This is a genomic window from Burkholderia sp. RF2-non_BP3, assembly GCF_001522185.1.
GTDB lineage: Bacteria > Pseudomonadota > Gammaproteobacteria > Burkholderiales > Burkholderiaceae > Burkholderia > Burkholderia diffusa.
The window spans coordinates 336,481-394,151 of record NZ_LOSU01000033.1; the positions used below are offsets into that span (position 1 = coordinate 336,481).

General features: G+C 64.2%; 44 protein-coding genes and 1 pseudogene (2 of these 45 only partly in view). 17 read left to right on the top strand and 28 right to left on the bottom strand.

Going from position 1 to position 57,671, the window contains the following annotated elements:
- On the bottom strand, positions 1-242 hold the 5' end (the start) of the coding sequence (locus WS45_RS17895) for a response regulator transcription factor (RefSeq protein ID WP_059536295.1). Its footprint begins 436 nt before the window's first position; the window shows 242 of its 678 coding nt (coding positions 1-242); its start codon is at positions 240-242; its stop codon lies beyond the left edge, outside the window.
- A gap of 545 nt (positions 243-787) precedes the next feature.
- Between WS45_RS17895 and WS45_RS17900 the strand changes: the two genes are divergently transcribed.
- Complete coding sequence (locus tag WS45_RS17900; RefSeq protein WP_059536292.1) at positions 788-2,158, top strand: MFS transporter; 1,371 nt, start codon at positions 788-790, stop codon at positions 2,156-2,158.
- Positions 2,159-2,170: 12 nt separating this feature from the next.
- Here the strand turns inward: WS45_RS17900 and WS45_RS17905 are convergent, their stop codons facing one another.
- A complete protein-coding gene (locus WS45_RS17905; RefSeq protein WP_059701033.1) occupies positions 2,171-4,930 on the bottom strand; it encodes a UPF0182 family membrane protein in 2,760 nt (919 codons plus the stop codon).
- A gap of 324 nt (positions 4,931-5,254) precedes the next feature.
- Here WS45_RS17905 and WS45_RS17910 point away from each other — a divergent pair, with 324 nt between their 5' ends.
- Positions 5,255-5,674 (top strand): DUF1810 domain-containing protein, encoded by a 420-nt coding sequence (locus WS45_RS17910; protein WP_059700925.1) that lies wholly within the window; start codon positions 5,255-5,257, stop codon positions 5,672-5,674.
- A 55-nt stretch (positions 5,675-5,729) separates the two neighbouring features.
- On the top strand, positions 5,730-6,044 hold the full coding sequence (locus WS45_RS17915) for a hypothetical protein (protein WP_059690533.1): 315 nt from the start codon (positions 5,730-5,732) through the stop codon (positions 6,042-6,044).
- A 520-nt stretch (positions 6,045-6,564) separates the two neighbouring features.
- Here WS45_RS17915 and WS45_RS17920 read toward each other — a convergent pair.
- Positions 6,565-6,858 (bottom strand): H-NS histone family protein, encoded by a 294-nt coding sequence (locus WS45_RS17920; RefSeq protein ID WP_059690532.1) that lies wholly within the window; start codon positions 6,856-6,858, stop codon positions 6,565-6,567.
- Positions 6,859-7,252: 394 nt separating this feature from the next.
- Positions 7,253-7,930 carry a response regulator transcription factor gene (locus WS45_RS17925; RefSeq protein WP_306453744.1) on the bottom strand — a complete coding sequence of 226 codons (678 nt, stop codon included), beginning with the start codon at positions 7,928-7,930 and terminating at the stop codon, positions 7,253-7,255.
- 350 nt (positions 7,931-8,280) lie between these two features.
- Between WS45_RS17925 and WS45_RS17930 the strand changes: the two genes are divergently transcribed.
- A complete protein-coding gene (locus WS45_RS17930; protein WP_059700926.1) occupies positions 8,281-10,704 on the top strand; it encodes an ATP-binding protein in 2,424 nt (807 codons plus the stop codon).
- A gap of 2 nt (positions 10,705-10,706) precedes the next feature.
- On the opposite strand, the gene WS45_RS17935 is transcribed toward WS45_RS17930, so the two are convergent.
- Positions 10,707-12,863, bottom strand: a complete 2,157-nt coding sequence (locus tag WS45_RS17935; RefSeq protein ID WP_059700927.1) for an ATP-binding protein — start codon at positions 12,861-12,863, stop codon at positions 10,707-10,709.
- 536 nt (positions 12,864-13,399) lie between these two features.
- Here WS45_RS17935 and WS45_RS36660 point away from each other — a divergent pair.
- A pseudogene (locus WS45_RS36660) lies at positions 13,400-13,646 on the top strand (IS3 family transposase); the annotation flags it as partial.
- 76 nt (positions 13,647-13,722) lie between these two features.
- Here the strand turns inward: WS45_RS36660 and WS45_RS17940 are convergent.
- From WS45_RS17940 to WS45_RS35085, 5 genes are all read right to left on the bottom strand, one after another.
- Positions 13,723-14,460: a hypothetical protein gene (locus WS45_RS17940; RefSeq protein WP_059700928.1), complete on the bottom strand. Its 738-nt coding sequence runs from the start codon at positions 14,458-14,460 to the stop codon at positions 13,723-13,725.
- A gap of 178 nt (positions 14,461-14,638) precedes the next feature.
- Entirely contained in the window at positions 14,639-17,314 is a 2,676-nt protein-coding gene (locus WS45_RS17945) for a TcfC E-set like domain-containing protein (RefSeq protein ID WP_082721958.1), read from the bottom strand.
- A 52-nt stretch (positions 17,315-17,366) separates the two neighbouring features.
- Complete coding sequence (locus WS45_RS17950) at positions 17,367-18,074, bottom strand: fimbria/pilus periplasmic chaperone (RefSeq protein WP_059536256.1); 708 nt, start codon at positions 18,072-18,074, stop codon at positions 17,367-17,369.
- A gap of 112 nt (positions 18,075-18,186) precedes the next feature.
- Complete coding sequence (locus WS45_RS17955) at positions 18,187-18,840, bottom strand: common pilus major fimbrillin subunit EcpA (RefSeq protein WP_059536252.1); 654 nt, start codon at positions 18,838-18,840, stop codon at positions 18,187-18,189.
- Positions 18,841-19,016: 176 nt separating this feature from the next.
- Positions 19,017-19,436 (bottom strand): hypothetical protein, encoded by a 420-nt coding sequence (locus tag WS45_RS35085; protein WP_156437211.1) that lies wholly within the window; start codon positions 19,434-19,436, stop codon positions 19,017-19,019.
- 503 nt (positions 19,437-19,939) lie between these two features.
- On the opposite strand from WS45_RS35085, the gene WS45_RS17960 reads away from it, so the two are divergent.
- The gene (locus WS45_RS17960; protein WP_156437213.1) at positions 19,940-21,568 is read left to right on the top strand and encodes a hypothetical protein; all 1,629 of its coding nucleotides are present in this window, start codon (positions 19,940-19,942) and stop codon (positions 21,566-21,568) included.
- Between the two features lie 513 nt (positions 21,569-22,081).
- The gene (locus WS45_RS17965) at positions 22,082-22,333 is read left to right on the top strand and encodes a hypothetical protein (RefSeq protein WP_059700931.1); all 252 of its coding nucleotides are present in this window, start codon (positions 22,082-22,084) and stop codon (positions 22,331-22,333) included.
- Positions 22,334-22,537: 204 nt separating this feature from the next.
- Here WS45_RS17965 and WS45_RS17970 read toward each other — a convergent pair whose 3' ends face one another.
- Complete coding sequence (locus WS45_RS17970) at positions 22,538-22,714, bottom strand: CsbD family protein (RefSeq protein ID WP_059536240.1); 177 nt, start codon at positions 22,712-22,714, stop codon at positions 22,538-22,540.
- A 232-nt stretch (positions 22,715-22,946) separates the two neighbouring features.
- Between WS45_RS17970 and WS45_RS33700 the strand changes: the two genes are divergently transcribed.
- On the top strand, positions 22,947-23,093 hold the full coding sequence (locus WS45_RS33700; RefSeq protein ID WP_081053095.1) for a DUF3096 domain-containing protein: 147 nt from the start codon (positions 22,947-22,949) through the stop codon (positions 23,091-23,093).
- A gap of 674 nt (positions 23,094-23,767) precedes the next feature.
- On the top strand, positions 23,768-24,061 hold the full coding sequence (locus WS45_RS17975; protein ID WP_059690557.1) for a hypothetical protein: 294 nt from the start codon (positions 23,768-23,770) through the stop codon (positions 24,059-24,061).
- A 103-nt stretch (positions 24,062-24,164) separates the two neighbouring features.
- Here the strand turns inward: WS45_RS17975 and WS45_RS17980 are convergent, their stop codons facing one another.
- The 3 genes from WS45_RS17980 to WS45_RS17990 form a co-directional block, all read right to left on the bottom strand.
- Positions 24,165-25,403, bottom strand: a complete 1,239-nt coding sequence (locus WS45_RS17980; protein WP_059700932.1) for a S53 family peptidase — start codon at positions 25,401-25,403, stop codon at positions 24,165-24,167.
- Positions 25,404-25,437: 34 nt separating this feature from the next.
- Positions 25,438-27,570, bottom strand: a complete 2,133-nt coding sequence (locus WS45_RS17985) for a polysaccharide deacetylase family protein (protein ID WP_059700933.1) — start codon at positions 27,568-27,570, stop codon at positions 25,438-25,440.
- Between the two features lie 685 nt (positions 27,571-28,255).
- Positions 28,256-30,337, bottom strand: a complete 2,082-nt coding sequence (locus WS45_RS17990; RefSeq protein WP_059700934.1) for a hypothetical protein — start codon at positions 30,335-30,337, stop codon at positions 28,256-28,258.
- Positions 30,338-30,570: 233 nt separating this feature from the next.
- Here WS45_RS17990 and WS45_RS17995 point away from each other — a divergent pair, with 233 nt between their 5' ends.
- Positions 30,571-31,689, top strand: coding sequence for a helix-turn-helix transcriptional regulator (locus WS45_RS17995; RefSeq protein WP_059700935.1), 1,119 nt, complete (start codon positions 30,571-30,573; stop codon positions 31,687-31,689).
- Between the two features lie 48 nt (positions 31,690-31,737).
- On the opposite strand, the gene WS45_RS18000 is transcribed toward WS45_RS17995, so the two are convergent.
- Positions 31,738-33,927, bottom strand: coding sequence for a TonB-dependent siderophore receptor (locus WS45_RS18000; RefSeq protein ID WP_059701034.1), 2,190 nt, complete (start codon positions 33,925-33,927; stop codon positions 31,738-31,740).
- 638 nt (positions 33,928-34,565) lie between these two features.
- On the opposite strand from WS45_RS18000, the gene WS45_RS18005 reads away from it, so the two are divergent.
- A complete protein-coding gene (locus WS45_RS18005) occupies positions 34,566-36,770 on the top strand; it encodes a LamG-like jellyroll fold domain-containing protein (RefSeq protein ID WP_059700936.1) in 2,205 nt (734 codons plus the stop codon).
- 76 nt (positions 36,771-36,846) lie between these two features.
- On the opposite strand, the gene WS45_RS18010 is transcribed toward WS45_RS18005, so the two are convergent.
- The 13 genes from WS45_RS18010 to WS45_RS18065 all read right to left on the bottom strand — a co-directional run bounded on the left by WS45_RS18010 (position 36,847) and on the right by WS45_RS18065 (position 52,388).
- Positions 36,847-38,034, bottom strand: a complete 1,188-nt coding sequence (locus WS45_RS18010) for a M20 aminoacylase family protein (protein ID WP_059700937.1) — start codon at positions 38,032-38,034, stop codon at positions 36,847-36,849.
- 50 nt (positions 38,035-38,084) lie between these two features.
- Positions 38,085-39,554: an aldehyde dehydrogenase family protein gene (locus WS45_RS18015; RefSeq protein ID WP_059700938.1), complete on the bottom strand. Its 1,470-nt coding sequence runs from the start codon at positions 39,552-39,554 to the stop codon at positions 38,085-38,087.
- A 61-nt stretch (positions 39,555-39,615) separates the two neighbouring features.
- Positions 39,616-40,941 carry an NAD(P)/FAD-dependent oxidoreductase gene (locus tag WS45_RS18020; protein ID WP_059700939.1) on the bottom strand — a complete coding sequence of 442 codons (1,326 nt, stop codon included), beginning with the start codon at positions 40,939-40,941 and terminating at the stop codon, positions 39,616-39,618.
- A 2-nt stretch (positions 40,942-40,943) separates the two neighbouring features.
- On the bottom strand, positions 40,944-41,678 hold the full coding sequence (locus WS45_RS18025; RefSeq protein WP_059700940.1) for a cupin domain-containing protein: 735 nt from the start codon (positions 41,676-41,678) through the stop codon (positions 40,944-40,946).
- A gap of 90 nt (positions 41,679-41,768) precedes the next feature.
- Positions 41,769-42,224 (bottom strand): helix-turn-helix domain-containing protein, encoded by a 456-nt coding sequence (locus WS45_RS18030; RefSeq protein WP_059536206.1) that lies wholly within the window; start codon positions 42,222-42,224, stop codon positions 41,769-41,771.
- 11 nt (positions 42,225-42,235) lie between these two features.
- Positions 42,236-42,382, bottom strand: a complete 147-nt coding sequence (locus tag WS45_RS35090; protein ID WP_156437215.1) for a hypothetical protein — start codon at positions 42,380-42,382, stop codon at positions 42,236-42,238.
- A gap of 25 nt (positions 42,383-42,407) precedes the next feature.
- Positions 42,408-43,685: an NAD(P)/FAD-dependent oxidoreductase gene (locus tag WS45_RS18035; protein ID WP_059701035.1), complete on the bottom strand. Its 1,278-nt coding sequence runs from the start codon at positions 43,683-43,685 to the stop codon at positions 42,408-42,410.
- Positions 43,686-43,851: 166 nt separating this feature from the next.
- Complete coding sequence (locus WS45_RS18040) at positions 43,852-45,723, bottom strand: ABC transporter ATP-binding protein (protein ID WP_059700941.1); 1,872 nt, start codon at positions 45,721-45,723, stop codon at positions 43,852-43,854.
- Positions 45,723-46,682 carry an ABC transporter permease gene (locus tag WS45_RS18045; RefSeq protein WP_059700942.1) on the bottom strand — a complete coding sequence of 320 codons (960 nt, stop codon included), beginning with the start codon at positions 46,680-46,682 and terminating at the stop codon, positions 45,723-45,725. Before WS45_RS18045 ends, WS45_RS18040 begins: the two co-directional genes overlap by 1 nt.
- Positions 46,683-46,712: 30 nt before the next feature.
- The gene (locus tag WS45_RS18050) at positions 46,713-47,666 is read right to left on the bottom strand and encodes an ABC transporter permease (protein WP_059536198.1); all 954 of its coding nucleotides are present in this window, start codon (positions 47,664-47,666) and stop codon (positions 46,713-46,715) included.
- A 79-nt stretch (positions 47,667-47,745) separates the two neighbouring features.
- Positions 47,746-49,329, bottom strand: coding sequence for an ABC transporter substrate-binding protein (locus tag WS45_RS18055; RefSeq protein WP_059700943.1), 1,584 nt, complete (start codon positions 49,327-49,329; stop codon positions 47,746-47,748).
- 684 nt (positions 49,330-50,013) lie between these two features.
- Complete coding sequence (locus WS45_RS18060) at positions 50,014-51,552, bottom strand: methyl-accepting chemotaxis protein (protein ID WP_059690510.1); 1,539 nt, start codon at positions 51,550-51,552, stop codon at positions 50,014-50,016.
- A 167-nt stretch (positions 51,553-51,719) separates the two neighbouring features.
- Positions 51,720-52,388, bottom strand: coding sequence for a haloacid dehalogenase type II (locus WS45_RS18065; protein WP_059536187.1), 669 nt, complete (start codon positions 52,386-52,388; stop codon positions 51,720-51,722).
- A gap of 59 nt (positions 52,389-52,447) precedes the next feature.
- Here WS45_RS18065 and WS45_RS18070 point away from each other — a divergent pair, with 59 nt between their 5' ends.
- The 6 genes from WS45_RS18070 to WS45_RS18095 form a co-directional block, all read left to right on the top strand.
- Entirely contained in the window at positions 52,448-52,654 is a 207-nt protein-coding gene (locus tag WS45_RS18070; RefSeq protein WP_059536183.1) for a hypothetical protein, read from the top strand.
- Positions 52,655-52,820: 166 nt separating this feature from the next.
- Positions 52,821-53,681, top strand: a complete 861-nt coding sequence (locus WS45_RS18075; protein WP_059700944.1) for a GNAT family N-acetyltransferase — start codon at positions 52,821-52,823, stop codon at positions 53,679-53,681.
- A gap of 12 nt (positions 53,682-53,693) precedes the next feature.
- Positions 53,694-54,620: a 2-hydroxyacid dehydrogenase gene (locus WS45_RS18080; protein WP_059700945.1), complete on the top strand. Its 927-nt coding sequence runs from the start codon at positions 53,694-53,696 to the stop codon at positions 54,618-54,620.
- A gap of 160 nt (positions 54,621-54,780) precedes the next feature.
- Positions 54,781-56,181, top strand: coding sequence for an aspartate aminotransferase family protein (locus WS45_RS18085; RefSeq protein ID WP_059700946.1), 1,401 nt, complete (start codon positions 54,781-54,783; stop codon positions 56,179-56,181).
- An 85-nt stretch (positions 56,182-56,266) separates the two neighbouring features.
- Positions 56,267-56,758 carry an Lrp/AsnC family transcriptional regulator gene (locus tag WS45_RS18090; RefSeq protein ID WP_006749694.1) on the top strand — a complete coding sequence of 164 codons (492 nt, stop codon included), beginning with the start codon at positions 56,267-56,269 and terminating at the stop codon, positions 56,756-56,758.
- 108 nt (positions 56,759-56,866) lie between these two features.
- Positions 56,867-57,671, top strand: partial view of an NAD-dependent succinate-semialdehyde dehydrogenase gene (locus tag WS45_RS18095; protein WP_059700947.1) — the 5' portion only. The gene runs 668 nt beyond the window's last position; 805 of the gene's 1,473 nt are visible here — the first part of the coding sequence; the start codon lies at positions 56,867-56,869; its stop codon lies beyond the right edge, outside the window.

Here is a 57,671-nt window from a genome sequence, read left to right on the forward strand (position 1 = left end):
GGATAGGTGCGTCTCAGATATCCGAGCAGAGCGAGTCCTTCAATTTGCCCGTTGCCCCGCATCGCAAAATCGATGACCACGACATCGCAATGCATGCGAGACATCGACTCGATCAAATTCTGTGGTGTCCTGCATATGGCAATCAAATCGATCGCGTTGGTATTCCTCGCGACATATTCCATTCCGGCAAGCGTCAACGGCCTATCGTTCGCGAAGATGGTTTTTACGCCAAATTTTCTCATTTGAAATTCCGACCTGGACTCAAACTGTCGTCACACATTGAAAATATGGAATCCCACCGGCATCTCGAGCTCAAGGTCGCCATGCGAAATCTCTTGATCGGTATCTTATAAAATCCTTACAAAGCGAGATATGGGACCAACGCCTGATCCGAGGCCCGCCACATCAGACAAGTCCTATGGATGACATGTTTTTACTTTGCGGCGACGTGCGCATCCTGCCTGTCACACCTTGTAGGCGAAGCGATGCCATTTCCGGGAAGGCGTCGCTGTCCAGAACTTCGTCCGTGTCATGCGCACCACCCCGACTTCGCTCAAGAGATACCGTGAATCCAATTGATGATAGCCGTGCGTTCTACGACGATTCCCTCACGAACCCGCGCTTTCATCGACATGCGCGCCCGCGTCTTAAGTTGGTCGATCGCTATATCAGGACTTCTTATTGAAAGGTTGAACGTGCCGCAATCCGTTCATGACTTGCACTTGCCGGAACCCATCGCCGGGCGTATGGTTGATTTCTGAGTCGCCCTTTTCCGGGAGATATCAAAATGGCTGCCATGCAATCCGCGGCCACGCCCCTCTCCGACGAGGAAGCCCGGCGCCAGTTGCGCCGCGCCGTCATCGCCAGCACGATTGGCACCACGATCGAATGGTATGACTTTTTCCTCTACAGCACGGTCACCGGCCTGGTCTTCGCGAAACTGTATTTCCCCCAGTCCCACCCGCTCGTCGGCACGCTGCAGGCATTCCTGATCTATGCCGTCGGCTTTGTCGCGCGGCCGGTCGGCGCAGCGATCTTCGGCCACTACGGCGACCGCATCGGACGCAAGGCCACGCTGATCGTGACCCTGTTGCTGATGGGGCTCGCCACGTTCGCCGTGGCCTTCGTTCCGACCTATGCAACGATCGGCATCTGGGGCGCCGTTTTTCTCACGGTGCTGCGCTTCATCCAGGGCGTCGGCGTCGGCGGTGAATGGGGCGGCTCGGTCCTGATGTCGATGGAGTGGGCGCGCACCAATGCGCATCGCGGCTTCGTCGCGTCGTGGCCGCAGTTCGGCGTGCCGGCGGGACTGTTCCTTGCCAACCTCGCCGTGCTGGCCATGAGCTGGCTTTCCGGCAGCAGTTTCCTCACGTGGGGCTGGCGCGTTCCGTTTTTCCTCAGCATCGTACTGGTCGCGATCGGGCTCTACATCCGCCTGAATATCCTCGAGACGCCGATCTTCGCGAAACTGCTGGCCGAGCGCCGGATCGAGAAAACGCCGATGCTCGAAGTGCTGCGCAAGCAGCCGAGGGATATCGTGCTGTCGGCGTTTGCGCGAATGGCCGAACAGGCGCCGTTCTATATCTTTACCGCGTTCGTGTTCACTTACGGGATCACGGCGTTGGGCGCCACGCGCGAGCTGCTGCTGACGGCGGTGCTGGTGGCGTCCGTGGTCGAATTCTTCACCATTCCGCTGTTCGGACACGTGTCGGATCTGATCGGGCGGCGGCGAATGTACATGATCGGCGCGGCCACCGTCGGCGTATTCGGATTTCTCTACTTCGCGATGGTCGATAGCCGGAATCCGATATGGATCTTCGCGGCCATCGTGCTGTCGCTGGTCCCGCATTCGATGATGTATGGGCCGCAGGCGGCATTGATTGCCGAGTCGTTTACCGGGCGGTTGCGGTATAGCGGTGCGTCGATGGGTTATCAGCTCGCTTCGGTCATTGCAGGCGGTCCGGCACCGCTGATCGCGACGGCGCTGTTTGCCTACTACCATTCGGGGTATGCGATCGCGGTGTATGTGCTGGCGTGCGCGGTGCTGAGCCTGGTTGCCGCATCGAAGCTCGGGGACTATACGAACAAGGATATTTCGCGGGAATACGACGACGCGCGAAATCTGGAGGATCATGGGCACGCGCCACCGCTGACCTGACCGGCGTCACCCTCACTGCTTGTTGTCCGCGCGAACGGCGCCGAGCGCTTGGAGCAACGGTCGGAGCGCATCGAGTTCCGCGCCGAAGCCGGCCCAATCCCCCGCCTTCAGCCGCTCGATCGCGCGATCGTAATGGGCGAGCGCGTCACGGGCGCGCACATCCGCTGCGCCGCCCGCCGGCGCCGCCGCCGGTTCCGGCCTCGTCTCCTTGAAGAGCGCCGCGAGCGCCTCGCCCAGGTTTTCCTCCATCACGACGCGATCGCCATAGGCGGCGATCACCCGTTTCAGTTCGGGCAATTGGCCCGACGCCGCGCGCAGATAGAGCGGCGACACGTAGAGGATCGAGTGCTCGATCGGAACGACCACGAGATGTCCGCGGATTACGCGTGAGCCCATCTGGTTCCACAGCGAGATCTGCTGCGAGATTTCCGTGCTCTGCTGGATGCGCGCCTCGATCTGGTATGGCCCGTAGATCAGCTTTTCCTTGGGGAACGCGTAGACGATCAGCTTGCCGTACCCAGGCGGATCGCAACGCGCGGCCAGCCACGCGATCATGTTCTCGCGCTGGCTCGGCACCATCGGCAGCATGAGCACGAAGCCGGCCTGGGCGTCGCCGGGCAGCCTCATGATCGTGTAGTACGGCGCCATCTGCCGGTTCGCGGCGTCGCCCCCGTCGATATCGCCCAGCGCGCGAGGAAACTGCCAGAGGTCCTCGCGGTTATAGAACACTTCCGGCGCATCCATGTGATAAGCGCGGTAGAGATTCGCCTGGATCAGGAACAGATCCTCCGGGTAGCGGATGTGCCGTTGAAGATCCTGCGGCATCGCGTCGAACGGCTTGAACATGCCGGGGAAGATGCGCGCGTAAGTCCGCACCAGCGGATCGGAAGGATCGCTGATGTAGAAGTCGACCGTTCCGTTGTACGCGTCGACCACCACCTTGACCGCGTTGCGAATGTAGTTGGCGCCATCGCCGACGCCGGGCGGCGCATACGGAAACCAGCGGCTGGTCGTATAGGCGTCCTGCATCCAGAACAGGCGTCCGTTGCTCGCCACGACATAGGGGTCGTGGTCGAGCGCGAGAAACGGTGCAATCGTGCGTATCCGGTCCCGGATGTTGCGGTGAAGGAGGATCCTGCTCTCGTTCGTGATGTAGTGCGTCAGCAGGATGTTGGGATCGCCGAACTGCCATGCGAACAGGCTCCGTCGTATCGCTCCGCCGATCGCGACACCGTCGCGCCCGCTGTAGGACGTGTAGACGTTGCTATCACCCTTCGGGTAGTCGAATTCGGGCACACTGCCCTTCACGATCACATAGCCCTGCCCGCCTTCACCGAAGTAGATGCGCGGTTCGTTGATCGCCGGTCCGCCGTCGGCGACAGGCGGAATGTCGCGCAGATAGAGCGACGGCAAGCCCTCCGTGGATTTCTCCGTGACCGGCGACATCACGATGCCGTTGCCGTGGGTGAACAGAAGATGCAGGTTCACCCAGGTTCGGGCGTTCTCCGGCAGCATCGTATGCTCCAGTTCGCGCGCCGACAGCATGACCTGCCGGTAGCCGGAGTCGAGACGGTAGCGATCGATATCCACGGAAAAGAACTTGTAGTAAGTCCTGATCTCCTGCAACTGCGCATAGGTATCCATCAGCGGCTGCACATCCCACAGGCGGATGTTGTCGACTGTCGCGCGATTGGCCTGCAGCGACGCAAGATTCAGGCCTTGCTCGGCCGCGAACGGTTTGACCTCGATCTGCGCGAGACCGTAAGCCTGCCTCGTCAACGCGATGTTGTGCCGGATATAGGGCGTCTCGAGCTGCAGTTCGCTCGGCTTGACGTAGAAACGCTGGAACAGCGCGGGATAGACGATGCCGAGCGCAAACGAAGTGCCGAACACGAGCAGCACCGCAGCGGCCGGCAACTGATAGCCGGGCTGGCGCATGTTGACCGCCATCGCAACGGCCGACCCAATGGCCAGGCCGACGAGCAGCCACAATACCGGCAGCATCACGTGGACATCCGTATAACCGGCGCCGACCACGACACCGTTGTTGTCGTATAGCAGCAGGAAGCGTTCGAGCCACCAGGACCAGGCTTTCACCAGGAAGAAGAGTGCCAGCAGCGCCGACCCGTGAACCGCGGCGGCCGACGAAAGCCCCTTCGGCGGGCGCAGCATGATGTCGCCGCGCAGCCAGTAGACGCCGCCTGCGACGATCGCGCAGCAGACGACCACTTGCAGCAGCAGGTTCTTCAGCACGATCCAGACGGGGAGCGCGAACAGATAGAAACCGATGTCCTTGCCGAAGATCGGATCGTGCGCGCCGAACGGCACCCGATGCAGAAAACGAAGCGCAACATCCCAGCTCGACATCGCACCGGCGGCGATCGCAAGCCCGAGAATGACGGCGGCCGCAGCGATGACCGCGCGCCAGGGAATGCGCGACGCGACCTCCCCTGCCAACGCCCGCAGGACATCCTCCGCCCGCGTCGACGAAGTGTCCGCTACCTGCCAGACATCGACGGGCCTGGCATAACGATGCGCGAGCCACCCCGACGCGCCGATCGCGACCGCCGACACGGCGAACACGGCGACGAACAGCAGCACTCTTGCGGACAGGATCGTCCAGAAGACGCCGCCATAGCCGATCGACGAAAACCAGAGCCAATCGACCAGGAGACCGGTGATGCGCCCGACGACGATCAGGCAGGCGATGACGATCGCAGCCGCGATCCCATAGCGTCTCAGGCGTGGGACGGACGTTGCTTGCGAGCGCATCGAAGCTTCCTTTGCCGGGCCGTCATGCGTGGCCGGCCGCGACCGGACGGGGGTGTGCCGCCGATCCGTCAGCGAGAATCGCGGCCGGCCGCATGTCTGAATGCTACGCCCGTTGCCGACGCATCGCCATCCGGCGGCATGCGCGACGTCGCAGGCAACGATCGAACGCGGTGCAGTGCACTGCAGCAAATTCGATCTCGCCGCCGCGGGACGCGATGCGCAGCCCACGGAGCGCACGGTCATGGTGGCGTTTGCACGCCATCCGGGTCGCGCTCACAATAGATATTTCGGCGGCTTTCCGCGCCGGAACGGACGGAGGGCGAAATGGACGATCCCCATGATCTTCAGCGCTTTGTCGACGCACAGGATTCGGTGTATGCGCAGGTCTGCGACGAGCTCAGGCACGGACACAAGCGAAGTCACTGGATGTGGTTCGTGTTTCCGCAGATCGAAGGGCTTGGCGAAAGCGCGATGGCGCAACGATACGCGATCTCGACACTGGCCGAAGCCGTCGCGTATCTTCAGCATCCGCTGCTTGGCGAAAGGCTGCGGGAATGCACACGACTGGTCAATCAGGTCGAAGGCAAGTCGATCCAGACGATCTTCGGCTATCCGGATTACCTCAAATTCCGGTCGTCGGTCACGTTGTTCGCGCATGCGACTCCCGACAACGCGGTGTTCGTGGAGGCGCTCGAGAAATATTTCGGCGGCGAGGCCGATCACGACACGCTTGCACGAATCTAGGCGATGTCGGCGTCGCGCCGCGTTAGAATAGCGCCCCTTCTCATGGGAGACGACAATGTCCTGGTTCGTTTATGAAGTGCCCGAATACCACGAAGACGCTCCGCGCATCGAACCGTACAGCGACCTGCGCAGCCGTGTACTGAAAGTCGGTGGCCTGGCCATGGCTGACGAACTGGAAAGCGTTCGCGAAAACGCCGCGGCGACAGTGGACACGCCCGAGCGCCCCCTGCGGACGCCGGAAAATCCGCAGGTCTTTCCGATTCCCTACGCCGAGTCCATGATCCTGGTCGGGTTCATCTTCGATTTGAAGCGAGACTTCCGGCAACTGGTCGTGTCACCGGTAGAAATGCCCTGGTTGAACGACGCGTAAACAGTGGTCGGACCGGACGCGGACGGGAGCGTTGCGCCTGTTCTGAAGCCGGGCCCGACTGGCAAGGTGTCCGTCATCCATGGTGTTCTACAACAACGATAACTGGGCCGGTGTGCTGGTGCGAACTGCTTGATCGCCCTCTCGTGGCGTCAGGCTCGGCCTGTCCGTGGTCTGAGAACGCCCGTCGTCCGGTCGATACCTTCGCACCCAATCGGCACCAAGCACATCGGATGAGAACACAACGCCGGGCGCAATCTGAACAAGTTCGCTCATCCGCGGATTTTCCTAAGCGGGCCGAACGTCGAAGTGAGCTGCGGCGTATCGCGCGCTGCAGTTCCACACTTCGACGCCGTCACGGGTGAAGGAAGCCCAACCATCCTTGACGATCACGTCTGCACCGGGAAATACGTCGCCGTATCCATTTGCGGTGGCAGCGAAGACCGTCCGCTCGCGACACGTCGCCCAGTATTTCCCATCGGCAAGCGTTAGCGATTTTGTACTCAACCGGCAACTCGACTCACTATTTGATCAAGAACCGGTCGCGGTTCTTTGCTCCCGCAATCCATTGAGGGGCCCGGCCACGACCGCTCCATGTTGCGCCAGTCTTCGGGTCGCGATACTTCGGAGCAACCGGCGCACTTACGTTCGTCGCAACCGCACGGCGCCGCCCGAAAAGCTGCTCCGGCGTGATGCCATACTCGGCGATCTGTTCACGGATCGTCGTGATGATGCTGTCCAGTTCAGCAAGTCGAACTTCTTCGGCTTGCTGTGCCAGCGCTTCGGCTTGGGCTTTCAACTCGAGATAGGTAGCCATGTATGTGCAGGGACTCCGATTTAGAAGATTGACCGGTGGTTGAAATGGCCTTGGGCTTGAGCGAAGACCCGTCGACCTCGACAGACACATTATATTCATGGTTTAGCAAGAACCAAATGGCTCGACGCCGCATGACACTATCGTCGTGGTCATATTCGTGAATCTCACAAACGCTGCTGACGCTCAGCGAATGGTACTCCGCACGTAGATTTCACGCTTCGGATTACCGATTTAAATTCACACAAATACAAATGTCCGGTTCTCGCCAAGTTCAGATGTCCGATTTTCGACCGATCGCAAGCTGACCGGCCGCTGGCAATCCCGCGCCGGAAGCTGCGATGGCTGCAATGGAGCCGATCACGATGGCGATGCGTGAAATGTGACCGGAGTTGATTCAGTTCTTCTCGATCAAGTTGCGGACAGCGAACAATTCGGCATCGTTGCGGATACCGAGTTTACGATATGCGGATTGTTTCTGCGCGCTGATCGTCTTGGGACTTCGGAAGAATTTCGACGCGATCTCGGACACGGACATACCGGCAAGAAAGCACCGCAACACTTCATGCTCGCGCGGGCTGAGCAGAAAATCCGCCGCCGGCCCAGAATCGGACGACGGTGAATCGTCGCCGCTAGCGGTCCTCGGTTCGGCCCCACGTGAATCTGTCGTCGTGCCCCACGTGATCCGGTGCGAGAGTTCGGCGCTTATGAATGATTGGCCACTTGCCACGAGGCGAATCGCGCGGGCGAGTTCGCCGAGATCCTCGCTCTTGCCGAAGAAACCGAGCGCACCTGCGCGCATCGTCATGTTGACGGTCGCTGACGAATCGCTGCTCGACATCATCAGCATCCGACAATCGGGGAAGCGCGTATTGATGAGCTTGACGAGATCGAGGCCATCGATCTCGTCGGGACCGAGCGTGTAGTCGAGCAGCACCACATCGGCGCGGTTCGATTCGAGCCAGCGAATCAGGTCGCGCGACTTCGCGAAGCTCGCTACCAGCTCGATGGAGTTCTTCTCGGTCAGGTAACTTGCAATCCCGAGTTGGACGATGGCATGGTCGTCCAGAATCACGACGCGGATCGGCTGGTGCCCAGGCCTCATAGTTACACCTATCGTTGTTGTATACGGCGCGAAACGGCTAGCCCCGTTATTGTCGCGGGATGCCATCCATGATTATTTCGACTAGCTTACCGGCTTTTGGGGCAATTTTTAACCCTGGTGACCAAATCTGAAGGTGATGTGGCCGCAGTGCCGCATTGCGTTTCCGCAACGCGCGACCTATGATGTCGGTCTCGTTTTACGGTTTTTACCTGCGGCCATCTCAGCTCCCGATACTCGTCTGAGGACCGTCCATGGCAAACCGGCCAACAATCTGGTTGAACAACGTGAGCAAGCTGAGTTTGAAACGATGTGCCGTATTAATGAGCGCACTCGTCTGGCTGACGCCCACGTTCGGATGGGCAAGCAATTCGCCGCAGTTCACAACTGAAGAGAAGGCGTGGATTGCCGCGCATCCGGTGGTGCGCACTACAATCGATCCACACTGGCGCCCATTCGAATTTCGCGACCACGGGAAGGTAGTCGGCATCGTGCCGTCGTACCTCGATGCGATTTCGCGCGTGAGCGGATTGCGCTTCGAGTATGTCGATGGCCTGTCATGGGCGGACTCGCACGACGCCTTGATCTCCGGCAAGATCGATGTGGTGCCCGACGTATCGAAAAGCGCGGATGTGTCGATGTATCGCGACGGCATCATTGTCGGCCGACCGTACTTCGTCGGCACGATGGTCGTGGTCGCGCCGGAACACCTGAACCTGTTCGTCGATTCCCGCAACCTGGCCGGCAAACGGATCGCGATCAAGGGCAGCGGCGGGCTGGAGTATGCGATTCGCCAGAGCGGCCTGCCCGTGACGCTGCTGACCTATGACGACGAACAGGACGCACTCGCGGCCGTCCTCGACGGCACAGCAGATGTGGCCGTCGGCCCGGACAAGTCAATCCTGCCGTTGCTACGCCGGCAGTTCCTGGGTCAGCTGTTCCTGGCGGGCGGCCTGCCGGAGCGGCCATATGCGCTGGCCCTGGCAACCCGCAGCGACATGCCCGTGCTCGCGTCCATTCTCGATAAGTCGTTGGCCGCGATTCCCGCTCGCACGGGCGAGGAGATTGTGCGCCAATGGATGGAATTGACCGACTACGGCGAACCGACGCTGCGCTCAATCCTTTACTACCGACGCTGGCAGGTCGTTGCGGCCGGCGCCACCGTGTTCGCGCTGGCGGCCATCGCGTTCTTGTCGTGGCGCGCACGCACCGCTGCGGTTCGCAGCGAGCGCGAAAAGGCAATGTTCCTCGCGTTCATCAGCCACGAGATCCGCACGCCGATGCACACGATCCTTTCGTCGCTCGAGCTGCTGCAGCAGTCGCAGCTCACGCCGAAACAGGCGGGCCGAGCGGATGCAGCCGTTGCCGCCTCGGAATCGCTGCTGACGCTGCTCGATGACGTGCTCGAATACTCGCGACTCGAATCGCACAACGTCACACTCACGCCCGAACCAACGCAAATTGACGCGTGGTTGCGGCGCAGCGCCGACATGGTGCGCTGGAGGGTCGACGAGAAAGGACTGAACCTTGCGATTGAACTCGCCTGTCCTGCCGATTTGACCTTGCTGATCGATCAGGTCCGCACACGGCAGATCGTGCTGAACCTGCTCGTCAATGCAATCAAGTTTACGTCGGAGGGGTCGATCTGGCTGCGTGTCGACTACCTGGAAGGCAAGCCGAACACTGCCGGTTCGCTTGTGATCGAGGTCCGCGATACCGGGATCGGCATCCCGCCCGCGCGTCAGAGCCGCATCTTCGAGCCCTATCAGCGCGTCGAGGAGCCGGGCAGCCGTCGCGTGAACGGCAGCGGCCTGGGCCTGTCGATCTGCCGCGAACTGGTTGGGCTCATGAACGGCGTGATTACCGTCAGCAGCAGCCCCGACAAGGGCACGATCTTTACCGTGATCCTGCCTGCGCAACGTACCTCATGGGTAGCCGGCCGGGATGCGGCCGCGCCGGAGGCCCCGTCACGCGAAGTCGACACGACCGATACCCGGGCTTCCCAGCGAGTCGACGAAGGTCCGATGATTCTGGTCGTCGACGATCACGAAGCCGTTCAACATGCGATCCAGCATCAACTTGATGCGCTCGCGTGCCGTTCGGCCATCGCCGGCAACGGCGCGCAAGCGCTCGATCGGTTCGAGCGCGCTCAGTACGACATGGTGCTGCTCGATTGCGACCTGCCGGACTTCGACGGCTATACGGTCGCACAGCGCATGCGCGCCAGTGAGCAGCAACGCGGGCAGGCGCGCACACCGATTATCGCGATTTCGGCGTCGACGGAAGATGCGCATCGTGAGCGCTGCTTCGACAGCGGCATGGATGGTGTGCTCGGCAAGCCGCTTCGGCTCGAAGCGTTGCGGCAGATGATCGACCTTTGGTGCCCGGCAAGCAAGCTTGACAGGCATCAGCCGTCTGTCGAACCAACACCCATAGCAGCTCGGGAATTCTCCGAGATCTACCGTCGAAGTATCGACGCGGATCTGGCATCTCTGAGCACCGCGCTCTCGGCCGGCGATGCTGAGAAGGCGCGCTATATGGCGCACAGAATCAAAGGGGCGGCCGCGATTGCCGGGCATGCCGGGACGAGTAACCTGGCAGCCGAACTCGAGCGGATGCTGGAAGCGGTATCCGACGGGATTCCGAGCAATGTCGGCCCGCTTCATGATGATTTGTTGCGCCAGCATCGCGCCGAAACAGCGACACCGGATTCAGGCGAATCGAAGCCCTGCAGCACGCGCGCATAAGCCTATGAGGCTGCCGCCTGATCCAGTGCAATACCCGCATACGCAGGACACCACATCGCGATCATCTGCCGCAATGCTTCGAGCCGCAGCGGCTTGCCGAGCACACCATCCATGCCGCTCTCGAAGCAGCGCACCTTGTGCGCGTCGCCGGTGATTGCCGATATGGCGATGATCGGAACGTGTCGCCCCTTTCCTGCAGACTCGCGTTGACGGATCGCGCGTGCGAGCGCGTAGCCATCTACGTCCGGGAGATTGCAATCCAGCAGCACCATGTCGACATGCGTGCGCGCGAGTTGCTGCAACGCGGTCTCCCCCGTGTCAGCGATGATGCCGACGCAGCCAAGCGCTTCACATTGATCCTGCAGCGAGGCCCGGACGGCTTCGTGATCATCGACGATCAGGATGTACGGCACTTCCCGGCATGGTTGGGCGGCGGACGCTGGTGTGCGCACTGGCGTCCAAGCGGTTAACCGGGCCGACGACGTGCGATCCGTGACTGCGACCGGCAGCTTGACCGAGAAGACGGTCTCGACACGCGGCGTACTGCTGACCGTGATCGTTCCACCCATTAACTCGACGAGTTCACGGCAGATCGCGAGGCCGAGCCCGCTGCCGGCGCCGTCGGAACGTGCGGCGCGATCATTTTGCCAATACCCATCGAACAGATGCTTGAATTGATCGGCAGCAATGCCGACCCCGGTGTCGCGAACGTCCAGTAGCAGCGTGCTGCTTCGCCCTCGGCGGGTCGTGGCAATTCGAACACGCAACGTCACGCTGCCGCCGTCCGTGAAGTGAATTGCGTTGACCAGTAGGTTCAGCACGATCTGGCGCACGCGGACCGGATCAATCTCGACATGCAGCGCCGGCGGGATCTCAATGTCCAACGCCATCGCGATTCCCTTGGGTTCGGCACGCCAGCGCACCATATCGACAGTTTCCCGGGCCCACGACTCGAGTTCGACGACCTGCACGTCGAACGTCACCTTGCTCGACTCGAGGCGGGAGTATTCCAGGATGTCGTCCAGCAGCGTCAAGAGCGTTTCCGACGCGGACACGGCCGCATCCACGCGATCGGCCTGTCGTGGCGGCAACCGCGAGCGCCGCAGAAAATCCAGCGACGACAGAACAGTCTGCATCGGCGTTCGGATTTCGTGGCTCACGAACGCGAGGAACATCGCCTTGTCCCGCTTGCTGCGAATCGCCGCCGCGCGGGATTTCCAGGAGAGATAGGCGAACACCGCGAATATCAGCAACGTCGCGGCAATCGCGACCACCTGCGGCGCGCGATAATGCAGGATTGAGCGTAGTGTCGGCTTGCCGTAGTCGCCGAGTTCAACCCAGTCCCGCGTGATCGCAGCGGCTTCGCTCGCCGGAATCGCTGCGAGCGACTTGTCGATGATCGACGCCAGAATCGGCAGATCGGCCCGCGTGAGCATGGCCAGCGACACGGAGCGATCCGCCAGCATGCCGGACATGTAAAGCTGCCCCGGAAATTGCCGGCGAACGAGCGGCAGGATCGTGACGTCGATGCCAAGCGCGGCATCGGCTTCGCCGTTGGCCACCGCGGCAAGTGCGAGTTCCTCGGTGTCGAACGTCAGTACGTCCAGCGCGACACCGCTATGACGGGTGAAGTATTCGACCGCGCCGCGCCCCTTGATCGCGACGCGTCGGCCTTCGAGCCGCTTCAGACTGAAAACCATCGCGGAATTGTCACGTGTCACGGCAGTCAGCCGACCGACCAGATAAGGCGAACTGACGAGCGCGCCGCTGCCGACACGGTCGGATACCAACTCTCGCCAGACGCCTGGCAGCAAATCCACCTTGCCGGTAGCGAGCGCGTCGTATGCACGACCCCATTCCGTCCCGGGTACCGTGTCGAATGTGAGCCCGGTCATTTTCGAAATCGCGTTCAGGTAACCGGCGACAAGACCAGCATGCTGTCCGTTGTGGAGATATTCGAGTGGACTCCAGTTCGCCTCGACTGCTATATGAACGACCGGGTGTGCGTCGATCCATCGCAGCTCTTCATCGGTGAAGACCGGTTTCTGCCAAAGCGTCGACGCAACCGCGCCCGGCAGCGAGACCACGCAGACGGCCAGAAGCAATGCACGACAGAGCGAACACCATTGGGTCCAGCGCGAAGCGTGTATATTTTTCATGATGGATGCAGCTTAGAAATGTGACGACGCTGACGGAATGAATCGCGAGGCGCCGCCGCGTCGCGAACATAACCTTGACTCACTCGATGCATCACACAAAGCCCGACAATTCGCCTCTCGTTCAAGTGTCGCCGTCGGAATCCCGCAGGATGTCCGTCGGGTCACCACGCTGCTGCCGGTCTCAGGTGTTACGTATGGAAGGCCCTGAGAATGCAACACCTGCATAAAGAAGGCATGAGAGGTGTGTCGCGCACGAACTTGTCAGCGGTCGATCGCGTTGTTGCGCACGTTGTTTGGTCGGAATTCTGTATTACAAATTGGTGCCGCAATATAAGACTTGTCCTAAAAATGAAAAGCGCCGTCATCGGCGCCATGACTTCACGAAGGACTGTTAGCAATCAATGAATAACTCTGATCTGCTTTAATAAGTCTGGGCACAAGTGAGTGTTAGTGTTTCGCAGACTGAACCGCTTGAATTTCTTTTGCAGTGCAGAGAATTGGTGTTCGTTTTGGCCTTCCCTGTTCTACTGGATACAAGCTCGGAGGCCCCGGCCGCCCATGGCATCGCACCAGATCATCTACGATGTCAATTGGAAGCCGATACACCGAATCAGAAATGCGTCGCGGGCCTTACCTACATTTGGGCCGCCGAAGGCTGGCCGTTCGTCGCCGCTGTCATGTTTTGCACCCTGCCGTATCGTCGATTGGTCGATGAGTGACAGGACGCACGCGAAGACGGCTCCATACACTTTGCTGATGCCACCCTGGCGACTCGGCCCGCCGAACTGATACAACGTCGCTTTTCACCGCTGCATTGTCCTCAGGAATCGCCTCGATGGCTGATGCCAAAGGCCGGCGCTCACTGCTCGACTTCGTTAGGTTTAGCTCGAGCATCGTATTGGGGGCCAGTGAACCCGTCCGGGAGAACAGTGGAAGGCCGATTTGCGAATGAGACGACACGGTCAAATTGATTCACCGGCACCACTTCTACTTCATGCGTGTCCGTCCCGTTTGCCAAGACGACCCTGACTGGGCTGCCAACTGGACTCAGCCCGACCAGATCGAGCGATTCGCCAGGCGACAAATAGCGGTCTCGCATGCAAACGGTCGAAAGCGTACATTCGCCATGCGCGGTTGCTAGCATGACCGTGTTTCCTGTATTAACGAATGCCGTCCCGTCGACCCGATAAGCCTGCCTTGGCGACCTGGGCTGCACGACTAGAATTGTCTGCAACTCCAGACGCGGTTTCACCTTGACTGCATCCGTATCGATCGAAACAGCGCGCTCCTCCCGGAACGTTACGCGAAAATAGCGTGGCGAGTCGTCACTGACACCTTTGAAATAGAGACGCAACCAGCCACTCATGTTCGGGCGCAACACGAGTTGCTTCGGCGCGTACATCAAGTCGCCGCCTTTGGGCTTCCAGGTCGCGACGTCGCCATACGGTGGAGCGCTTTCCTCCACTGACACGCCGTACACGCGCGTCTGGTCGCTGTCGTTCACGACCTCGCGAACGAGATAGTCTTTCCCGGACCCCATGAAATAGGTCATGTCGCCAACGGACAATGCCTGCGCGGTGCAGGACCAGGCCAACATCACGAACGCTGCTAATTGCCTCAATCGATTCCTCACTGGTTACTGGTCCGCGCATGCGTATCTCACCCGCTTCAATTCAGCCAGTCGGCCCGGCATCGCGCGTTACCCGACAAAAATGGATGCGCGACCGACTACGTCGGCCGCGCACATGGACATACCTCCTTCTTTTGCTTCGGCATCAGCCTTCGCGGCGCCGAACCGGACCCGCATCGGCCACGCTTTTTGGTTTGCATTCGACCTGATCAACCCAGAGCGCGCCTTGTGCCTTGCTGAGGTCAACGTCGATCTCGCACGTTCCGCCGGCATCGGTCTCGTATTGAATGACCGGATAGGCGGTATCGACGTCGATCACGAAACCGCCGTCGGCCGCGGTCGTAGCCTTGCCGATGTGGTTGCGAATTTCCGTGTTCGGCTTCACCAAGCCGTTCTCGGTCAGCACGCCGAACACCGTTACCAGCCGGCGGACCTTCGGCGTCATCGACGCGACGTTGCCGGGATACAGCACGAGCTTGGCGTCGCCTTCCTGGATATCGAAATTTTCCGGCGTGTCACGACGCGTGCGAATCTTCACGCGGTGTTCGCGGTATCCCGTCAGTGGAACGAACGTGGAACGCGAATCGAGCGCCAATGCCCCGTTCGTGGACACCATCTCGAGGTTGCCCCGCGCCGACTTGTCCACGCCGACGATCACACCGCTTTCGCCCTTCTTGCTGTTGAACCCGATGCCGCGCGTGTTCCACCCGACACTGCCTTGCATCGCGGCCGTGCCGCTGGCATCGCCTGTGTCGTCGATGTTCACGTTGCCCTGCCAACCGAACCAGCGGTTGTGGCCCTGCGCGCCCAGATGCGCCTGGGTGCTCGTCGGGTTGCCATAATCGCTCGACAGTGAACGCGAGCGGTTGACCCCTGCCGACAGATAGTCGACGCCAACAATACGCTCCGGCCGCCAGCCGACGTGCGCACCGATCTGCTCGGTATCGAGCGAACGCGAATAGTCGATGCCCGCGTCGCCGAACGAGAACGTCGCATTCAGGCCGACGTAGAACGCGTTGTTCCACTTACGGCCCATGCCGCCGGTATTCCTGCTGAACATCTGGCCGCCATTGAGCATCACGCGCATCCATTTGTTCGCGTAAATGTCCTGGCTCCAGTCGATTCGATAGTCCTGACCGCCGCCTTGGTATACGCTACCGCTCACGTTGAGCGTCGCGTTGTTGGCCCAACCGAACATTCGCGAAACACTAACGTTCGAGCCGAAACTCAGTGTGCGCTGATTGTATACGCCGTTCTTCGCGGTGCTGCCGGTCGTCAACATGTAGTTCGCCCATGCGCCGACCGGCCCAATGTTAGCCGCGGCATTCGCATTCAGGCGCAATCCGCCGTCGCTCGTCGCTCCCGTGTCGATTCCGACGTTACCGTACTTGAAACTCCGCTGATAACGCAGTTCGGCGGCGGCCAGGCCGTCAAAATAATAGGCACTACCGTGAAACGTACCGAGCCGAGTCGCCATCTTGCCGCTCGCGCCGACGAGCTGCCGGCTGATCGAACCACGTCCGCCGACGTTGTTCGCAACATACTGGCCGACATAGAACTGATACTGCGTGTCCGCACCTGTACCGCCGTTACTCGGCTTGTAAACCTGCTCATTCCGGGACGACACCACGCGACCGTTGACAACGACGTCCACGCGAATCGGATAACTCCCGACTGGCAACTGACGTGTATCGATTTCCTGGTTGCCGAGGGGAAGATGCTGAACATTGATCAGCTTGCCGTCGCGGTGGATCTGCACTTCGCCCGATGCGGGCATGAACGCGAAGATCGGCGTGCGCGCCAGCGAGCCATCGTTCAACTCCGAGCGGCTCGCGGTGCCCGCGCTGACGCCAAGGAAGCGCCCGCCCGGAAGGAACGTCGTCTGTCCCAGCGCATTCATCGACCAAGTGCTCAGATAGCCGGCCGTGATCGCTACACCGCGGTAGTCACGTTCCAGCCGCGCTTCATACAGGTTGAAATCGTCGCCGCTGCGAATGTCGCCTTCAACATACGCGTGATTGACACCAATAGCACTGACCGACTGCACGTGGAGGTAGCCGTTCGCATCGGCACTGGCGTTCTTCACGACCGACATGTCGTAGTTCAGCACACCGCTCGGATGCTTCTCGGTACTGTCGGGCAGCATATGCAGGCGCGGCGCGCCTTCGCTTGCATAGGCATCCCTCGGCAGTTCCGCGACCAGTTCGAACGTCCGCAGATTGAATTCCAGCTCGACGTCCGATGCGTCCTGGCGTGCGGTCGACGTTTCCGCGACCACGCGCAGCGGCTTACCGTAGTGATCCGCAACCCTCTGCTTCGCGGCATCCGTGATGGCGATCTTCGCGAGGTTGAAGTCGACCAGCGTCAGCGTGCGACCATCGTACTTGACGGTCGCACGGCCCGCTTCCTCCGAACCGCTGTCGGTCTTGAGCCGCACGGGCACTTCGACACCCTGCTCGAGTGCACCGAGCAGGTTGTCAGGGAAAGTGTACTGACCGGCAGCCAATGTGCCATCGGCATGTGTACCACCCGCAGGATCAGGCGCGTACTCGGCAGTCTCCGGATGCAACAAGCGAGCGTCGCTGCCCGGTTCCGTGTTCGACTCAGGCACGGACGCCGATGCGTGTTCCGAGGCCGTGATCGCGTCGACATTGACGGCGTGTGCAGACGCGTAGCGACGCCGGTCAGCGTCGGGATTCTCGACTTCCCGCGCGCCCCGATCGAACATCACCGAATGATCCGCCGCAAGCACAGCCGACGACACCCATCCTCCCGCTAGGGATATGGCGACGTTAAGCGCTGTCATTGTCGACTTTTTCATTCGCAGTCCAAATTGAATCTCTGTTGAGTCACGTAACGAAACCGTGATTTGCTTACTTTGCTACGACCTTCGACGGCGCAGCATTCATCGGAAAATACTGGTATTCGCTGCCTTTCCAGACGCCAATACCTTGAAGGGATACCAGGCCCTTTTCCTTGCGCATGTCTCCCGACTCACCCGGAAGCAGGAAAGTGGATCGGCTGCACGCCTTCGGTTCAGTCGCTCCCTTTTCTTCGCACTTCCCCGTGGCCGTGACATGGACGAAGGTATTTCCGATGTTCTTCACGCGCCCATTGCCGTCGTTTTCGAATTTGAAGTGGATCGTGCGTGGGCGAACGACGAGGATCGAGCTCAACCGAATGCGCTGCTTTGCGGACAAGCTGACACCATCACTGATGTTCGCTTGCGACGACACGGCTTGTTCAACGAACGACAACTGGTAGTAACGCTCCTTGTCGTCACGCTTGCCCTGGTAGTAGATTTTGACGTCCGCCGTTCGATGCGGCGGTAGAAACACCGTCGCGGGCGAGATGAGTACATCTTTTTTCTGCTCCTGCAGCACCGTCAATTGCCGCGGATTGGTAATCTCCTGGACTTCCGTCGACACGAATTTGGCTATCGAGTCGTCGTTCTTGATCTGCTTGACGACGTAGAACTCGTTTTCCTGCATTTCGGTCGTCAACGATCCGATGCCGATCGCCGATGCGTGCTGCGCGCCCATCAGCGCGGCCGCCAGCGCCAAAAGTTTGAGTGGCTTCATCGTGTCCTCCGAAAGAAAAGAAAAAGAAAATGCCGGACCCCTGGACCCCGAGATCCGGCATTGCCGGAGTCAAGCCTGCTTCGACCGAATCTATGCAGGCATTCGGCGAAACTTACGCGCTCGGCGTTTCCCAGCTCGCGACGAAACGCACTTCGACGTCGCCGTTGTATCGGCCATCGGAGACGCCCGACAGACCCGCGCCAGTCAGAGGGTTGCCGTCCTTGTCGGTGCCTTCCGCGATCGAGAATTTCACCGGCACGCCATTCGCTTGGTGGTACGAACCGTTCGGCGTCTTGTTCGGGCCGACCTTTGCCAGATTCATGTTCTGCAGGCCATTTGCCGCGATCGACGGCGCCGCGTCACCGCCCGTGCCCGACAGGATGTCGGTGAGGTTTTGGCTCAGCTCGATGCCGCCGAGATCAACGCCGACCTTCAGCGAATCCTTCACGCCACCAGCAACGGCATTCAACGTGTTCTGCGTGAGTTGTGCCTGGATCTTGTAGCCCGTGCCGCCTTCATAACCCGCCGCGAGAACGGTCAGCGTGCGGTCCTGCGTCGAGAATGCTTCGCTCGACGGGTTCCACTCGAAATCGAGCGTCGTGCTACCTTCAGCGAAGACGCTCAGCGTCACGTCGGACTTCTTAACAACCGATGCCGTCCACTTCACCCGGGCTTCTTCCGGGCCCACGGTTGCGGCGATGGCCGGAACCGCGAACGCGACTGCGAGTGCGGATGCCACTGCGAGGCGGATTGCAGTTTTCTTCATATCGATCTCTCAAAGGGTTTCATCAATTGACTTGGAATGACCGGACGACAGCCCCATACCCGGGGATATGCTTCTGGACCACCTGTCCTACCAACCGCCGATTCAATGGATTTGCCAGATCACGGCGGCGAAACAAATTATTTCAAATGAAAGGTAAATGAAATATAAGAATCGGCCTAAAAAGTCCTTTGATCCGCTTCGAGCGGGCACGGGTTCACTCCGTAGAGCGCCCGTGCTGATGAGTGACGGTCGCGCCCAAGCGCATTGATCTCCGCGAGCAGAAGGTCAGCGCAAGAAGGTTTGCCGAGGATGAGATGGGTTGGACGCGCAGGTCCGGTGGGCGCGCCGGAACCGAAGACAACGCGCATCACGACCACAATTGCCGGTGCGTTTCGCGGCGCACCCGCGATGCAGTGCCCAATCACGTCTGCTTGAGTTCTCACATGCGCTGAATGGGCCATACCGCGATTGGTTCGATACATCTTGACCGGTCCAACCATGCGTCGCGCGAGCGCAGACAAGATGCCGGCATGCAGCGTGAGGTCCGCGGCCTGTCCACCGTTTCGGCGGATCGTTAAGCGAGCAGAGATGCCCATCGCCGACTATCGCCGGCGCGGGGCATTAAACAACGGCCGGCCAGCTCACTTCCGGGCGCGAACGAACGCGACGCGGCAGTCCGCGCGAGAACATCCACACCGCCCTCGCGCTCGATCGCGGACGGATACATCTTGACAGGCGCCCCAGCAGAGTGACCGCAGTAGGTATACACCTCGTGCATTCCCTGTCAAAGAGACATCGGCGATCGCAGAGACCTCCCGAGCCTCCACCGGCAAGCCGTGTGGGAATTGCCCGGATATCTGCGCTGCGGGATGCATTTAGGACGGTTCTCATATTCTGATCGCGCGGCCCTCCATTAGCATACGAAAGCCATCTTGCGTGTGACTAACGGAACGACTCGGTTATCCGGTCCTCATTGCAGCCCCCTCCGCTCCATCGCTCAATGTCGAGCATGCGTTGCCCGTCGACCTGAATCCGGAATGGCGGCCGAAAAGTCATATGCACTCCACCGACTGTGTCTATTCCTCGCCTCACCATTTAAATGTCAAATCTCAAACCACTTTTTCTACGCGCCGGGATTCGCCTTTGCCTGAGCGGCGTGCTGGCGCTCGGCCATGCTGTCACTGCCCATGCTGCGGCCGATGACCCGCTTGCCATTACGTGCAGCCGTGCTCCCACCACTTCCAGTCATTCCTATGCGCCAATAGTGATTGAGATGGGCGATTATCTTTATTTGCCCGACATTCCCGCTGGCACCACGGGCGCACTCGTTGGGCGCATTCACAAGTCGAATCCCCAACTGACGCAGTTGGCCATCATCTTCAAGGAGGCTACCACTTGGGACTATTTCCCGGACGTCGCCGTCAGCGCATGGGTGTCGGCGGGCGGTGCATCGCGCTCGATCGTTGTTCCGGATAGCCAGGATGTGCGCTTCCCCAACCTTCCCTTTTCCGCCAAGAGCGCACAGAATCGTGTCGGCGCGGACTACATCGTCAACGGCATGCAAATCGCGTCAATTTTTATGTTTACGCAGCAAACCGCGAACTCGCTGGGGCAGTTCGTTCGCGGGCCGGGTACTCAAGTGCAGGATCCGGTCGCCAGAAAGATGGTAGCGGACGCCTTTCTAAACCAGTCACCGATGACGTTCGGTGCGCGTATGTTCTACTCCCCCCTTCTCGATGGAGATCGTGGTAAGCAGCTTGCTGATTGGTGGGTAAAAGGAGATTCCTGGAGCCTTTGTGGATACGCCAACGAGTACGTTTATGGAACGACGGTGACGCCGAGCGCCAGCAATATGTTCAAGCTGTCACCGATCAGCGGCACCATCAGCGTGTCGAATGGCAAAATGCTCGTATCGGTTCCACCCGTCTGCCGTATCACGGACGGCAACATGGAATGCCCGATATCCACCAACGCCACGGCCACGATGGAGAACGTATCATTCGTCGTTCCACCTTCTCAGCAGTCCGACATATGGTTCATGACGGCAAGCGGGCAGAAGGTATCAAAGGTCACTGCGACTGCCTTGGGCACATCGAAGTTGGTGGTATCGGCGAATCTGCTGGATTCGCTGCTGGGCGACGCCGAGACGAAACCGCTCGACGATGCCATCGGCGCGATCGTGCAGACTACCGGTGGAACGGCCGTCGACATGCAAGTGTCCTTTTTCGATGACACGGAACTGAAACGTCTTACATTCGGCGTCGCGATCGACGAGCGCGACCCCGCTGCGATGGGCAAATATTCCGGTTCGATCGGCCAGGATCCCGAGATCGTCGTGCCGCTCACGATCCGGCAGTACGGCGCGTCGAAGGCGACGAAGGTGTCGGTAGACGTGCTCGCGCCCAGTGTGCAAACCGCAGACGGGCCACGTTGCAAATTCGTCGACCAAAGCGGGGCAACGGTGGTTGCAGTGCCGTCAATCGTCCGCTTTTATGACGGCACCGGGCTCGACGATCGCCCGGACAATTGCGCCGGTACCGTGTATGACGTCGCCACGCTAAAGTGGCGCGAGACCCTCGGCGGCGCATTCGCGTACGAGGGGGCCCTCGATATGGACCTGCGCTTCCCGCTCGATCCAAAGCAACTGGCGACCGACACGACAGGTACGCCCTGGTTTGGTACCGTTTCGGCCAGCGGCGAAGTGCGTGTCCGTGCTGATTGGCTCTGAGCGACTGCGGCCTTGGCAGTGCTCCGCACGCTAATATTTGACATTGCGCAAATAAATCCTTCGATTCCGCACCGCTTCGCCAGCACGGTGAGTGACGGTTTCGTCTGCGACTGTCTCAGGCCCCCAACGGCGATCGATATGCGGCGCTGCAACCGCATGACCGGCTTCCGACCCTGACGCCCGATCGCCGTCTGGAGCACCTCGCAATTTGATTCTGCCAAGTTAAATCTTTCGTAGATGTGCTAATTTTTCACCACACGTCAAGATCCTGTCAGATTTGAAGCCGTCTAATCGAATAGCAGTCGTCCCTTTCTTGAAAAATCCGGACGCGTCGCGCGGTTTGCACCAGCGCTCGAGCCTGTCATTGTCCATCTTTAACTTTTTTTCAGACATATCTGATTGTTCCGATCAGTCGATTCCACGACGATAGGTTCGCGTGGGAGGCGTCGGTCCGGTAACCCGACTTCTTCCGTGCGAACCATTCACTCAGATTTTTTGGGACCGTTCAGAACAATGAAAAAAATAACCCTGTCTCTTCTCTTGATGGCGCTCGCCGCGCCCGCCTTCGCAGGCCAATGCAATAGCTACGGCTATCAAAAGAAGCTGCACAGACTTGAAGTCAAAGCCGAAATCGCGAGCAGATACGGCGACAGGATCAAGGCGCAGAAGCTTCGGGAAAAGCGCCAGTATTTGATGTCCCGTTGTCAGCTGACGCACACCCTTGGCGGAGCGGCCGCGAACTACGCGCCGTACCAATATCATTAATTTTCCGTAAGCGCGGGCGCGCAGTGTCCGGGTAAATTCGCCGTCCCCGCTGGGAAGTACGCAGGCCCTCGAACACGAGGGCCTGGCGCTTACAAAACACAACGCCGGTCGCAATCAGAGCAAATTCGCTCATCTGCGGATTTCCCCACAAAGTCTGAACGTCGACGTGCGCGGCCGCCAGTTCGGTGTCTTCTACGTCCGGCTCTACTGCCGCTTCTTGAATCGCTCCTTTGCATCGCCGAATGATGCTTGTGTCTTGCCGACGATCTGTTCGGCCTTGCCCGTCAGTCTGCTTGTTCGATTTCCCACGACCCTGCCAACCATCTCCTTCAGTTTTCCCTTTGCTTCCGTGATGCGACCTCTTATCTGATCCTTGTTCATGACATTGCTCCTTGAAACCGACGAATGCTCGAACTGCGGTCCGGCACGCCAAGCGGAATCGCGATGAAACGTCGGTCCAGGCACGGCGATTGCGCGGGTCGAAGCGTTCGCGCTTGTGGACAACAGCGAGTTGATGGCCGAAAGCTTGACGCTCGCCAGGCTCGCGTCTCTGTAACGGGTGCCGGAGGCAAAGCAGGCTGCGGCCACTCGTTTTCAATCTTGCGGAGGAAGCATGAACACGCTCACTAGCGCCGGCCCGCTGGTTTCGCTGATCGCCGGCATTCTCATCCTCGTGGTGCCCCGCCTCCTGAATTACATCGTTGCGCTCTACCTGATCGTCATCGGGCTGCTCGGCCTGTTCGGAGGACGTCTCCATTGAATTGATATGACCACGAGATAGCCGTTCACGAACGCGCATCAGTTACGTCGTGGTGCCATGCGTGGGTCCGGTGGTGGCGAACACCGCCAGTGCAATGAGCAATACATATACCGGCTGCATGTGGATGAGTGAATGATCGATCAACGACATCGCGCGTCTTCCTTGATGAGATGACTCGCCTCCCCTGCGCCGGCCGCGTGATGCGGGGGCCGTGATACCGCAGGGCCCATCCTCTCGCAATGCGCTGAAGGGGGCCTCTCCTTCGGATGCGCAGCGATATTCGACCCGACATCGGCACGGCGGGAATGGGTGGTTTTCACTCTTTTGATCGCACATCGAGTCTCCCTACGTCAGACTTTTACCGCTTTTCCTCCGTTTTCATTTCAATTCAATGTAAGTGTTGCTTTGTCGGATCTGAACGCACATCCCGATAGCATTGTGAATCGCGTCCGCGTGCACTTTCGCTTCCGCCTCTCGCCATCATGATATGCATTCCTTCACATTATTAGACATGTCGTGCCGTGCAGCGATGATGACATCGCGCGTTCGATCATCGGATCGGCACGGCTGACAAGAGACGCGGACCGCGTGATCGCAATAGCGATCGAAGCATCCGCCGCTCCGTATGGGAACGAATCGTGCTCGTTGTCAGGCACTGAATGGAGGACAGCACGATGAAGCCCATGACACTCTCAAACCGCCGAATTCTGGCGACACTCGTGGCAGGCAGCGCACTCGTCGCGGCCAGCGCGGCCTTCGCGCAAGTCTACGTTGAACCGCCACCGCGGTACGAAGAGCCCGCCCCGGCGCCGGGTGTGTCGATCACAATCGGCATGCACGGCGACCGCTACTGGGACGGCCATCGCTACTGGGAGCACGACGCGTGGATGCATCGTCATCCGCGTGAACACGACCCGTGGCGGGAGCACGAGCGCGAGCGCATGCGCGAACACGACTATCGTGAATAGTGCAGACTCGCCGCGAGATACCAGGAGAACCGCTCCTGCTCAACAGTCTCGTACGTGGCGCACGGGCCGTGCCATATTTATTCGGAGCACGAACATATATACGTCAAGGCGCAGCCATAAGCGCCTGGATCAGATTGGCGGCGATCGGGCGCCCGAGGCCGGTCACGTAGTCGTACCCGACCGACGTGGTACAAAGCGTGCCGCATGTGCCGTTCGATCCGCTGACGATATCGTGGAAGTTCGCCGCGTAGGCACTCGACGCGAGTCCGTAAAGCACGCTCTGAATCGCGCTCACCGCGTTCAGCGTCGTCTTGCCGCGCGCGATGCGCAAGCTGTTTGCGATCGCGACCAAAGCGGACCATTGCGGTGCGCCCGCGCTCGTTCCGCCGACGACGAACCAGCCGCGTTGCCCCGCATAGCCGTACGAATCGTAGACCGCGAAGCCTGACGCCGGGTCGCTTTCGTAAGCGACGTCGGGCACGCCGCGCAGCCCGAGGGTGTCCGATGGCATCCCGAAGTTCGACTGATACGTCGGCTCCGGCTCGACGGCGCTCTGTCCGCCGCCGCTTCCGGCCCACGCCGTTTCGCCGGCGTAGGCACCGCTTGCATCGATCGCGATCGACGTGCCGCCGACGCTCAACACGTACGGCGACGCGGCCGGGTAGTCGACGCCATTGCCGCCATCACCGGACGCAGCGACGAACGACACGCCGTTCGCGCTGGCGAGCTGCCCGTCGTATTGCGTCTCGGCCAGAAATTCGGCGGTCCCCCAGCTGATCGACACGATCTTCGCGCCGACGCCGCCCGGCGCAGGACGCGTCGCGAGCGCGATTGCGCTCATCAGGTCATCCAGCGAACTCGATGCGGCTTCGACCAGCACGATCCGCGCATTCGGTGCGATCGCGTGCGCCCACTGCACATCCAGCGAACTCTCGAGCGCCCACAGCGCATCGGGCGGCGGCGGCCGCTTGTCCGGTGTCGCGTACACCTTCGTGAAACAGCGCGGGGACGCGCACGGCGACAACCCGAACGTACTGCTGAACAATCTCAGATCCGCTTCGACATTCGGATTGTCGTATGCATCGACGATCGCGATGACCTGATCGTCGCCGCCATAGCCGCGCGCCGGCAATTGATCGAACCCGTAGAAACGGCGGATCTGCTGCGGCGACAGGCCGACCGGGTTCCGCTTCGCGGATCCGTGGAGATGGAGCGGCGGTCGTGCAAACGCGCGCGGCGCTCGTGACGCGGACTGCGCGAACGACACACCGAGCGTGAGCGCGACGCTCGCCGATACGACGACGAGCGTGCGCAACACACGCGTGAACGAAGCTCGCTTCATGATGCTCCCCCGTTGGCAGACGAGCTGACGTGCGTCAGTGCACCTTCGCGCTCGTAAACGACAGCGATTTGCCCGTGCCCGCGATGACCAGCCAGTTGTTCGGATCGGTGGTGACGATCGTCGCGCTCCCGCTTTTCACGCTCGGCAACTGATACGTGCTCTTCGGCAGCAGCCAGGTCATGTCCTGCAGGCTCGTCGGCTGCGTCGCGCTGAATGTCCAGCTGGCTCCCGTATCGGTCGCCGTCCAGTTCACCAGCAGACGGCGCCGGTCGAACTGCGTGAGCTGGTCCATCGTGAACCACTTGAACTGGCCGGTCGTCGCGAGCGACGCCGCGTAGCTGAGAAACGTCGTCACGACGTTCGGATACCATGACGCGCCCAGCGGGTGCATGTAGACCAGCCGGCTCGTTCGGTTCGCGACGACGAAGTCCATCAGCGACAGATACCAGTTCTGGACATCCGTCGTCGGCACCGCGAACTCCTGGAACTCCTCGAACGTCGCATACTTGCCGAACGGCATCACCGGAAACGCCCAGATGCCCGGATTCAGCAGCGAACCATTGCGATACGCCCGCGTTTGCGCGTTGCCGGTATGGCCGGTGAAGTAGTAACCGGAATAGCCGTTCGATTCGAGCCAGTTCACCGCCCACGTCGGCGTATTGCCTTCCGGCGCCGCCCATTCGACGTCCGGCCTGCCCGTCACCGACTGGACCGCATTGTGGTTCAGCACCAGATATTGCGTGAACGTGCTCGCGTTCGTTTCACTGGCGTTCGCCCCCCAGTAGTCATGCGCCCACCCGCCGTGGCTGCCGATCTTGTGCCCGCGCTTGAGCAGGAACGCGACCAGTTGCTTTGCCTGCGTATTGTTCGTCAGGTTGATCCCGAGACCGTCGCCGATCGTCACGTCGTCCGGGCCGGCCGTCATCACGATCGAGTACGGGCCGCTGTTCCAGATACCGAAGTTCTTCAGGTACTGCGCCGGCTGGATCTGATCTTCCGCGCAGAAGTGCCAGTTCAGGACCATCCCGGCCTGCGCGCGCGGCTGCAGCGACAGGTGCGGCATCGACAGGATGTTCGTCGTGAAGTAACGCAGGAAGCCGTGAATCGGCATGCTGTCGGTTTGTCCGTCGAGATACGCGAGCGGCAGGTTGACGAACATCACGCCGCCGTTTCCATACGCCTGATAGCCGGCGACGAGACCGAAGTTCGGCGACGTCAGCAGCGTCGTGCCGGTATACGTGCCCTGCGTGACGTAGCTCGGATACGTGAGGAAGCCGTATACGTAGCCGGAAATGCCTTCGAGCACGTCCGTCGTCGCCGACGGCGTCGCAGTCGCGAGCGACGTCGCGCCACTCACCGCGGTCGATACCGACGACAGCATGGTCGATGTCGGCGAATACGATCCGGATCTGACCTTGCCGCCCGTCGACACGCGCCCAAGATTCAGCGGCACCCCGGTCATGCGCCCGTTATCCATCTTGTACGTGAAGTACGTCTGATGGTTGTACCCGGCAAGCCCGCCCGGGTTCGATGTGCTCGGCTGCAGGAACAGCAGCTGATTCGTCGTCGAGCCGGTCGAGGAAGTCGACGTGGTGGCAGCCAACGTCGTCGCGGCCGTCGTCGAACCGGACCATGTCATGGACTTCCCGGGCGGAACCTGCAGCGCGCGCAGCGTGCTGCCCATCCCGGTCACGGGGCCGAGGCCGATCATGCTTCCGCCGAGCGTATCGTAGAGCACATAGTTGACGCCGGCCATCGAGCTGAATCGCGATTGCCCGGCCGGATAAAAGCCAGTCGCGTTCAGCACACCGAAATCATAGACGAGCATCACGCGCCCGCCGTTCAGCGCGTAGTTCTGGATAGCGGTCACGAGCGAATCGTCGGCGACCGTATGCACCTGGTCCGGCAGGATGAGCCCCTGATACTGCTGCAGCGACGTGCCGCCCTGCTTGAATTGCGTGTCGCTGATGAGCGAGATTTGCAACCCCTCCTCCGCCGCCGAATCGAGCCAAGCGGACACACGCGGATCCGGCAGCGTAAAGTTGTCCGGCAGCAGCAACAGCAACTGGTTCGACAGCGCGTTCGCCGGCCCGGCTGCGAACGTCATCAGGCAAACGGAAAAGACGATCAGAAGGGCCCGTAGGGTCCGAATTGACTTGGCCAACATTGTTCTCTCCCGACGGAGGTGGGATGACTGCCGATGCCCGACACGTCGCTGCCGCCGCGCTCCACCCATCGCGATCGGGCGAGCGGTGGCCGGGCCGTGTGGCGCCATCGGCTGAGGGGGAGAGCGAACGTGCCGCGTTTCGGACACGTCTCGGCAACGCAAGGACATCGATTCGTCGGACGATCGCAAACGCGCGGCAGCTGTCGTTCCCACCACAACCGATGAAGCTAACAACGTGCCAGTCTCGCAATCACGCCGCCGCAACGGCCCCCGGCCATGGAAAGCGCACGGAACCGGAAAATCGCGCCAAAAACGTTACAGCGTCGATACGGTGTACGTGGCGGTGCAATGTGACGAAGCAGACGGGAAGCGTCGCGATGGACGATTTGAGGCATCTGGCGCGGCGTCGCATGGGACTCGCGGTCGCTATCGCCCTGGTTGGCCATCAGCACGCGCCCGAAATCAACGGAAAATGATTCTGTCGAGTAACACCGGCGCTGCACGCGTGCACTGCGTGACCTTTTCCGAGTCATGCCTGATGCAGTGACAAGAAAGATTTCACGCCAGAAAGTCGTTCAGGAGGTGGCGCACGCCGTCTCGCCACGCCATGACGCAAAAGGGGCTGGCGGGATCAAAATTCACCCCGCCAGCCCCATTCTCAACGGGCGTATCTGCCCGACCTCCGTCACCGGTCGTATTCGAAGGCCTCGGTAAAGACCGTGTCGATCGTGTCGGACCAGCCCAGGTTCACGAACGAGAAATCGGTGCCGCCCGTCCAGCCGGCCACCGACGGGAACGCGACGCCCTGATCGCCCGTCACGTTGAGCGTCACCGCCGCTCCCGGCAGGACCGGCGACGCCTGTGCCGAACCGTTGACGAACGTCGGCACCGTCTGCCCCGACGCGGTCGCGCGAATCTGCACGTTACCGCGCTTGACGAACGGCAGCCCCGCCTTCGACGTCCAGGTCAGCGGGAACGTCGCGCCGCCCGCGAACGTGCTGGCGGTGCCGGGCGTCAGGCTATCGCGCGTGGACTGCGCCAGATCGTGCCACGCATACTGGCGCAGCGCGTCGGGCAATGGCGACGGCGTACGCAGCCGGACCGTATAGTGCCGGGCCGGCGCCGACGTGTCGCCGTTCTGGTAGATGTCGATCGTATAGGCGCTGAACGGCTTGATGTCGGCCAGCTCGGCGGCGCTCAATTGCGGCTTCGCCCACGCGGTATTGTTGCGCGGCGCATCGCCGAGCCACGTGAATAGCCCCTGGCTGGCAGGGTCCTGCGCGACGCCGGCCAGACGGAAATTGTTGCGGCACAGCGCATTCTTCGTCAGCGCGGCGAGCTGGGCCGGCGTCTGCCCGCTCGCGATTTGCGCGCGGATGTTCAGCGTGTCGCACGTACCGCTCGACGGCTGGAGGAACACGCCGTTGCGCAATCCCGGGCCAGTGACGATCGCGAAATCCACCGCGGTGCCCGATGCATCGACGGTGCCCACCTGCAGGTTGAGCGAATCGACGAACGCGTTGGTCCCCGTCGACGGATTGGCCGGATTCAGCCAGTCCCATTTCTGCGCGTTCGCGTTGACCTTGCTGAGCACCGCGCGCTGATTGCCGACCACGCGCCAGCCGGTATCGCCGCTCGCGAGGCTGCTCGCCTGCACCGCGAGTTGCACATGCTGCTGCATGCCGTCGCGAATGCCGTCGGTGCGCGTCCACGCGAGCTTGACCCACATCGTGTCGCTGGCGACGACGCGAATGACTTCCGGCAAGCTGAAGCTGGCATTGTTCATCGCATCGTCGGCCACGATGCCCGGCGCGCCGCCGGCATGCGCGCCGAATTCCTGGTCGACCGACATGCCGTTGTTGAGATAGGCAGCGGGCACGCCTGCGTTCAGTGCGCCCGACGCGACGCCGTCGACGAAGATCCGGCCGCACGCCGGGACGTTGCCCGCCGCGCGCGCCGCGCCGGTCGAACCGGCGAAACACTGATTGAGCGCGCTCTGCAATCCCGCCAGGTCGCTCGCGCTCGGCAGGTTCGACATCACCGTGCCGTTGATGGTCGCAGCGGCCGGCAGGCTGGCCTTGTCGCTCGGCTGCGGCGCGACACCGGGCGCGAGCTGAAGCTGCACCGGCGTATCGCCGGACGCGCCCGCCACCGAGCTGATCTGCACGCCGCCATCCGGCAACACGTTGATCTTCACCTGGTCGAGCAGCCGGTCGAGGCCCGGCCCGCCGGCGGTCAGCGGGCCGGAAATCAGGTCGACGCCCGTATTGCCGGTTGCGGTCAGCAGGTCGACCAGCGCCGACGCATACGCCTGCACAGTGTTGGCGACCGCCTGGGCGGTGACCTTGCTCTGCAGCAGCCCGGTGTCGGCCAGCAACTTCGTCGGGTTGTCGCCGATGATCGTGGCGGCGATCGCATTCGTGATCGGCGTGATGTTGATCGTCTGTGTGCCGGCCGTGGCACTGAGTGCGATCAGCGTGGCTTGAGAATCCGCGACGTTGCCGTAAGCGGACAACGCGAAAGGCGCGGTCAGCCCGGTCACGGTGCAATGAAACGCGCCGGTCGTGGCGTCGGCCGGACAGTCGACCGATTTGCCGGTCGCATCCATGAGTTTGACCGTCGCGGCCTGCATGGCCGCGCCCGCGGCCGCGACGCCGCTGACCGTCTGTGCAGCGGGTTCGGACGGTGACGAAGATGAGTTGCCGCCGCCTCCGCAAGCGGAGACCACCAGCGCTGCGATACCCCACACGACAGGTTTGAGTTTCATTGTTTTTCCCCTGTGATTCTTCTGGTTATCAGGTGCGATACGCGACGCGCATGCACGCTGATCGGAATTCTCGCAAAGGCGATTTTTGCAATCATCATTCAGGTGAATGAAAATCCGGAAACAATGCGGTACTGAAGGAAAATAACCTGTGTTAGCCTGAAACAAATTCGGTATTCGAATCAATATTCGTCAGATAAAACATACATACAAAATCATTACGCGGCGGGGGCAACATGCAACGGGACCAGCTCATCGGGGACCTCTACGAGGCCGCCCTGTACCCGGATGGTTTTCTCGAAGTCTTCCATCGGGTATCCGAATCGCTCGGCGCAAACATCTTTCATATGTTCAGCTGGGACGCCGCGCGCAATGCCCCGAAATTCTCGATCTATTCGCCGCGTGCCGAACTCGACTCGATCGTCGCACTCTACGACCAGTATTACGGCGCACTCGATCCGCGCCGCGGCTTCGTCGAGAACGCCCCGCTCGGCGAATTCGTTTGCTGCCAGGATCATCTGACCGACCGCGATGTCGAGCGCAGCGAATTCTTTCAGGATTATCAGATTCCGTCGGGCATTCGCTACCTGATGGGAATGCGCTTCGCGCGCCCGGGCAGCGACGACATCCTGCTCGGCTTGCTGAGAGCGCACGGCCGCCCGCCTTATTCGTCAGAGGAACGCGCGAACCTGACGGGCATGGCCGGGCATCTGCAACGCGCGATCAACCTCTGGCAGGACGCAAACGTGCTGCGTCGGGACGCTGCGCTCGGCAACGAACTGATGGCGGAACTGGGTTTGTCCATCTTCACGCTCGACCGGCATTCGCGCGTCGTATTCGTCAACCGGGCGGCAGAATCGATGCTGCGCGCCACCACTTGCCTCAAGCTCGAGCACGGCCATCTGAGCGCGACGAGCGCGCCGCAGAACCATGCACTCAAGGCGGCCGTGGCACGTGTCGCGCAGACCCGCAAAAGCGAGAACCTTGCCCTGTCCGGGACCGTGAGCGCCGCGCACGAAATCTTTCTCGGCATCGCTTCGCTGTCCGGACAAGCACGCCATGGCGCACTCGGCGACGCCGCGATACTGATCACCGCCAGACGTCGCAGCACCACCCCGCTCGTCGTCGCGCAGCAACTGCGGCAGGCATTCGGCTTGACGAGCGCCGAAGCGGCCATCGCCGAAGCATTGATCGGCGGCAAGACGCCGGAGGAATGCGCGGCCATCGCCGGCGTGTCGCTCTCGACCGTTCGCACGCAGTTGCGCGCGATCTACGAGAAGACGCATTCCCGAAATCAGGCCGAGGCGGTCGGGCGGATGCTGTGGGTACTCCCGCAGCACGTGCGCGACGGGTGATCGCGCGAAACCGCGAGCCACCGACGTATCGAAAAACAGTGGCCGCGACTACCAGTTGTATTTCGCGCTCGCCAGCACCGTTCGCTCGTTGCCGAACACGCATACCGCGTACGACTGGCAGCCGCTGACGTAGCGCCGGTCGAACAGGTTCGCGACATTCAACGCGAGCCGCCAGTGACGCAGGTCGTAGTGCATCGCCAGGTCGTACAGCGTGGTGCTCGGCACCGTCAGCGAATTGTCCGGCGCACCGGCCAACGCGCTCTGGTAGCGCACGCCGGCACCGATCCCGACGCCCGCCAGCGCGCCGCCGTGCCAGGTCCAGTCCGCCCACAGCGACGCCATCTGTCGCGGCAGCGGCACCGACACCGGCCAGTTGTTCAGCGACGCATCGTTCGCCTGCACGTTCTTGACGTCCTGGTAGGCGTACGACGCGACGATCGACAATTCGCGCGTCACCTTCCCGACCGCGCTCAGCTCGACACCGCGCGAACGCACCTTGCCGGTCTGCACGGACGACGTGCCGGTGGGATCGAGACTCGCCGGCGTCGGCGTCACGACGTTGGTCTGATCGATCCGATAAACAGCCGCCGTGAGCATCAGGTTCCGGCCGGGCGGCTGCCAGCGCAGCCCGGCCTCGGTCTGCTTGCCGCGCGTCGGTTTCGGCAAGCCGCCGCCGTACATGCGCACGCCGATCACCGGATCGAACGACGTCGAGTAGCTGACGTAGGGCGCCAGCCCCGCATCGCCCTGCCAGGTGAGCCCGATGCGTCCGGAAAATGCACTGACGTCCTGCTGCGTGCCGGTACCGGCCACGCGGTCGTCGAAGCGCGCGCTCACGCGGTCCTCGCGGCCGCCGAGCGTGAGCGTCCAGCGATTCCAGCGGATCTGGTCCTGCGCGTACGCGCCGAGCGTGTTCATCGCCGTGTACTGATCGAAACGCCCGAGCGACGTCCGGCCGGAGAAGATCGCGGCCGTCACCGGACGATAGACCGGGTGGTACAGGTTGAGCGACGGCGCCAGCGCGAGCCACACGCTGTTGGTCGTGGTCTGCCGGTCGAACTGCAGGCCGAGCAGCAGCGTGTGTTCGAGCGGGCCGGTGGCAAAGCGCGCCCGCGCGCGGTTGTCGATGTCCAGCCGGCTGTAGTTCAACTGGAACAGCCCGGCGGTGCGCATCATGTTGGTCGTGCTGCCGGGTACGAGCCCGTTGCCGAATACCGTCGCGTCGTCGAGCGACAGCCGCGACCAGCGCACATCCTGCTGCAGCGTCCATATCGAATCGACGCGATGCTCGAGCGCGTAGCCGAGCGACCATTGTTTCTTTCGATAGTCGTTGAACGCCGGGTCGCCCATGTAGATGTCCTGCGACAGGCGGCCGTTCGGGTTCGGCAGCACCGTGCCCGACGCCGGCAGGAAGTTCGACGAGATGTCGCCGTGATCCTGCAGGAACGAGGCGGACACCGTCAGCGACGTGCCGGCCGTCGGCCGCCAGCGGAACGACGGCGCCACCGCGACGCGCCGGTCGGCGTTCGGGCCGGTCGCCGCGTTGCCGTCGCGCGCGACGCCGACGAAGCGATACGCATACTTGCCGTCCGGATCGAGCGTGTCGCCGACGTCGAGCATGGTCTCCTTGCGCGCGTCGTTGCCAATCCGCACGCCGACTTCGCGAATGCGCTCGCCGTCGGCGAGCTTGGTATGCGCATCGACGATCGCGCCGGGCTCGCCCGCGCCGTACAGCACCGACGTTGGCCCGCGCAGCACGGCGATCGAGTCGATCGTGTAAGGATCGACTCGCCAGTTCGCGATGACAGCCGTGTTCGGCGCCGGCACGCCGTCGACATACAGCGTCGGCGTGAAGCCGCGCAGGGCCGCGTACCAGTCGGTCCGGCTGTCGGCGCCGAACGTCGCGAAACCCGGCACATAGCGCAATGCCTGGTTCAGGTCGGTCGCGCCCGTCATCTCGATCTGCTGCGCGGTCACGAGGTTGGTCGTCTGCGGGATCTCGGCGACGGGCGTGTCGGTCCTGGTCGCGGTGGCCGTGCGCAACCCGACCAGCCCGAGCGACGCGCGGTCGGCCGCGCCTGTCACGTCGATCTTCGGCAGCAGCGCCGCCGTGTCGGATGGCGGCACAGTCGCCGTATCCGATGCCTGCGCGTGTACGCCGCCCGCGGCCGCCGCGCACAACGTTCCCCCGGCCGCGATCGCGATTGCGCGTCGCACCGAACCTGTCGCCTTTCCCATCGTTTCGATACTCTCCGTCGTGCCGTCGCGGCCCCGCCGCCGCGTGTGCTGCCCGCCGCGCACGAACCGGTGCGCGTCAATCGATTGGGGCGTTTTCGCGCGCGTGAATGATATCGACCGCGGAGTGCGCGCCTTATGAAAAGGCACATGAACGCGATCCCCGTATCGCGGGCGCAGGAACGTTCACGATGTACCGTTCCCTCGCCTGTGTCGCGTCCTCGCGCCGCCCTCCGGTTCTTTTCATTCATCGCGCGGTGCCGACGCCGTTTCACCAGCATGCGCTTGCGCAGCCCATTGGCCCTGAAACGATCTGAAACCCGCAACATGTCATATGTTGTACGACAACATAATGAAATAGTGGGAATCTATCGCTTTGGATACCTGAAAAGCTTGCCGCTCGCCGGCCGGCGACGATCATATCTCGCAAACGTTTCAATCGCCATTCATTTCCGTATTATTAGCATGTTAATCAACAAATTCATCACAATCCGCATCTCGAAAATATGCCCGCCCCCAAGGCCAGCTCGTGCTCGAAAACGTCGACGCTTCCAGTACAATCCGCATCGTCATGCGATGACTGATTTCAAATGACGCTGCCACTTTTCAGCTGAGTCCCGTCAAGGAAGGACGTACACCACATGAACGACTCGCAGCTTCGGCTTGAATCCGGCGCGCGCATTTCCCGGCGCACCTTCCTTTACAGCATCGGCGCGCTCGCGCTTTCCGCTTGCGGCGGCACGGGAGCGAGCGAAAGCGTCGCCGGCACCGTGGCCGGCAACCGTGCGCTCGCGCGCGTGGCCACAGGCACGCCGGCCATCGCCACGAACCACGCGTTCGCGCACCCCGGCCTGCTGCACACCCAAGCCGATTTCGAACGGATCGCACAGAAAGTGGCGGCCGCCGCATCGCCCTGGCGCGAAGGCTGGAACACGTTGATCGCGAACGGGCATGCGCAGTTGTCGTGGTCGCCGCGCCCGCAGGCCGTCGTCACGCGCGGCGGCACCGGCTCGCAGAACTACCCGGTGCTGTACAAGGACATCGCGGCCGCGTATGCGTGCGCGCTGCGCTGGAAGATCTCGGGCGACACCGCATATGCGGACAAGGCCGTGCAGATCATGAATGCATGGTCGTCGACGCTGCAGCATCTCGCCGGCGATTCGAACGTCGATCTGGCGGCCGGCATCTACGGCTATGAATTCGTGAACGCCGGCGAAATCATGCGCACTTACCGCGGCTGGGCCGCCGCCGACTTCGCCGCGTTCCAGGCGATGATGGCGACCAGGTTCTACCCGATCAACGCCGATTTCCTGAACCGCCACAACAACACCGACATCACGCACTACTGGGCGAACTGGGATCTGTGCAACATCGCGTCGATCATGGCGATCGGCGTGCTCTGCGACGACCACGCGAAGTTCGACGAAGCCGTCAACTACTTCATCGACGGGCCCGGCAACGGCGCGATCGCGCAGGCCGTCTATTACCTGCATCCCGGTCATCTCGGCCAATGGCAGGAGTCGGGCCGCGACCAGGGGCACAACACGCTTGGCATCGCGCTCGGCGGTGCGATCTGCGAAATGGCGTGGAACCAGGGCGTCGACCTGTATGGGCACGACAACAACCGTTTCCTCGCGGGCGCCGAGTACGTCGCGAAGGCGAACCTCGTGCAGCCGGACGGCACGTTCCCTCCGGTGCCGTACGCGCCGTATGCGAACGTCGATGTCACGCACGCGCAATTTTCGACCGCCGGCCAGGGAGTGATCCGCCCGTGCTGGGCGCTCGTCTACAACCACTACGTGAACCGCAAGGGGCTGTCCGCGCCGTGGTCCGCGAAGTTCGCGCGCGCGATCCAGCCCGAGGGCGGCGGCGGCAACTACGGCGAGGCGAGCGGCGGATACGATCAGCTCGGCTACGGCACGCTGACATGCACGCGCGACCCCGCTGCGCCCGCAACCGCACCGAGCGGGCTGACCGCGTGGCCGGCCGCCGAGCGGGTCGTGCTGTCGTGGTGGGGCATCGCGAACGCAGCGAGCTACGACGTGAAGCGTGCGTCCGTCTCCGGCGGCCCGTATACGACCGTTGCCAGCGGCATCGTCGATCCGCTGACGTACACGGACACGCCCACGGCAGGCGTCTGGTACTACGTGATCAGTGCGCGGACCGCGGCGGGTGAATCCGCGAATTCGCCGGAAGTCGCCGCGTCGACGGCGCTGCAACTGCATACGCTGCTGACCTTCGACGAGACAGGCGGCACGATTTCGGCGGATGCAAGCGGCAACGGCCATGCGGCCACGCTCGCCGGCGGCGCATCGCACGTCGCGGGAAAGCGCGGCAACGCGGTGTCGCTCGACGGCTCCAGCGGCTACGTCGCGCTACCGAACGACATCGTCGCCGACGTGTCGGACTTCACGATCGCGGCGTGGGTCAACTGGCGCGGCGGGCAGACGTGGTCGCGCATCTTCGATTTCGGTTCGGGCACCGGACGCTATCTGTTCGTCACGCCGAAAAGCGCACACGGGACGATGCGCTTCGCGATCACGATCAATGGCGGGCATGGCGAGCGCACGATCGACGGCAACGCCGCACTGCCGGCCGGGCAATGGGCGCACGTCGCGGTCACGCTGTCGGCCACGACCGCGACGCTCTATCTGAACGGCAATGCGATCGGCTCGGCGAGCTACGTCATCTTCGCGCCGTGGCGCATCGGCAAAACCGCGCAGAACTGGATCGGACGCTCGCAGTATCCGGGCGACCCGTTCTTCAACGGTGCGATCGACGAATTCCGCATCCATCGCGGTGCGATGTCGGCCGCGCAGGTGAAGGCACTCGCTCAAGGCGCGTGATGCGTGCCCAGGTTCCGAATGTGCGTCGCGGCGGGCGGCGCCTCCGCGGCCCGCCGCTGCGACATCGCGCACGCACTCACGGCGATCGCCTGAAATAATGCTGCGCCAGCGCGACCCAATACCGGACCCCGGCCGGAATGATGTCGTCGTTGAAATCGTATTTCGGGTGATGCAGCGCCGGCGCGGCCGTTCCGGCCGGCGCGTTGCCGATCAGCACATAAGCGCCGGGGCGCTCCTCGAGCATGAAGCCGAAGTCTTCGGACGTCATGTTCGGCGGCACGTTGGCGTCAAGACGTGCGTCGCCGAAGGTGTCGCGAATCACCGCTTCGCAGAGCGCGGTCTCGGCCGGCGTGTTGACCGTCGCCGGGTAGTACTGAAAGAACTCGACGTCGACTTGCGCGCCATGAGCGTGCGCGAGCGCCTCGCACATGAGCCGCACGTCGCGCTGCAATTGTTGCTGCAAGGCCGACGACAGCGTGCGAATCGTCCCGCGCAGCTCGGCGCTGTCCGGAATGACGTTGTCCGTCGTTCCCGCATGGAACATGCAGACCGAAATGACGGCCGGATCCACGGGATCCTTGTGCCGCGCGGCGATGGTCTGACACTGCAGCACCATCGAACAGGCGAGCGGGACGGGATCGATGCCCAGGTGCGGCTGCGCCGCATGCGCGCCTTTGCCGGTCACCGTGATCCTGAACCGGCAGCCCGCGGCCATGATCGGCCCCGTGCGCAACCCGAAGTGCCCGGCCGGCAAACCGGGCCAGTTGTGCATGCCGAATACCGCTTCCGTCGGGCATTGCTCGAACAGCCCGTCGTCGATCATCTTCCGCGCGCCCGCGCCGCCCTCTTCGCCGGGCTGAAACACGAAATGAACCGTGCCCGGCAACTGCGGCAGGTCCTTCAGCACGCGCGCGGCGCCGAGCAACATGACGGTATGCCCGTCATGCCCGCACGCATGCATGATTCCCTGCGCGCCGGACGCGTGCGCGAAATCATTGGCTTCCTGGATCGGCAGCGCATCCAGATCCGCACGGAGCACAATTCCGCGGCGCGGGTCCGCACCGGGCAGGCTCGCGACCACGCCCGTGCCGCCCAGCCCGCGTGTCACCGCATAGCCGAGATCGTCAAGCTCGCGTGCAACGACGTTGGCCGTCCTGTGTTCCTCGAATCGCAACTCGGGATGCGCATGCAGGTCGCGACGCAAGGTCGCCCAGTGCGCGTGATGCGCTTTCAACGACGTCTCGGGAATGATGGGGTTTTCCAATTTCGACACCCTTGCAAGGCAAACCGGTTCAAGTCGGGACTGCGGCCGCGTCAATCATGAAACCCCAGGATCGACTTGACCTCCATGTACTCTTCCATCCCTTCGATCCCGTATTCTCGGCCGTTTCCCGACTGCTTGTATCCGCCGAACGGCGCCTGAGGGTCCCACGCCGGGTAGTTCACGTGCACCTGCCCCGAGCGGATGCGCGCGGCCACCTCGCGCACGCGCTCCTTGTCCGTGCCCTGCACGTGTGCGCCGAGTCCGTAGACCGTGTCGTTCGCGATGGCGACGGCTTCGTCGACGGTGTCGTAAGGCAGGATCGCGAGGACCGGGCCGAAGATCTCCTGCTGCGCGATCGTCATGTCGGTGCGGACATCCGAAAAGATCGTCGGACGCGCATAGAACCCGCGGTCGAATCCCGCCGGCCGCCCAGGGCCGCCGGCGATCAGCTTCGCCCGTTCGTCGATGCCCGCGTCGATCATTTGCGCGACACGGCCGAACTGCGCGCGATTGGCCAGCGGGCCATGCGTCGTCGCCTCGGCGAACGGATCGCCGACGACCATGCGTTCCATTGCCGCGACGGCCAGTGCCTCGACGCTGCCCAGCACGCCGCGCGGCACGATCAGCCGGGTCGGCGCGCTGCACGACTGGCCCATGTTCCGGAACGCGGCGGCAACGCCCGGCGCGATGGCGCGCGACAGGTCCGCATCGGGCAACACGATGTTCGGCGACTTGCCGCCCAGCTCCTGCGCGACGCGCTTGACGGTCGGCGCCGCCGCCTGCGCAACCAGCACGCCTGCGCGCGTCGATCCGGTGATCGAGACCATGTCGACCTCCGGGTGCGACGCGAGCGACGCGCCCACTTCCGTGCCGCTGCCGCTCACCAGGTTGAACACGCCCGCGGGCACGCCCGCATCGGCGATCACTTCCGCGAACAGCAACGCGCTGAGCGGCGACAGCTCGCTGGGTTTCAGCACCACCGTGCAGCCCGCCGCGAGCGCCGGGCCGACCTTCGCCGTGATCTGATAGATCGGCCAGTTCCACGGCGTGATCAGCGCGCAGACGCCGATCGGCTCGCGCACGATCGCGGTCGTCCCGCGCCGGGTCCGGAACGGATAGCTGGCCAGATTGTCGCGCGCGACCCGGATATGTTCGGCCGCGAGCGGCACGTGGGCGCTGCGTGCATAGCCGATCGGCGCGCCCATTTCCATCGCGAGCGCCATGGCGAAGCGTTCGGCGCGCGCCAGGATCAACGCGTGAATGCGGTCGAGCAACGCGGCGCGTTCTTGCGGCGACGTCGCCGACCAGCGTTCGAACGCCTTGCGCGCGGCCCGCACCGCACGCTCGGCGTCGCGCGCGTTGCCGAGCGGGATGTCGCACAGCACGTCTTCGGTGGACGGGCAGACGACCGCGAACCGCTCGCCGCCGTCAGGCAAAACCCAGTCGCCGTCGATGAAGAAGCGATCGAGCCTGCCGGCTTCCATCAGGTGACGAACCGGTGAAGCGATGGGTGAATTCATTGGAGGATGTCCTTGAGTCGATGGCATGGGCTCGCGAACGGCCGAAGCCGCGGTTTGCCGACTAGAAATCGGCCACCTTGCCCCACGCGGAATCGCCGAACCGGCTCGGCCGATACGGTACCGGGTCCACGATCGGTTGCGCCCCCGTGGCGAGATCCGCGATCAAGTGACCGGCGCCGGGGCCGATGCCGAAGCCGTGACCGGAGAAGCCTGCCGCCAGGATCAATCCCGGCACGCCCGGCACTTCGCCGATACCCGGCACGCCGTCCGGCGTGCTGTCGACGAACCCGGCCCATGCGTGCGTGATCGTCGATTCGCGAAGTTCGGGCAGCAATTCGACGGCGCGTCGATACGTTTCGGCGACCGTCGGCATGTCGGGCTTCGGATCCAGGATGCGCACCGCCTCCATCGGCGTCGGCGCATCGAGCCGCCAACGCTTCAGCGTTTCGTGGCCGCCGCGCATCCCTTCGAGGCCGCCCGGCAGAAGATTGCGCCAACGCTTCGCGAACATCGGCACGAACTGCGGCGCGAAGCGCAGAAACTGCGGCGTCACGTCCACGCGTGCGCGGCCGCTGATGGCCAGTGCGTAGCGTCCGTCGCCGCGACGCGTCACGGACACGCCCGAGGTGTACAGCGCATCGGGCAGGCGCTGTTCGATGGGCGACACGCTCAGGATCGACTGGCGGATCGACGCCTGCGGAAACCGGATGCCGAGCTGACGGCAAAACGACGACGCCCACGCGCCACCGGCAAGCACGACCGTCCGGGTCCGGATCACGCCGGCCTCCGTGACGACGCCGCTGACGCGCCCGCCCTCCAGCTCGATGCCGCGCGCCGCGCAGTGCTGGTTGACGCTGCCGCCGAGCTTCATGAACGCGGCCGCCACGGCCGGTGCGGCCTTCCCCGGGTCGGCCGTGCCGTCGCTCGGCGAAAACACGCCGCCCTTCCACGGCCGCCCGGTCGCCTGCCCGCGCTCGCCGGCCTGCTTGCTGTCGAGCATGTACGTCGTCACGCCCGCGGTCTTCGCGAAATCGCCCCAGCTGGCCCAGCGCGACAGCTCGGCCTCGTCGTTGCTCAGGTACAGCAGTCCGCAGCGATGAAAGCCCGTGTCTTCGCCGGATTCGGCGGCGAAGCGTTCCCACAGATCGATGCTCTTGCTTGCCATCGGCAATTCGCGCTCGTCGCGGTTCTGCTGCCGGCACCAGCCCCAGTTGCGGCTCGACTGCTCGGCCCCGATTCGGCCCTTCTCGACCAGCGCGACCGACACCCCGCGCCGGGCCAGGTAGTACGCGGTGAAGACGCCGATGATGCCGCCGCCGATCACGACGACATCGGCCGAAGCCGGCGGCGTGGACGGCGTTTCGATTTGGCGCAACGGAGGGGACATGTTCAGTCTCGTTCGGTTGATACGTGGACGTTCTGCACGACGTAGAATTTCGCCACGCGTTCGCGGCTTTCCCATCCGATCGATGCGCCGCGCGGCACGAAGAGCGCGTCGCCGGCGCCGAGCGACAGCATGCCGCCGTCGGGCGCGGCGAACCGCACGCTGCCGGCGAGCAGAAGCATGAACTCGTTCACGCGATGCGGGCGAACGATCCGGTGATAGGGCGTCGAATCCCACGTGCCCGCGCAGTATTCGGCGCCGTCGTCGATGAACACGTTGTCGCTGCGGCATTGCGGTGCGGGGCCGAGCAGCACCTCGGGCGGCAGCGATGCGGACGGCTTGAAGTCGGCGTCGGCACGCAGCGGGAACACGCCGCGCTTCGTCGGTTCCGCGCATGCAGCCGCGCAGAACATGACGAGCACGTGCGATTCCGCGATGACGCGCAGCGCCGTGCCGCCGCCGATGACCGCCCCCTCCCCCGGCCCCAGCACCAACGGTGCGGCGCCCGCCGCTTCGAGCGTCAGCTCGCCTTCGACGACGACGAGCGTCTCGATGTGCGGATAACGCGAGACGTCAAGCTCGCCGACGAAACGGATACGCCCCGCGGCCATCGCGTCGGGCCCTTCCCACGCGATCTCCCGATGTCGCGCGAAAGGATCGCGCTCCCCGAATGCCTGCTTGCGGAAGGCGGTTGTATTGGTCATGCCGTCGGCACGATGCAACACGAAAACTGCGGTCATTTCTGCTCCTGCCCAGTGCGCGGCGATGTTGTCGAGAACGCGTCGCGCGGTATCGGAAATCGTTGTTCGCGGACGTCGCCCGCCGCGCGCCTATGCAACGTGACACGACGCTTCGCCGCGTTCGACGCGTGTGCGCGTCGACGAGGTTCGCGCCGGCGCGTCACCCGGCCGGGCGACCACGTAATCGCGCGGCGTGATCCCGAGCACCCGCCGGAAATGCCGGCACAGATGGCTCTGATCGAAGAAGCCGACCTCGGTCGCGACGACCGACGGCGCCAGACCGGCGCGCAGCAAATCCTGCGCACGCCGCACGCGCACCAGACACAGATACCGGTGCGGCGACAAGCCGACTTCGCCGCGAAAGCGCGCGGTGAAACGGGAAACGCTCAATCCGGCGACCGCCGCGAGCGTGTCGAGATTCAGCGCTTGCGCGAACGACGCATCGATCGTGCGCAGCACGTCGCCGATCGCCGGCGAGACGGGCTGCGGAACACGCGGTGCACGTGTTGGCGCGCCGTCTAGCGAATCGTGGAACAGAGTGACCATGCTTGCCGTCCTCATGCGATCGTCTTGACGGCAGCGCCTTGTGCGGCGAAATGCGCGATCGGGCACGGCTCGATCGACGCGGCCATCGTGTCACCGACGCCCGCCCCGTCGTGGCGGCCTGCGTCCAAGGCAAGCAGGGAAACAAATCGTGCGGTCATATCGAATCCTCCCGGAGCAGCCGCTTCAATGCAGGAAATCCTGCATCCGGTAATACGCGCCGACGAACGGCAAAAACCACGCTTGCCCGAAATGGCCCGGCATCGCCGGCCAGTCGAGTTCGCGCCACGGATTCGCCGCGGCCGCGCCGTACAGCACGTCGGCCATCACGCGGCCCATGTGCACGGACATCTGCACGCCGTGGCCGCTGTAGCCCATCGAGTAATAGAGCCCGTCGTGCTGGCCCGCGCGCGGCAGCCGGTCGGCGGTGATGTCGACCAGCCCGCCCCAGCAGTAATCGAGCCGCACGTTCGCCAGTTCCGGGAAATAGCCGGCCATGCCGGCGCGCAGGATCTCGCCGCTTTTCGCATCCGACCGCGGGCTCGACATCGCGAAGCGCGCGCGACCGCCGAACAGCAGCCGGTTGTCGGGCGTCACGCGGAAGTAGTTGCCGATCTGGCGCGACGTGACGTACGCGCGGCGATGCGGGAGCAGCCGGTTCAGTTGCGCGTCGGGCAGCGGCTCGGTCACGACGATGAAACTGCCGACCGGCGCGATGCGCCGCCGGAACCAGGCGAACGGGCCGTGCTGCGACGCGCCGGTTGCGACCAGCACGCGATCGGCGACGAGCGTGCCGCGCGTGCAGGTGATCGCGTGGCGCTCGCCGTCGATCCGCTCGAGCCGCGTGACGGCCGCCTGCTCGTAGATGCGCGCGCCCGCCCGCACGGCCGCCTGCGCGAGGCCGACGCCGAACTTGCCCATGTGCATCTGCACGCCGTTACGCTGCAACAGCCCGCCGTGGAAGCCGTCCGAGGCGACTTCATCGCGAATGCGCGACGGCTCGATCAATTCGATGTCCGGATCCACGTCACGCCGCAGCACGTCGAACGTCTTCGCCAGTCCCGCGAAATGCTGCGGCTTCGCGGCGAGCTTCAGCTTGCCGGCGCGCCGGAAATCGCAGTCGATCGCATGTTCGGCGACGATCGCCTCGACGCTCTTCACCGCGCTTTCGTAGGCGCGATAGAACTGCTTTGCAGGTTCGGCGCCGATCCGCGCGGCCAGCGATGCGTAGTCCTGCGCGACGCCGGTATTGCACTGGCCGCCGTTGCGGCCGGACGCTTCGCCCGCGATCTGCGCGGCTTCGAGCACGACCACCGATACGCCGCGCTGCGCCAGCGCGAGCGCCGCCGACAGGCCGGTGAAGCCGCCGCCGATCACGGCGACGTCGGCGCGCCCTTCGACGGGCTTTTCGCAGCCTGCACGAAACGCGGGGCGCGTATCCAGCCAGTACGATTCGAATTTCATCGGATCCTTCTCGAGCATTCCGTCGACAGCGATCGGTGATCGCCCGTTGAAAGCCATTTAATCACCGTCAAAAAGCGCGGTTGCCGCGTATTCGCGCGCGGCGCGCGCACGATCCACCGTTTTGCACGGCCGCAGCAGCAGACTATGCGGATCGCCGCGCGGCGCGCTACAAACGCACCGGCTGCACCGGCGCGGCCCCCTCCGCCGGCTCGGTCTGGAAGCGCGCGAGATCTTCCTCGCTGCGATGGCACAGCACCTGCGCGCCGTTCTCGAGCGTGCGCAGCGCGGGCGCGGTCCGGTTGCACACGCCGTCCACCCGCATCGCGCAGCGCGACAGGAACGGACACAGCTCGGCGTCGTCGGCGCTCGCGCCGATCGGCACGAGCGGCCGGTGACAACGCTCGGCCGCATCGTCGAGCCAGCCCGCGCGCAACTCCGGTGCCGACGACACGAGCAGATGCGAATACGGGTGGTAAGGCGGCGCGCAGAGCGCGTCACGGCTACCGGTTTCGACGCGACGGCCCGCGTACAGCACGACGATGTCGTCGCTGATCGCGCGCACTTTCGCGATGTCGTGCGTGATGAACACGTACGACACGCCGAGCTTCGCCTGCAGGTCGCGCAGCAAATCGATGATCGCGGCGCCGACCACGGTGTCGAGTGCCGACGTGACCTCGTCGCACAGAATCAGGTCGGGCTCGGCCGCCAGCGCGCGCGCGAGATTCACGCGCTGCTTCTGCCCGCCGGACAGCTCGCCGGTGCGCCGCGCGGCCACCGCCTGCGGCAGCCGCACGAGTTCGAGCAACTCCGCGACGCGCTGCCGTGCACGCGCGCCCTTGATTCCGTGATAGAACGCGAGCGGCCGCGCGAGCGTGCGCTCGACGCTATGCACCGGGTTGAGCGCGGTATCGGCGTTCTGGAACACGATCTGCACGCGACGGTGCTGCTCCTTGGTGCGTTTGCCGATATCGAGCGCGAGCGGCTCGCCGTCGAGCAGAATCTGTCCGGCCGTCGCCGGCACGAGACCCGCGATCACCTTCGCGAGCGTCGTCTTGCCCGAGCCCGATTCGCCGATCACGCCGACCGTCTGCCCACGCCCGATGCGCAGGTCCACTTCGTGCAGGATCACCTTCGCGGGCCAGCCTTTCGCGGTCCGGCCGCCGTAGCCGGCGACCGCGCCGCGCACGTCGAGCAGCGGCGCCGGCGCAGCGCTCGCCGCTTTCGCGTCGCGTTCGGCATCGCTCGGCGTCACCGCCGCGATCAGGCTCTGCGTGTACGGATGCGCCGGCGCATGCAGGATCTGTTCGGTATCGCCCGCTTCGCGGATCACGCCATCGCTCAGCACGACGATCCGGTCGGCCATCTGCGCGACCACCGCCAGATCGTGCGACACGTATACAGCGCTCATCCCGTAGCGCCGGATCACGCTCTTGAAGGCCTGCAGCACGTCGATCTGCGTGGTCACGTCGAGCGCGGTGGTCGGCTCGTCGAGGATCACGAGCTCCGGATCGGTGATCAGCGCCATCGCGGCCATCAGCCGCTGCAGCTGACCGCCCGACACCTGATGCGGATAGCGTTTGCCGATCGTCTCGGGCTCGGGCAGCGCGAGCGCGCGGAACAGCTCGACCGCCTTCGCCTGCGCGTCGCGCTTCGACAGCGTCCTGTGGATCAGCGCGCTCTCGATCACCTGGTCGAGAATCGTGCGCGACGGGTTGAACGCGGCGGCCGCGCTCTGCGCGATGTACGCGACCTTGCGGCCGCGCAGCGCGGCCAGCGCCGGCGCCGACAACGTGCAGACATCGGTACCGCCGAGCTTCACCGAGCCGCCCGCGATCCGGCAGCCGGCACGCGCATGGCCCATCAGCGACAGCGCGATCGTGGTCTTGCCGGAGCCCGATTCGCCGATCAGGGCGAGCACCTCGCCACGCCCGATATCGAAGTCGACGCCGTGGACGATCGTCGTTTCCTCGCCGCCCGGCCGGCCGCCGACCACGCGCAGCCCGCGCACCTCGACGAGCGGAGTCGAATCGTGTCGCATCAGTGTTCTCCGGCGGCAGCGGCCGCGCCCTTGCGGCGGCCGCGATGCGGCAGGCCGTCGATCAACAGGTTGACGCCCACCGTCAGGATCGCGATCGCGACCGCGGGCATGATCGCGACGGCCGAGCCGTCGCCGAGGCTCGCGATGTTCTCGCGCACGAGCGAACCGAGATCCGCGTATGGCGGCTGCACGCCGAGCCCGAGAAAGCTCAGGCCGCTCAGCAGCAGCACGACGAACGTGAAGCGCAGCCCCGTATCGGCGAGCATCGGGTGGATCATGTTCGGGAGCATCTCGACGCACGCGATGTACAGCGCGCTTTCGCCTCGGGCGCGTGCGACCTGCACGAATTCGAGCGTGCTGATGTTGACCGCCAGCGCCCGCGCGATCCGGTACGAGCCCGGCATGTAGCTGACCGCCGCGGTCAGTACCAGGAGCGGCAGCGACGAGCCGAACGCGGCGACGAACATCAACGCGAACATCTTCGACGGAATCGACGTGAGCGCATCGAGCAGCCGGCTCATCGTCTCGTCGACCGCGCGGCCCGACACCGTCGCGAGCAGCCCGAGCGTCGTGCCGGTCAGCGCGGCGAGCAGCACCGCCGCGAGCGCGAGCAGCACGGTCAGACGCGTGCCGTACAGGATCCGGCTCAGCATGTCGCGGCCGAGAAAGTCGGAGCCGAACGGCAGCTTCGCGCTGAACGGCGCGAACACGTCCGGCGTGACGATCGCGCCGACGTCGTGCGGCGCGAGCAGCGGCGCGAACGCCGCGATGAACAGCATCAGGCCGACCATCGACAGGCCGACGCGGCCGCCGGTCGTCAGTTTCACGCGCGCGGCGCGGCGCTTGCGCGGCTGGTCGAGGGCGGGCGCGGCGGGCGGCGTCGCGCCGCTCCACTGCGGAGGCGGATCGCCGGACGGCGGCAGCGCGCTGCTGCGTTGAACGGGTTCGGTCGGGTGCATGGGCGGCATCTCGGAAGAAGGACGGGACGCTCAGGTCCGCAGTCTCGGGTTCGACACGATCGAGCACAGGTCGGCGAACAGCACGAGCGTCAAATAGGCGACGCAGAAGATCAGCGTGCACGCCTGGACCAACGGGAAATCGCGGTTGCCGACGGCGTCGACCATCAGGCTCGCGAGGCCCGGATAGTTGAAGATCGTCTCGACGACGATCACGCCGCCGAGCAGATACGACAGGCTCAACGCGACCGCATTGGCGATCGGGCCGATCGCGTTCGGCAGCGCATGGCGCAGCACGACACGCGCGGGGCTCGCGCCCTTGAGCACGGCCATCTCGACGTACGACGCGCTCAGCTGCTCGATCACCGCGGCGCGCGTCATCCGTGCCATCTGCGCGATCACGACCGCGCACAGCGTCAGCACCGGCATCGCATACGCGCGCAGGAAATCGTGCAGGCTTTCGATCGGGCCGCTGTACGACAGCGCGGACAGCCAGTGCAGCTTCACGGCCAGCACGAGCACGGCGACCGTCGCGATCAGGAATTCCGGCGTCGCGACGAGCGACAGCGTGCCGAGGCTGATCACGCGATCGACCACCGATTCGCGCTTGACCGCCGCGAGGATCCCGAGCAGCAGCGCGATCGGCACCGACACGGCGGTCGTGATCGCCGCGAGCGCGAGCGACTTCGGCAGGCGCCCGCCGATCATCTCCGACACCGGCATGTCGCCCGACAGCGAGCGACCGAAATCGCCGTGCAGCAGCCCCGCGAGCCAGTGCAGGTAGCGCACGTGGGCCGGCATGTCGAGGCCGAACTGCTGACGCAGCGCGGCGACCGTCTCCGGCGTCGCGGACTGGCCGAGCGCGGCCTGCGCGGCGTCGCCCGGCAGCAGGTTCGTGATCGTGAAGATGATCGCGGACACGATCAGCAGCGTCAGCGCGGTGACCGCGATGCGCCGGCCGATCAGCCCGAGCAGGATTCGATTCATGAAGCGGCACTCCGGAAAAGGTCGCGCGCGACCGGGGCGGTGACCCGCACCGGTCGCGCGGCGGCGGCACGCGTCGTGCTCAGGCGTTCCACCACACGTGCTCGGCGAACATGAAGCCCATCATTCCGCCGGTCGGAATCGAGCCGAGGCCCGCGAGCCGCTTGTCGTAGCCGTCGAGGAAGCTGATGAAGGCCGGAATGCCGACCCGGCACTGCTGCGCGACGAGCACCTGCATGTCGCCATACATCTGCTTGCGCTTCGCGTCGTCGGTTTCCGATCGCGCGGCGAGCAGCAACTGGTCGAACTTCGCGTTCTTCCAGCCCGACTCGTTCCACGGCGCATCCGACTTGAAGAACTGCGTGAACACCACGTCGGCGCTCGAGCGCGGGTTGATGTTGCCGAAGCCGAGCGGATGCTTCATCCAGTGGTTCGACCAGTAGCCGTCCGGCGACACGCGGTTCACCTGCAGGTTCAGCCCGATCTTCTGGCCGGCCTGCTGCAGCAGCACGGCCATTTCGATCGACCCGTTCGCGTCGGACGTCGCATAGATCGGCGGCAGCGTGGCGCCCAGCGCGCCCGCCTTCTGGAACAGGAACTTCGCCTTGTCCGGATCGTGCGGCCGCTGCGGCAGCGATGCGTTGAAGTAGCGATGCCCCGGCGAGATCGGCTGGTCGTTGCCGATCACCGCGTAGCCGCGGAATACCGCCGAGCGGATCTGCTCGCGATCGAACAGGTACTTCATCCCTTCGACGAAATCCGGGTTCGCGGTGATCGGGTTGTCGCTGCGCACGATCAGGTCGGTATAGAGCCCCGACTTGGTTTCCTGCAGCGCATAGCCCGGCGTCGACGCGACCCGCTGCGTCGAGCGCGGATCGATCGCGTTGATCAGGTGCACGTCGCCCGACAGCAGCGCGTTCAGTCGCGCGGCGCTGTCGCTGATGCCGATCAGCTCGATCTCGTCGAGGTACGGCATCCCCGGCTTGAAGTAGCTGTCGTTGCGCACGCCGACGGTCGACACGCCCGGCTTGAACGATTTCAGCTTGTACGGGCCGCAACCGATGCCGGTGCTGAAGTCGGTCGTGCCGTCCTTGACGATCACGAGCTGCGGCGTCGCGAGGATCACCGGCAGATCGGCGTTCGCGCTGGCGAGCGTGAGCATGACCTCGTCCGGGCCGCTCGCCTTCGCATCGGCGAACTGATCGGCGAGCGGCTTGACCTTCGAGGCGGTGGCCGCGTTCTTGTGGCGCATCAGCGAGAACACCACGTCGGCCGGCCCGACCGGTTTCCCGTCGTGGAACGTGACGCCCTTGCGCAGCTTGATGATCCACGTCTTCGCGTCGGTCGTCTGCAACGACTGCGCGAGATTCATCTGCGGCGTCAGGCTCGCGTCGAGCTGCGTGAGGCCGCTGTAGAACATGAAGAAACGAATGTAGTCGGCGCCCGTCGAGCCCTTGGCCGGGTCGAGCGTATCGGCCGTCGAACTCGATTCGTTCGCGACCCGGATCTTGCCGCCGCGCTTGGGCGCCGGCGCGGCGAACGCCGATTGCGCGTCCATCAGCAGCCCGCCGCCGCCGACGGCCATCATGCCGCTCGCCGCCATGACCCGCATCATGTCGCGGCGCGTGAAGCCGCCCTTGCCGCCGTTGTCGATATCGTCGCTCATCCGAACTGCTCCTGACTGTGGAAAGTGGGTCTGGGGTCCAGCGTGGTTCGAGAAATCCGTCGCGCCGCCTGCTGGTAGCGGGCGCGACGTCTGCGCATTGAGTTCATTTAAGCATCGCCAAAATGCGGGTTGTCGCGATTCGGGGCGGCTGCACGACATGATTCGACCGTTTTGGACCACCTGCGCAGCATGATTTGCTGCGCGGCCACGTGTGCCGCCGTTTGCTCGATGCCGTGTCGCGACGGCTGCGCAGCACGTGCGCGACGACGGAAATCGTAAAGCGATGCACGCGGCAGATTGCGCCGACAAAATTGGCGATTCGGCATCCGAAGCGCGTTCGGCTCACGCAAACCGCATGTTTGCGTGGAATGCGCACTCGCGGCCCGCGATGCCCGAAACGACCGGAACGCCCGCGTGCGCATGCGACCGCGGGTGCCAGCCGCGACGACGCCCGGAGCCTGAAAGATCGGGAGATTGCCGCGACGTTGAAGCGGCTTTGCGAGACAACAGGAATACGGCCGGATTGCCCGATGCGGGTACGAACCCGTGGCGCGGCGCCAGGCCGCGATTCCCCGTCGTGAGGCGACCGATGCCGTCAATGTCGGCGCGCACGCCGGACACATGCCGGCGTGGCGAGAGGGAGACGAGATGATGTCGTGGCCGGCAGATGCCGGCACGCGGCCGTCAGGCAGCCAGCCTGAACACCGAGACGGCGGCCCGCAACCGCGCCGCCTGTTCATCCAGCGAGGACGCGGCCGCGGCAGCCTGCTCCACCAGCGCGGCATTCTGCTGGGTCACTTCGTCCATTTGCGCGACCGCGAGGCCGACCTGCTCGATGCCCGTGCTTTGCTCGGCTGATGCCGCTGAAATCTCGCCCATGATGTCGGCCACCCGGTCGATCGACCGGACGATCTCCGTCATTCGCGCGCCCGCCGTCTCGACGAGCCGGCTGCCGCTGCCGACCCGCTCGACCGACGCCTCGATCAACCCCTTGATGTCCTTCGCGGCCGCCGCGCTGCGTTGCGCGAGCGAGCGCACCTCCGAGGCCACGACCGCGAACCCGCGCCCCTCCTCGCCGGCCCGCGCGGCCTCGACCGCGGCGTTGAGCGCGAGAATGTTCGTCTGGAACGCGATGCTTTCGATCACGACGGTAATGTCGGCGATCCGCACCGATCCGTCCGAAATCTGCCGCATCGTTTCGACGACTTCGCGCACGGCCGCGCCGCCGAGTTCCGTCGCCTCCTTCGCGTGGGTCACGAGCGTGTTCGCCTGACGTGCATTGTCGGCATTCTGTTTGACCGTCGACGTGATCTGCTCCATGCTCGCGGCCGTTTGCTGCAGCGACGCGGCCTGTTCCTCCGTGCGCTGCGACAAGTCCAGATTGCCTTGCGCGATCTCGCCGGTGCCGACGGCAATCGAATGGGTCGTGGTCTGGATTTCGGCGATGGTCTCGGTCAGCCGGGCCTTCATGTCGGCGAGCGCGACGAGCAGGCTGCCCGGCGCGGCGTGCGCCGTATCGAACTGCACGTCCAGTTCGCCGGCGGCGATGCGGGCCGCGATCTCGGTCGCGTGCGCGGGCTCGCCGCCCAGCGTCCGTCGGACGCTGCGCAACACGCCCCACGCGATCGCCGCCAGCGCCGCGGCGATGACGAGCGTGATGGCGCCGAGCACCTGCGCAAGCCGCGTGAACGCGGCGTTGATGTCGTCGTAGAAGAATCCCGTGCCGATCCACCAGTCCCACTCCGGAATGGCGACCACGCCCTGGAGTTTCGGCTCCACGTCCGCGTCCGGGCTGCGCTTGATCAGCACGTCGACGAGCGCGAAATGCGCCTGGGCCATTCCGGCGCGGTACGCCTCGCTGTCGGTCATGCCGCCGGTCGTGCGGTTGCCCTTGGCGCGGGTGCCGATGAACTTCGCGTTCGGATGCACGAGGTTGACGCCGTCGGACGTCGTCACCCAGTAGTAGCTTTTCGAATTCGCGTTGAGCGCGGACAGCGCGGCCTTGGCCTGCTGCTGGGCCTGATCCCGCGTGAGCGTGCCGTTCGCCTGCATCGCGCGATACGCGTCGACCAGATGCTCGGCTTTGGTCAGAAGAATGACGATCTCGTCACGGCGGCTGTCGATCAGCGCGTCGCGCAACGTGTGCAGCGACATCGCGGCAAGCAATACAACGCCGAGCAACGCCGCGGCGACGAGCATCAGCAGTTTCGTGGACAACTTCATGCGGAGGGCCTCGCGATATTAACCGTTCGGTACATATATCGGCCCGGGCGGCCCTGCCTTGAATGGCTCCGTATCGGTAATTACCCTCGGTTCGTGCGGTGATCGCGCGCGCAAGGCGGCACGGCCGCGCACGCGGGGCACGCGGCCCCACGCCGGCGCGGCGTCGCTTACAGCCCGAGCTGCGTCGCGAGATGGCCGATGTCCGACACCTCGTAGTAGTTGTAGAACGGCGTGCCCGGCTCATGGCCGCGATTGACGAACGCCTTGTGCTTGATGCCGAGATCCTCGGCCGTCATCAGGTCGTAGCGCAGGCTCGACGACACGTGCAGCACGTCCTCCGGCTTACAGCCGAGCTTGTCGAACATGTATTCGAAGCCCTGCATCCGCGGCTTGTACGACTGCGCCTGCTGCGCGGTGAACACCGCATGGAACGGCGCGCCGAGCTTGTCGACGTTGCTCATGATCTGGTCGTCCGACGCGTTCGACAGGATCACCAGCTTGTACTTCGTGGCCAGCCGCGAAAGCCCGGCCGGCACGTCCGGATGCGGGCCCCACGTCGGCACCGCCAGATAGAAACGCTCGGCCTCCGCCTCGTCGAACTTCACGCCGATCCGCGCGCAGGTGCGCCGGATCGCGTTGACGACGACGTCGCGGTACGGCTTCCATGCGCCGAGCACTTCGTCGAGCCGATACGCGGCGAACGCGCGCACGAATTCCTCGAGCGCGACCGGCGACAGCCGGTCCGCGTAGACCTCGCGCGCCATGTCGGCCATCCGGAAGCGGGTCAGCGTGCCGTAGCAGTCGAACGTGATGTACTTCGGTTCAAATTGGATCATGTGACGTCCTGTCGGTGTGAAGCCCCGGCAGGGCCGGGGACGGTCTGGGTTCAACGAAATTGAATCAGGGCAAAAAATCCGTCGCGCATCGTTCGACGCGGCTCGAAACGCAGATTCGCCGCGTGTTGCAGGCCGCCGGCAGCACGATCTGCGGCGTGATCGCACGCGGCGCCGTCGACGGCGAGCCGGCCGACTTCACGAAACCGTCATGCGGCCGCCGCGTTTCCATCGTAGCGGCATTCCCACAGCAGAAGCTGTCGCAATGACGGGCCGCTCCGGCATGCGGCGCGCGTTCGCCCGCGCCGATCGAGCCGGTTTGCGTCGATCTCGCACGACCGCCCGCCGACGCCGGAAAACAGGCGAATCGTCCTATCCGCGCCGCGGTGGCGCTGGCAGAGTCGATATGTCATTCCTACCCATCCGGAGTCCGGCGTGGCCGACCTCAATTCTTCCAGCACGCTCACCTATCGCCCGTTCGCCGAAACCGATCTGCCTGCCGCGCACCGGCTGTCGGAAGCAGTCAAGTGGCCGCATCGACTCGACGACTGGCGCTTCGCACTCCAGCTCGGCAACGGCTTCGTCGCCGAAGACGAAGCCGGCATCGTCGGCACCGCGCTCGGCTGGCGCTTCGGCGAATCGCACGCATCGCTCGGCATGGTGATCGTGTCGCCCGAGCGCCAGGGCCGCGGCATCGGCCGCGAACTGCTCGCGCGCGTCGTCGACAGCCTCGGCGCACGCACGATCTTCCTGCACGCGACGCCGTCCGGCGAACCGCTCTACGTGAAGTTCGGCTTCGAGGCGATCGGCACGATCGACCAGCACCAGGGCGCCGCGTTCCAGCCGCCGCTGATCTCGCTGCCGCCCGGCGAGCGTCTACGCCCGCTCGGCACCAACGACGGCCCGCGCCTCGCCGCGCTCGCATCGCGCGCGGCCGGCTACCCGCGCGACGCGGTGATCGATGCGCTGCTCGGCGTCGCCAACGGGATCGCACTCGACCGCGACGGCGAACTGCTCGGCTTCGCGCTGTTCCGCCGTTTCGGCCGCGGGCACGTGATCGGCCCGGTGGTCGCACCGGACGCGCTGCGCGCGCAGGCGCTGATCAGCCACTGGCTCGCGCTGCACGAAGGCATGTTCGTGCGCCTCGACGTGCCGGGCGATAGCGGCCTGTCGGACTGGCTGCAGGGGCTCGGCCTGCCGCGCGTCGATACCGTCGTCGCGATGGCGCGCGGCGCGGCGCCCGCCCGCGATCCGTCGCTGCGCGCGTTCGCGATCATCAATCAAGCGCTCGGCTGAGCGGCGCGCGCGATGAGTTTTCTCTACAAAGCCGACCCGGTGCGCGGGGCGCAATGGGCGCGGCGCTTCGCGCAACAGGCGCCCGACCTCGCGTTCCGGATCTGGCCGGACCTGGGCAACCCGGAAGCCGTGCGTTATCTCGCCGCGTGGCAGCCGCCCGACGATCCGACCGCGCTGCTGCCGAATCTGGAGATCGTGTTTTCGGTCGGTGCCGGCATCGATCAGTTCGACCTGTCGCGCGTGCCCGCGCACATCCCGGTCGTGCGGATGATCGAGCCGGGCATCGTCGAAGGGATGGTCGAATACGTGACGCAGGCCGTGCTGACGATCCATCGCGACCTGTTCGACTATGCGGCGCAGCAGCGCGAGCACGTGTGGCGCGAGAAGCCGGTGCGCGCGGCCGCGTCGCGACGCATCGGCGTGCTCGGGCTCGGCACGCTCGGGCAGGCCGTGCTCGACACGCTGCGGCGCTTCGGCTTCCCGTGCGCCGGCTGGAGCCGCACGCCGCGCACGCTCGACGGCATCGACTGCCATGCGGGCGACGCGGCGCTCGACGCGTTCCTCGCCCGCACCGACATCCTGATCTGCCTGCTGCCGCTCACCGACGACACGCGCGGCCTGCTCGGCGCACGCGTATTCGACGCGCTGCCGGCCGGCGCATCGCTCGTGCAGGTCGGGCGCGGCCCGCAACTCGATGCGACCGCGCTGCTCGCCGCGCTCGACAGCGGCCGCCTCGACAGCGCGATCCTCGACGTGACGGACCCGGAGCCGTTGCCGGCCGGCCACCCGTTCTGGACGCATCCGCGCATTCGTATCACGCCGCACATCGCCAGCGCGACGCGCCCGGACACCGCGGTCGACGCCGTGCTCGCGAACCTCGCGCGCCATCGCGCGGGGCAGCCGATGATCGGCGTCGTCGACCGCGCACGCGGCTACTGACGCGCGCGCCCGGCCCGGCGTGGCGCGCAGCAGAAAATGCCGAAGCACCCCGTGCAAACGCCGCTTTCGTACGTTTCAGACCGCAAATTGAAGGCGCGTGCGGATTGCTCGCCCGGTAGCATGACCTCACGCTGACACCCGACGAGAGTCCCGCACTGCCATGAACCAAGCCGCGCTGATCGAAGCCGATCGTCAACACCTGATCCACCCCGTCGTCAACTATCGTGCGCACGAGGCGCGCGGCGTCACCGTGCTCGAATCCGCCGAAGGCGTGTTCCTGCGCGACGCCGACGGCCACACGCTGCTCGATGCGTTCTCGGGCCTGTGGTGCGTGAACGTCGGCTACGGCCGCGACAGCATCGTGAAGGCCGCCGCCGACCAGATGGCGAAGCTGCCCTACGCGACCGGCTATTTCCATTTCGGCTCGCAACCCGCGATCGAGCTGGCCGAACGGCTCGCGGCGCTCGCGCCGCCGTCGCTGAATCGCGTGTACTTCACGCTCGGCGGCTCGGATGCGGTCGACTCCGCGGTGCGTTTCATCACGCACTATTTCAACGCGACCGGTCGCCCGACGAAAAAGCACATGATCGCGCTCGAACGCGGCTATCACGGCTCGTCGTCGATCGGCGCCGGGCTCACCGCGCTGCCCGCGTTCCATCGTCACTTCGACCTGCCACGCGCGGATCAGCACCACATCCCGTCGCCCTACCCGTATCGCCATCCGCTCGGCGACGACGCGCAGGCGCTGATCGCCGCGTCGGTCGCCGCGCTCGAGGCGAAAGTCGCCGAACTCGGCGCGGACAACGTCGCGGCATTCTTCTGCGAGCCCGTGCAGGGGTCCGGCGGCGTGATCGTCCCGCCGGCCGGATGGCTGAAGGCGATGCGCGACGCATGCCGGCGCCTCGGCATCCTGTTCGTCGCCGACGAGGTGATCACCGGCTTCGGCCGCACGGGCCCGCTGTTCGCGTGCGAGACCGAGCAGGTCGACCCGGACCTGATGACCGTCGCAAAGGGGCTGACCGCCGGCTATGCGCCGATGGGTGCCGTGCTGATGTCCGATGAAATCTACGAAGGCATCGCGGGCAGCCGCGCCGATTCGCCCGCGGTCGGCCACGGCCATACGTATTCCGCGCATCCGGTCAGCGCGGCGATCGGCCTCGAAGTGCTGAAGCTCTATCACGAAGGCGGGCTGCTCGCGAACGGCCGGGCGATGGCGCCGCGTTTCGCCGCGGGGCTCGATGCGCTGCGCGCGCATCCGCTCGTCGGCGACGCGCGTTCGGCCGGCCTGCTCGGCGCGCTCGAACTGGTGGCCGACAAGACGCGCAAGACGCGCTTCGACCCCGCGCTCAACGTGCCCGACAGGATCGCCGCCGCCGCGTATGCGAACGGCGTGGTGTTTCGCGCATTCGGCGACGGCGTGCTCGGTTTCGCGCCGGCGCTGAGCTTCACCGCGGGCGAGTTCGATCTGATGTTCGAACGCGTGCGCAAGACGCTCGACGACGTGCTGGCCGATGCGGGCGTGCAGCGCGCGCTCGACGCCGCGCACGCGCAGCCGGCCTGACCGGGCACGGGAAAGCCGGGCTTGTGGCGGCAATCGTTCGACTCTAAAGTAACCGGACATTCCATTTTTTCCCTCTCACGCGAACATGACGGACAGCAAGCTGGATCGCATCGACCTGCGCATCCTCTCCCAGTTGCAAAAGCGCGGCCGCATGACCAACGTCGAGCTGGCCGACGCGGTCGGGCTGTCGCCCAGCCCTTGCCTGATCCGCGTGAAGCGGCTCGAGAAGGCCGGCTATATCGGCGGCTACGGCGCGCACATCCAGCTCGAGAAACTCGGCGACGTGCAGGTCGTGTTCACCGAGGTCACGCTGGCCGACCACCGGCGCGAGGACTTCGACCGTTTCGTCGCGGCGATCCGCAACGTCGACGAGATCGTCGAGTGTCACCTCGCGAGCGGCGGCTACGACTATCTGCTGAAGTTCATCACGCGCAGCGTGAGCCATTACCAGACGATCGTCGAAGGGCTGCTCGAGCAGAACATCGGCATCGAGAAATATTTCAGTTACGTGATCATCAAGTCGCCGTTCGTCAAACGGCACTACCCGCTCGAATCGCTGTTCGGCGAACGTCACTGACGGGCAGCGTGCGGCATCCGCGAACGCGGCGGCCCGCCGTCCGCGCGGGGTAGCCGCGCGTCCGCGCCGCAGCCGTCGTCGCCGAATCGCTCCATCCAAGGACCTGTCATGCCGCTTACGCTGTCCCGAACCGAACTCGTTCGTACCGCCAACCTGATCGACGGCGCCTGGCGCGACGCGCTCGACGGCCGCCGCTTCGACGTCACCGATCCGGCGACGCTCGAGACCGTTGCCCACGCACCCGACAGCGGCGCGGCCGACGCACGCGCCGCGACCGATGCGGCCGCACGCGCGCTGCCCGCATGGCGCGCGACGCCCGCTCGCGAACGGGCCGCGATCCTGCGCGCATGGCATGCGGCGATCGTCGCGCACACCGACGATCTCGCGAAGCTGATGTCGCGCGAACAGGGCAAGCCGCTCGCCGAAGCGCGCGGCGAAGTCGCATACGGCGCGTCGTACGTGCTGTGGTTCGCCGAGGAAGCGACGCGCACGTACGGCGACCTGATTCCGCAGCAGCAGCGCGGCAAGCGGCTGAGCGCGGTCAAGGAGCCGATCGGCATCGTCGCCGCGATCACGCCGTGGAACTTCCCGCTCGCGATGATCGCGCGCAAGATCGCCCCGGCACTCGCGGCCGGCTGCACGGTCGTCGCGAAGCCGGCCGAGGACACGCCGCTCACCGCGCTCGCGCTGGCCTTCCTCGCGCAGGAAGCCGGCGTGCCGCCCGGCGTGCTGAACCTGATCGCCGCATCGCGCGAACGCGGCATCGATGCGGTGGCCGACTGGCTCGCCGACGGCCGCGTGCGCAAGATCACGTTCACCGGATCGACGCCCGTCGGCAAGCTGCTCGCGCGCGAATCGGCGGCGACGCTGAAGAAGCTGTCGCTGGAGCTGGGCGGTAACGCGCCGTTCATCG

Excerpts from the sequence above, each read along its gene's own strand:
- WS45_RS17900 (WP_059536292.1), top strand. The coding sequence starts at position 788 with ATGGCTGCCATGCAATCCGCGGCCACGCCCCTCTCCGACGAGGAAGCC.
- WS45_RS17905 (WP_059701033.1), bottom strand. The coding sequence starts at position 4,930 with ATGCGCTCGCAAGCAACGTCCGTCCCACGCCTGAGACGCTATGGGATC.
- WS45_RS17910 (WP_059700925.1), top strand. The coding sequence starts at position 5,255 with ATGGACGATCCCCATGATCTTCAGCGCTTTGTCGACGCACAGGATTCG.
- WS45_RS17915 (WP_059690533.1), top strand. The coding sequence starts at position 5,730 with ATGTCCTGGTTCGTTTATGAAGTGCCCGAATACCACGAAGACGCTCCG.
- WS45_RS17920 (WP_059690532.1), bottom strand. The coding sequence starts at position 6,858 with ATGGCTACCTATCTCGAGTTGAAAGCCCAAGCCGAAGCGCTGGCACAG.
- WS45_RS17930 (WP_059700926.1), top strand. The coding sequence starts at position 8,281 with ATGAGCGCACTCGTCTGGCTGACGCCCACGTTCGGATGGGCAAGCAAT.
- WS45_RS17935 (WP_059700927.1), bottom strand. The coding sequence starts at position 12,863 with ATGAAAAATATACACGCTTCGCGCTGGACCCAATGGTGTTCGCTCTGT.
- WS45_RS17940 (WP_059700928.1), bottom strand. The coding sequence starts at position 14,460 with ATGTTGGCCTGGTCCTGCACCGCGCAGGCATTGTCCGTTGGCGACATG.
- WS45_RS17945 (WP_082721958.1), bottom strand. The coding sequence starts at position 17,314 with ATGAAAAAGTCGACAATGACAGCGCTTAACGTCGCCATATCCCTAGCG.
- WS45_RS17950 (WP_059536256.1), bottom strand. The coding sequence starts at position 18,074 with ATGAAGCCACTCAAACTTTTGGCGCTGGCGGCCGCGCTGATGGGCGCG.
- WS45_RS17955 (WP_059536252.1), bottom strand. The coding sequence starts at position 18,840 with ATGAAGAAAACTGCAATCCGCCTCGCAGTGGCATCCGCACTCGCAGTC.
- WS45_RS35085 (WP_156437211.1), bottom strand. The coding sequence starts at position 19,436 with ATGGGCATCTCTGCTCGCTTAACGATCCGCCGAAACGGTGGACAGGCC.
- WS45_RS17960 (WP_156437213.1), top strand. The coding sequence starts at position 19,940 with ATGTCAAATCTCAAACCACTTTTTCTACGCGCCGGGATTCGCCTTTGC.
- WS45_RS17965 (WP_059700931.1), top strand. The coding sequence starts at position 22,082 with ATGAAAAAAATAACCCTGTCTCTTCTCTTGATGGCGCTCGCCGCGCCC.
- WS45_RS17970 (WP_059536240.1), bottom strand. The coding sequence starts at position 22,714 with ATGAACAAGGATCAGATAAGAGGTCGCATCACGGAAGCAAAGGGAAAA.
- WS45_RS33700 (WP_081053095.1), top strand. The coding sequence starts at position 22,947 with ATGAACACGCTCACTAGCGCCGGCCCGCTGGTTTCGCTGATCGCCGGC.
- WS45_RS17975 (WP_059690557.1), top strand. The coding sequence starts at position 23,768 with ATGAAGCCCATGACACTCTCAAACCGCCGAATTCTGGCGACACTCGTG.
- WS45_RS17980 (WP_059700932.1), bottom strand. The coding sequence starts at position 25,403 with ATGAAGCGAGCTTCGTTCACGCGTGTGTTGCGCACGCTCGTCGTCGTA.
- WS45_RS17985 (WP_059700933.1), bottom strand. The coding sequence starts at position 27,570 with ATGTTGGCCAAGTCAATTCGGACCCTACGGGCCCTTCTGATCGTCTTT.
- WS45_RS17990 (WP_059700934.1), bottom strand. The coding sequence starts at position 30,337 with ATGAAACTCAAACCTGTCGTGTGGGGTATCGCAGCGCTGGTGGTCTCC.
- WS45_RS17995 (WP_059700935.1), top strand. The coding sequence starts at position 30,571 with ATGCAACGGGACCAGCTCATCGGGGACCTCTACGAGGCCGCCCTGTAC.
- WS45_RS18000 (WP_059701034.1), bottom strand. The coding sequence starts at position 33,927 with ATGGGAAAGGCGACAGGTTCGGTGCGACGCGCAATCGCGATCGCGGCC.
- WS45_RS18005 (WP_059700936.1), top strand. The coding sequence starts at position 34,566 with ATGAACGACTCGCAGCTTCGGCTTGAATCCGGCGCGCGCATTTCCCGG.
- WS45_RS18015 (WP_059700938.1), bottom strand. The coding sequence starts at position 39,554 with ATGAATTCACCCATCGCTTCACCGGTTCGTCACCTGATGGAAGCCGGC.
- WS45_RS18020 (WP_059700939.1), bottom strand. The coding sequence starts at position 40,941 with ATGTCCCCTCCGTTGCGCCAAATCGAAACGCCGTCCACGCCGCCGGCT.
- WS45_RS18025 (WP_059700940.1), bottom strand. The coding sequence starts at position 41,678 with ATGACCGCAGTTTTCGTGTTGCATCGTGCCGACGGCATGACCAATACA.
- WS45_RS18030 (WP_059536206.1), bottom strand. The coding sequence starts at position 42,224 with ATGGTCACTCTGTTCCACGATTCGCTAGACGGCGCGCCAACACGTGCA.
- WS45_RS35090 (WP_156437215.1), bottom strand. The coding sequence starts at position 42,382 with ATGACCGCACGATTTGTTTCCCTGCTTGCCTTGGACGCAGGCCGCCAC.
- WS45_RS18035 (WP_059701035.1), bottom strand. The coding sequence starts at position 43,685 with ATGAAATTCGAATCGTACTGGCTGGATACGCGCCCCGCGTTTCGTGCA.
- WS45_RS18040 (WP_059700941.1), bottom strand. The coding sequence starts at position 45,723 with ATGCGACACGATTCGACTCCGCTCGTCGAGGTGCGCGGGCTGCGCGTG.
- WS45_RS18045 (WP_059700942.1), bottom strand. The coding sequence starts at position 46,682 with ATGCACCCGACCGAACCCGTTCAACGCAGCAGCGCGCTGCCGCCGTCC.
- WS45_RS18050 (WP_059536198.1), bottom strand. The coding sequence starts at position 47,666 with ATGAATCGAATCCTGCTCGGGCTGATCGGCCGGCGCATCGCGGTCACC.
- WS45_RS18055 (WP_059700943.1), bottom strand. The coding sequence starts at position 49,329 with ATGAGCGACGATATCGACAACGGCGGCAAGGGCGGCTTCACGCGCCGC.
- WS45_RS18060 (WP_059690510.1), bottom strand. The coding sequence starts at position 51,552 with ATGAAGTTGTCCACGAAACTGCTGATGCTCGTCGCCGCGGCGTTGCTC.
- WS45_RS18065 (WP_059536187.1), bottom strand. The coding sequence starts at position 52,388 with ATGATCCAATTTGAACCGAAGTACATCACGTTCGACTGCTACGGCACG.
- WS45_RS18080 (WP_059700945.1), top strand. The coding sequence starts at position 53,694 with ATGAGTTTTCTCTACAAAGCCGACCCGGTGCGCGGGGCGCAATGGGCG.
- WS45_RS18085 (WP_059700946.1), top strand. The coding sequence starts at position 54,781 with ATGAACCAAGCCGCGCTGATCGAAGCCGATCGTCAACACCTGATCCAC.
- WS45_RS18090 (WP_006749694.1), top strand. The coding sequence starts at position 56,267 with ATGACGGACAGCAAGCTGGATCGCATCGACCTGCGCATCCTCTCCCAG.